The 49,261-nt window shown below is 66.5% G+C and carries 49 protein-coding genes, 2 tRNA genes and 1 pseudogene; 22 read left to right on the top strand and 30 right to left on the bottom strand.

The window, feature by feature from the left end:
- The 17 genes from rnc to G3N96_RS17975 form a co-directional block, all read right to left on the bottom strand.
- The coding region (gene rnc, locus G3N96_RS18055) for a ribonuclease III (RefSeq protein WP_206137997.1) at positions 1-929 on the bottom strand (929 nt) is incomplete at its 3' end.
- A gap of 153 nt (positions 930-1,082) precedes the next feature.
- Complete coding sequence (gene lepB, locus G3N96_RS18050) at positions 1,083-1,976, bottom strand: signal peptidase I (protein WP_206137996.1); 894 nt, start codon at positions 1,974-1,976, stop codon at positions 1,083-1,085.
- A 16-nt stretch (positions 1,977-1,992) separates the two neighbouring features.
- Positions 1,993-3,786 carry a translation elongation factor 4 gene (lepA, locus tag G3N96_RS18045; protein WP_124575961.1) on the bottom strand — a complete coding sequence of 598 codons (1,794 nt, stop codon included), beginning with the start codon at positions 3,784-3,786 and terminating at the stop codon, positions 1,993-1,995.
- Between the two features lie 160 nt (positions 3,787-3,946).
- A complete protein-coding gene (locus tag G3N96_RS18040) occupies positions 3,947-4,189 on the bottom strand; it encodes a glutaredoxin family protein (protein ID WP_206137995.1) in 243 nt (80 codons plus the stop codon).
- Positions 4,190-4,196: 7 nt separating this feature from the next.
- Positions 4,197-5,699 (bottom strand): DegQ family serine endoprotease, encoded by a 1,503-nt coding sequence (locus tag G3N96_RS18035; RefSeq protein ID WP_124575962.1) that lies wholly within the window; start codon positions 5,697-5,699, stop codon positions 4,197-4,199.
- A gap of 16 nt (positions 5,700-5,715) precedes the next feature.
- Positions 5,716-6,768, bottom strand: coding sequence for a MucB/RseB C-terminal domain-containing protein (locus G3N96_RS18030; RefSeq protein WP_039348382.1), 1,053 nt, complete (start codon positions 6,766-6,768; stop codon positions 5,716-5,718).
- 5 nt (positions 6,769-6,773) lie between these two features.
- Positions 6,774-7,391 (bottom strand): sigma-E factor negative regulatory protein, encoded by a 618-nt coding sequence (locus G3N96_RS18025; RefSeq protein ID WP_124575963.1) that lies wholly within the window; start codon positions 7,389-7,391, stop codon positions 6,774-6,776.
- A gap of 86 nt (positions 7,392-7,477) precedes the next feature.
- Positions 7,478-8,077: an RNA polymerase sigma factor RpoE gene (gene rpoE, locus G3N96_RS18020; protein ID WP_006490873.1), complete on the bottom strand. Its 600-nt coding sequence runs from the start codon at positions 8,075-8,077 to the stop codon at positions 7,478-7,480.
- Between the two features lie 91 nt (positions 8,078-8,168).
- The gene (locus tag G3N96_RS18015; protein WP_124575964.1) at positions 8,169-8,633 is read right to left on the bottom strand and encodes a hypothetical protein; all 465 of its coding nucleotides are present in this window, start codon (positions 8,631-8,633) and stop codon (positions 8,169-8,171) included.
- 12 nt (positions 8,634-8,645) lie between these two features.
- Entirely contained in the window at positions 8,646-9,878 is a 1,233-nt protein-coding gene (fabF, locus tag G3N96_RS18010; RefSeq protein WP_124575965.1) for a beta-ketoacyl-ACP synthase II, read from the bottom strand.
- Between the two features lie 164 nt (positions 9,879-10,042).
- Positions 10,043-10,282: an acyl carrier protein gene (acpP, locus tag G3N96_RS18005; protein ID WP_004197638.1), complete on the bottom strand. Its 240-nt coding sequence runs from the start codon at positions 10,280-10,282 to the stop codon at positions 10,043-10,045.
- Positions 10,283-10,426: 144 nt separating this feature from the next.
- A complete protein-coding gene (gene fabG, locus G3N96_RS18000; RefSeq protein ID WP_206137994.1) occupies positions 10,427-11,176 on the bottom strand; it encodes a 3-oxoacyl-ACP reductase FabG in 750 nt (249 codons plus the stop codon).
- Between the two features lie 36 nt (positions 11,177-11,212).
- Positions 11,213-12,145, bottom strand: a complete 933-nt coding sequence (gene fabD / locus G3N96_RS17995; protein WP_206137993.1) for an ACP S-malonyltransferase — start codon at positions 12,143-12,145, stop codon at positions 11,213-11,215.
- A gap of 81 nt (positions 12,146-12,226) precedes the next feature.
- Positions 12,227-13,216 carry a beta-ketoacyl-ACP synthase III gene (locus G3N96_RS17990; protein ID WP_027788011.1) on the bottom strand — a complete coding sequence of 330 codons (990 nt, stop codon included), beginning with the start codon at positions 13,214-13,216 and terminating at the stop codon, positions 12,227-12,229.
- On the bottom strand, positions 13,217-14,323 hold the full coding sequence (plsX, locus tag G3N96_RS17985) for a phosphate acyltransferase PlsX (RefSeq protein ID WP_089424847.1): 1,107 nt from the start codon (positions 14,321-14,323) through the stop codon (positions 13,217-13,219).
- A 129-nt stretch (positions 14,324-14,452) separates the two neighbouring features.
- Entirely contained in the window at positions 14,453-14,632 is a 180-nt protein-coding gene (gene rpmF / locus G3N96_RS17980; RefSeq protein WP_006051932.1) for a 50S ribosomal protein L32, read from the bottom strand.
- 98 nt (positions 14,633-14,730) lie between these two features.
- Positions 14,731-15,366 (bottom strand): DUF177 domain-containing protein, encoded by a 636-nt coding sequence (locus G3N96_RS17975; RefSeq protein ID WP_206137992.1) that lies wholly within the window; start codon positions 15,364-15,366, stop codon positions 14,731-14,733.
- 230 nt (positions 15,367-15,596) lie between these two features.
- On the opposite strand from G3N96_RS17975, the gene G3N96_RS17970 reads away from it, so the two are divergent.
- Positions 15,597-16,229: a Maf-like protein gene (locus tag G3N96_RS17970; RefSeq protein WP_206137991.1), complete on the top strand. Its 633-nt coding sequence runs from the start codon at positions 15,597-15,599 to the stop codon at positions 16,227-16,229.
- On the top strand, positions 16,226-16,948 hold the full coding sequence (locus G3N96_RS17965; RefSeq protein WP_206137990.1) for an SAM-dependent methyltransferase: 723 nt from the start codon (positions 16,226-16,228) through the stop codon (positions 16,946-16,948). Before G3N96_RS17970 ends, G3N96_RS17965 begins: the two co-directional genes overlap by 4 nt.
- A 57-nt stretch (positions 16,949-17,005) precedes the next feature.
- On the opposite strand, the gene G3N96_RS17960 is transcribed toward G3N96_RS17965, so the two are convergent.
- Genes G3N96_RS17960 through G3N96_RS17945 form a run of 4 tightly spaced genes read right to left on the bottom strand, consistent with a single transcriptional unit; the run spans position 17,006 to position 20,078 of the window.
- Entirely contained in the window at positions 17,006-17,998 is a 993-nt protein-coding gene (locus G3N96_RS17960; RefSeq protein ID WP_206137989.1) for a S49 family peptidase, read from the bottom strand.
- 12 nt (positions 17,999-18,010) lie between these two features.
- Positions 18,011-18,412: a Rieske 2Fe-2S domain-containing protein gene (locus tag G3N96_RS17955; protein WP_043181955.1), complete on the bottom strand. Its 402-nt coding sequence runs from the start codon at positions 18,410-18,412 to the stop codon at positions 18,011-18,013.
- Entirely contained in the window at positions 18,409-19,068 is a 660-nt protein-coding gene (locus G3N96_RS17950) for an HAD-IA family hydrolase (protein WP_206137988.1), read from the bottom strand. The genes G3N96_RS17955 and G3N96_RS17950 overlap by 4 nt, the downstream gene beginning before the upstream one ends.
- 5 nt (positions 19,069-19,073) lie before the next feature.
- Complete coding sequence (locus tag G3N96_RS17945; protein ID WP_039348433.1) at positions 19,074-20,078, bottom strand: RluA family pseudouridine synthase; 1,005 nt, start codon at positions 20,076-20,078, stop codon at positions 19,074-19,076.
- A 725-nt stretch (positions 20,079-20,803) separates the two neighbouring features.
- On the opposite strand from G3N96_RS17945, the gene G3N96_RS17940 reads away from it, so the two are divergent.
- The 6 genes from G3N96_RS17940 to G3N96_RS17915 all read left to right on the top strand — a co-directional run bounded on the left by G3N96_RS17940 (position 20,804) and on the right by G3N96_RS17915 (position 28,017).
- Entirely contained in the window at positions 20,804-23,938 is a 3,135-nt protein-coding gene (locus G3N96_RS17940; RefSeq protein ID WP_206137987.1) for an Rne/Rng family ribonuclease, read from the top strand.
- Positions 23,939-24,057: 119 nt separating this feature from the next.
- Positions 24,058-25,170 carry a GTP 3',8-cyclase MoaA gene (moaA, locus tag G3N96_RS17935; protein ID WP_206137986.1) on the top strand — a complete coding sequence of 371 codons (1,113 nt, stop codon included), beginning with the start codon at positions 24,058-24,060 and terminating at the stop codon, positions 25,168-25,170.
- A 28-nt stretch (positions 25,171-25,198) separates the two neighbouring features.
- The gene (gene mobA / locus G3N96_RS17930) at positions 25,199-25,816 is read left to right on the top strand and encodes a molybdenum cofactor guanylyltransferase MobA (protein WP_124575972.1); all 618 of its coding nucleotides are present in this window, start codon (positions 25,199-25,201) and stop codon (positions 25,814-25,816) included.
- A 105-nt stretch (positions 25,817-25,921) separates the two neighbouring features.
- Complete coding sequence (gene glp / locus G3N96_RS17925; RefSeq protein ID WP_206137985.1) at positions 25,922-27,220, top strand: gephyrin-like molybdotransferase Glp; 1,299 nt, start codon at positions 25,922-25,924, stop codon at positions 27,218-27,220.
- 39 nt (positions 27,221-27,259) lie between these two features.
- Complete coding sequence (locus G3N96_RS17920; RefSeq protein WP_006401288.1) at positions 27,260-27,535, top strand: hypothetical protein; 276 nt, start codon at positions 27,260-27,262, stop codon at positions 27,533-27,535.
- Positions 27,532-28,017, top strand: a complete 486-nt coding sequence (locus tag G3N96_RS17915; RefSeq protein WP_206137984.1) for a GNAT family N-acetyltransferase — start codon at positions 27,532-27,534, stop codon at positions 28,015-28,017. The genes G3N96_RS17920 and G3N96_RS17915 overlap by 4 nt, the downstream gene beginning before the upstream one ends.
- A gap of 90 nt (positions 28,018-28,107) precedes the next feature.
- On the opposite strand, the gene rmuC is transcribed toward G3N96_RS17915, so the two are convergent.
- The 5 genes from rmuC to pncB form a co-directional block, all read right to left on the bottom strand.
- A complete protein-coding gene (gene rmuC / locus G3N96_RS17910; RefSeq protein WP_206137983.1) occupies positions 28,108-29,586 on the bottom strand; it encodes a DNA recombination protein RmuC in 1,479 nt (492 codons plus the stop codon).
- Positions 29,583-30,572 (bottom strand): D-glycerate dehydrogenase, encoded by a 990-nt coding sequence (locus tag G3N96_RS17905; RefSeq protein WP_206137982.1) that lies wholly within the window; start codon positions 30,570-30,572, stop codon positions 29,583-29,585. Before G3N96_RS17905 ends, rmuC begins: the two co-directional genes overlap by 4 nt.
- A gap of 81 nt (positions 30,573-30,653) precedes the next feature.
- Complete coding sequence (locus tag G3N96_RS17900; RefSeq protein WP_124575976.1) at positions 30,654-32,084, bottom strand: sodium:proton antiporter; 1,431 nt, start codon at positions 32,082-32,084, stop codon at positions 30,654-30,656.
- Positions 32,085-32,127: 43 nt separating this feature from the next.
- Positions 32,128-32,790 (bottom strand): lactate utilization protein C, encoded by a 663-nt coding sequence (locus tag G3N96_RS17895; protein ID WP_089424833.1) that lies wholly within the window; start codon positions 32,788-32,790, stop codon positions 32,128-32,130.
- Positions 32,791-32,878: 88 nt separating this feature from the next.
- Positions 32,879-34,078, bottom strand: a complete 1,200-nt coding sequence (gene pncB / locus G3N96_RS17890; protein ID WP_089424832.1) for a nicotinate phosphoribosyltransferase — start codon at positions 34,076-34,078, stop codon at positions 32,879-32,881.
- Positions 34,079-34,400: 322 nt separating this feature from the next.
- Between pncB and fdxA the strand changes: the two genes are divergently transcribed.
- From fdxA to G3N96_RS17850, 8 genes are all read left to right on the top strand, one after another.
- On the top strand, positions 34,401-34,724 hold the full coding sequence (gene fdxA / locus G3N96_RS17885) for a ferredoxin FdxA (RefSeq protein ID WP_011351384.1): 324 nt from the start codon (positions 34,401-34,403) through the stop codon (positions 34,722-34,724).
- A gap of 103 nt (positions 34,725-34,827) precedes the next feature.
- Positions 34,828-34,903: transfer RNA gene (locus G3N96_RS17880), tRNA-Asn, on the top strand.
- A gap of 75 nt (positions 34,904-34,978) precedes the next feature.
- Positions 34,979-35,054: transfer RNA gene (locus G3N96_RS17875), tRNA-Asn, on the top strand.
- Positions 35,055-35,173: 119 nt separating this feature from the next.
- The gene (locus G3N96_RS17870; protein WP_089455827.1) at positions 35,174-35,659 is read left to right on the top strand and encodes a CreA family protein; all 486 of its coding nucleotides are present in this window, start codon (positions 35,174-35,176) and stop codon (positions 35,657-35,659) included.
- 62 nt (positions 35,660-35,721) lie between these two features.
- Positions 35,722-36,621, top strand: coding sequence for an AraC family transcriptional regulator (locus G3N96_RS17865; RefSeq protein ID WP_206137981.1), 900 nt, complete (start codon positions 35,722-35,724; stop codon positions 36,619-36,621).
- A gap of 93 nt (positions 36,622-36,714) precedes the next feature.
- A complete protein-coding gene (locus G3N96_RS17860; protein ID WP_206137980.1) occupies positions 36,715-37,482 on the top strand; it encodes an AzlC family ABC transporter permease in 768 nt (255 codons plus the stop codon).
- The gene (locus G3N96_RS17855; RefSeq protein WP_089424828.1) at positions 37,479-37,817 is read left to right on the top strand and encodes an AzlD domain-containing protein; all 339 of its coding nucleotides are present in this window, start codon (positions 37,479-37,481) and stop codon (positions 37,815-37,817) included. The genes G3N96_RS17860 and G3N96_RS17855 overlap by 4 nt, the downstream gene beginning before the upstream one ends.
- A gap of 161 nt (positions 37,818-37,978) precedes the next feature.
- The gene (locus G3N96_RS17850) at positions 37,979-38,764 is read left to right on the top strand and encodes a DUF4088 family protein (RefSeq protein WP_206137979.1); all 786 of its coding nucleotides are present in this window, start codon (positions 37,979-37,981) and stop codon (positions 38,762-38,764) included.
- Positions 38,765-38,840: 76 nt separating this feature from the next.
- Here G3N96_RS17850 and G3N96_RS17845 read toward each other — a convergent pair whose 3' ends face one another.
- Positions 38,841-39,236 (bottom strand): hypothetical protein, encoded by a 396-nt coding sequence (locus G3N96_RS17845; RefSeq protein WP_206137978.1) that lies wholly within the window; start codon positions 39,234-39,236, stop codon positions 38,841-38,843.
- A 270-nt stretch (positions 39,237-39,506) separates the two neighbouring features.
- On the opposite strand from G3N96_RS17845, the gene G3N96_RS17840 reads away from it, so the two are divergent.
- From G3N96_RS17840 to fumC, 3 genes are all read left to right on the top strand, one after another.
- On the top strand, positions 39,507-39,725 hold the full coding sequence (locus G3N96_RS17840; RefSeq protein WP_006486208.1) for an RNA-binding S4 domain-containing protein: 219 nt from the start codon (positions 39,507-39,509) through the stop codon (positions 39,723-39,725).
- A 135-nt stretch (positions 39,726-39,860) separates the two neighbouring features.
- Positions 39,861-41,249 carry a multidrug efflux MATE transporter NorM gene (gene norM / locus G3N96_RS17835; protein WP_206137977.1) on the top strand — a complete coding sequence of 463 codons (1,389 nt, stop codon included), beginning with the start codon at positions 39,861-39,863 and terminating at the stop codon, positions 41,247-41,249.
- A 155-nt stretch (positions 41,250-41,404) separates the two neighbouring features.
- Entirely contained in the window at positions 41,405-42,799 is a 1,395-nt protein-coding gene (gene fumC / locus G3N96_RS17830) for a class II fumarate hydratase (RefSeq protein ID WP_047850516.1), read from the top strand.
- A 54-nt stretch (positions 42,800-42,853) separates the two neighbouring features.
- Here the strand turns inward: fumC and G3N96_RS17825 are convergent, their stop codons facing one another.
- Together G3N96_RS17825 and G3N96_RS17820 are read right to left on the bottom strand one after the other, a co-directional pair.
- Positions 42,854-43,366: an acyl-CoA thioesterase gene (locus G3N96_RS17825; RefSeq protein ID WP_124575984.1), complete on the bottom strand. Its 513-nt coding sequence runs from the start codon at positions 43,364-43,366 to the stop codon at positions 42,854-42,856.
- A gap of 129 nt (positions 43,367-43,495) precedes the next feature.
- Positions 43,496-43,636: a hypothetical protein gene (locus tag G3N96_RS17820; RefSeq protein WP_164991999.1), complete on the bottom strand. Its 141-nt coding sequence runs from the start codon at positions 43,634-43,636 to the stop codon at positions 43,496-43,498.
- A 196-nt stretch (positions 43,637-43,832) separates the two neighbouring features.
- Between G3N96_RS17820 and G3N96_RS17815 the strand changes: the two genes are divergently transcribed.
- Entirely contained in the window at positions 43,833-44,540 is a 708-nt protein-coding gene (locus G3N96_RS17815; protein WP_206137976.1) for a helix-turn-helix transcriptional regulator, read from the top strand.
- A gap of 162 nt (positions 44,541-44,702) precedes the next feature.
- The gene (locus G3N96_RS17810; protein WP_206137998.1) at positions 44,703-47,258 is read left to right on the top strand and encodes a DUF6600 domain-containing protein; all 2,556 of its coding nucleotides are present in this window, start codon (positions 44,703-44,705) and stop codon (positions 47,256-47,258) included.
- Between the two features lie 101 nt (positions 47,259-47,359).
- Here G3N96_RS17810 and G3N96_RS17805 read toward each other — a convergent pair.
- Positions 47,360-47,569, bottom strand: a pseudogene (locus G3N96_RS17805) (thymidylate synthase); the annotation flags it as partial.
- Between the two features lie 832 nt (positions 47,570-48,401).
- Here G3N96_RS17805 and G3N96_RS17800 point away from each other — a divergent pair.
- A complete protein-coding gene (locus G3N96_RS17800) occupies positions 48,402-49,148 on the top strand; it encodes a hypothetical protein (RefSeq protein WP_206137975.1) in 747 nt (248 codons plus the stop codon).
- The last annotated feature ends 113 nt before the right edge of the window (positions 49,149-49,261 follow it).

Here is a 49,261-nt window from a genome sequence, read left to right as displayed (position 1 = left end):
GCATCGTCGTCCGCCGACAAGTCTTCCGCCGGTACCGACCCCGCTTCGCGTGCGGCTGCGCGCACACGCGACGCCGCGGCACCGGATTCCGAGACGCCGCCGGGCGGCGCGAGCCTCGCCGCCGCGCGTTCCTTCCGCTCCGGCGAGCGCAGGTCGAGCGCTTCCTGCACGCCCTTCACGCCCGGCACGATTTCGGGTTCGACGTGTTTCGACCCGCGCGCGTTTTTCGAGCGCTTCGGCTTCGCGGCCAGCATCGGCGCGGCCGCCATCACTTCATCGAGCGCCTTCTTCGCGGCAGCCTGCTCGGCCGCGCGCCGGCTCGCACCGGAGCCCGACACCTTCACGTCGAGCTTCGGCACCGTGCATTCGACTTCGAATTGCTGATTGTGCGCCGCACCATGCGTCGCGACCACCGTGTAGGTCGGCAGCGCGATCTTATGTCCCTGCAGGTATTCCTGCAGCAGCGTCTTCGCGTCCTTGCCGAGCGTGCGCGGATCGATGTGGTCGAGAATCGGGATATAGAGGCGCTTGATGACCCCTTGGGCGGCTTCGAAGCCGCCATCGAGGAACACGGCCCCGATGATGGCTTCGAACGCGTCCGCGAGGATCGACGGGCGGCGGAACCCGCCGCTGCGCAGCTCGCCCTCGCCGAGCCGCAGTCCGTCCGAGATATTCAGGGCCTGAGCAATTTCGTACAGTGACTGCTGTTTGACGAGGTTGGCGCGTACGCGCGACAGATCGCCTTCGTCCAGCTTGCCGAAACGCTGGAACAAAAGGGCGGCCACCGCGCAATTCAGAACGGAGTCGCCGAGAAACTCGAGCCGTTCGTTGTGCGTGGCACTGTGACTACGATGGGTCAAAGCCTGGCGCAACAATTCCGCATTGCGAAATTCGTAGCGCAGCCGGCTTTCCAACTGGGATGAGGGCATGTGCAGGAGTATAACGCGGGCGCCGGTCGGGCCGAAACGGCACGGCCGGACGCGAAAAGGCGTGACGAGGCGGTGTTACCGCCGGTTCTTAAAGTAGTTCGGCAATACGCGACGCGGCCCGTGCGTCGCGTAGTGCGAGTGAGTCGATTGCGATCAGTTGAAGGAACCGATGCGCTTGAGGTCGCTGAAGTTCATCCAGATGAAGAACGCGCGGCCGACGATGTTCTGGTCCGGCACGAAACCCCAGTAGCGGCTGTCCGCACTGTTGTCTCGGTTGTCGCCCATCATGAAGTAGTGACCCGGCGGCACCTTGCAGATCACACCGCGGCTGTTGTACGTGCAGTTGTCGCGAAACGGATAGTCGTATGCACCCATCACGAACGGCGGCACGGCCGGGTTGTTGAGGATCGCGTTCTTCTTGTTGCCGATCGTTTCCTCGAACTGCTTCGCGTAGTTCTGGCGCTCGTCGTCGAAGAAATCGGGCAGCGGCGTTTCGGGCACCTGCTGGCCGTTGATCGTGAGCTGCTTGTCCTGGTACGCGACGGTATCGCCCGGCAGGCCGATCACACGCTTGATGTAGTCGACCGACTCGTCCTTCGGATAACGGAACACGACGACGTCGCCGCGCGACAGCGGGCTGCCCTGCGTGATCTTCGTGTTCGTGACCGGCAGGCGCAGCCCGTATTCGAACTTGTTGACGAGGATGAAATCGCCGACGAGCAGCGTCGGCACCATCGAGCCCGACGGAATCTTGAACGGCTCGACGACGAACGAACGCACGACGAACACCGCCAGGATCACCGGGAAGAAGCTCGCCGTGTACTCGAGCCACCACGGCTGGCGCAGCTTCTCGTCACGCAGCTTCGAGCGCGTCTGCACCGCGTTTTCATCCGCGAAGCGCTTGTCGATGCGCGACTGCTGGCGATCGAACTCCTCGATCGCCGAGTCGGCCGCCTTGCGACGCTGCGGCAGGAACACCAGTTTGTCCAGCACCCACGCTACGCCCGTCAAGATGACGAGCACAAAAAGAATCAGCGCAAAATTCATAAAAGGATCAGTCCTGTTATTTGTCTTCGACGCGCAAGATCGCGAGGAACGCTTCCTGCGGGATCTCGACCGAACCCACCTGCTTCATGCGTTTCTTACCTTCTTTCTGCTTCTCGAGCAGCTTCTTCTTTCGCGAGATGTCGCCGCCGTAGCACTTCGCGAGCACGTTCTTGCGCAGCGCCTTGATGTTCTCGCGCGCGACGATGTGCGCGCCGATCGCGGCCTGGATCGCCACGTCGTACATCTGGCGCGGAATGATCTCGCGCATCTTCGCCGCCACTTCACGGCCGCGATATTGCGACTGCGAACGGTGCACGATGATCGACAGCGCATCGACCTTGTCGCCGTTGATCAGCATGTCGACCTTCACGACGTCCGACGAACGGTATTCCTTGAACTCGTAGTCCATCGACGCATAGCCGCGCGACACCGACTTCAGGCGATCGAAGAAGTCGAGCACGATCTCGGCCATCGGGATCTCGTACGTGAGCTGCACCTGGCGGCCGTGATACTGCATGTTGATCTGCGAGCCGCGCTTCTGCTCGCACAGCGTGATCACCGAGCCCACGTAGTCCTGCGGCATGTACAGGTTCACGGTGACGATCGGCTCGCGGACTTCGGCGATGCGGCCCGGATCCGGCATCTTCGCCGGGTTCTCGACCATGATCGTCGAGCCGTCGCTCTGCACGACCTCGTAGACGACCGTCGGTGCGGTCGTGATGAGGTCCATGTCGAACTCGCGCTCGAGCCGCTCCTGCACGATTTCCATGTGCAGCAACCCGAGGAAGCCGCAGCGGAAACCGAACCCGAGCGCCTGCGACACTTCCGGCTCGTACTGCAGCGAGGCGTCGTTCAGCTTCAGCTTCTCGAGCGATTCGCGCAGCGCGTCGTATTGGTTCGCCTCGACCGGATACAGCCCCGCGAACACCTGCGGCTTCACTTCCTTGAAGCCCGGCAGCGGCTCGGCGGCGGCCTTGGTTGCGTGCGTGACGGTGTCGCCCACCTTCGCGGCCGTCAGCTCCTTGATGCCGGCAATGATGAAGCCCACCTGCCCCGCCGACAGCGAGTCGAGATTGCGCGACTTCGGCGTGAACACGCCAACGTGCTCGACCGGATACTGCGCGCCGGTCGCCATCATCTTGATTTTGTCCTTCGGGCGCAGCGTGCCGTTGACGATGCGCACCAGCATCACGACGCCGACGTAGTTGTCGAACCACGAGTCGATGATGAGCGCCTGCAGCGGCGCGGCCGGGTCGCCCTTCGGCGGCGGCACCTTCGCGATCAGCGACTCGAGCACGTCCTCGACGCCGAGGCCCGTCTTCGCGCTGCAACGCGTCGCGTCGGTCGCGTCGATGCCGATCACGTCCTCGATCTCCTCGATCGCGTTCTCGGGGTTCGCGGCCGGCAGGTCGATCTTGTTGAGCACGGGAACGACCTCGACGCCGAGCTCGATCGCCGTATAGCAGTTCGCGACGGTTTGCGCCTCGACGCCCTGGCTCGCATCGACGACCAGCAGCGCGCCTTCGCACGCGGACAGCGAACGGCTGACTTCGTACGAGAAGTCGACGTGCCCCGGCGTGTCGATCAGGTTCAGGTTGTAGACCTTGCCGTCGCGCGCGCGATAGGACAGCGCGGCAGTCTGCGCCTTGATCGTGATGCCGCGCTCGCGCTCGATATCCATCGAGTCGAGCACCTGCGCTTCCATTTCACGGTCGGCGAGGCCGCCGCATACCTGGATGATGCGATCCGCGAGCGTCGACTTGCCATGGTCGATGTGCGCGATGATCGAGAAATTGCGAATATGATCCATTCAGTGCCGATCAAGCGAAAAAGGCGCGCTCGACGACTGCAGAGCACGCCTTGTGTAAGTCGGTGAAAAAACAGCTTATTTTAGCCGAAAAGGCCTTTGCCGGGCGGTATTTCCAACGCCGGGCCAAGCCCCGCGCGAAACGACACCCGCGAGCGGCAGGTCAGGCTCGGCGCCGGGCCGCCAGCGCGTCGCGCACCCGCTCGTCGTCGAACCGGTGGCGGCATACCTCCGCCCCATCCAGCAACAGTACGGGCACGTCCTCGTCGTAGCGGGCGACGAGTGTCGGATCGGTGTCGATGTCGACGTAATCGACCGCGACGCCGAATTCGGCCGCCACCGGCGCCAGTGCGTCGCGCAGGTCGTCGCACAGGTGGCACCAGCCGCGGCCGTAGAGCGTGAACATCGGCGCGTTACTTCTGGCGCGGCCGCACGGGCACGAACTGCGTGTTGTCGCCACGCCGCACCAGCACCGCGACCGCCTTCTGCGGATCGAGCTGCGCGGTCACGTCGGCGAACTGCTTCGCGTTCGTGATGTCGGTGTCGCCGACGCGCAGCACGATGTCACCGCGCTGCAGGCCCGCACGAGCGGCCGGGCCGTCGACACCGTCGATCTGCACGCCGTTCTTCAGCTTCAGCGTCTTCATCTGCTCCGCCGTCAGGTCGCTGACCGTCAGACCGAGCGAATTGGTCTGGCGCGGCTTCTGCGGCGCGTTCTTGCGCTGCTCGGCCTTTGCCGTCGTTTCGGCCGGCGTTTCCGCGATCGTGATCGGCAGATCGCGTGCCTGACCCTTGCGCCATACGCTGACCGTCGCCTTCGTGCCGGGCTTCGTGTCACCGACCATGCGCGGCAGATCCGACGCCGCCTCGACCGAACGACCATTGAACTTCAGGATGATGTCGCCCGGCTGGATACCCGCCTTGTCGGCCGGGCCACCCGGCTCGACGCTGCTGACGAGCGCGCCCTCGGCCTTCGGCAACCCGATCGAATCCGCCACGTCCTTCGTCACCTCGCCGATCGCCACCGCGATCCGGCCGCGCGTGACCTTGCCCGTCGCCTTCAGCTGGTCGGCCACGCGCATCGCCTCGTCGATCGGAATCGCGAACGAGATGCCCATGAAGCCGCCGGTACGGCTGTAGATCTGCGAGTTGATGCCGATCACCTCGCCCTGCATGTTGATCAGCGGGCCGCCCGAGTTGCCGGGGTTCACGGCGACGTCGGTCTGGATGAACGGCAGGTAGTCACCCGTATTGCGGCTCTTCGAGCTGACGATGCCGGCCGTGACCGTGTTGTCGAGGCCGAACGGCGACCCGATCGCGACGACCCACTCGCCGACGCGCACCTTGTTCGAATCGCCGATCGCGACGACCGGCAGGTTCGACGCCTGGATCTTGACGACCGCGACGTCCGTGCGATCGTCGACGCCGATCAGCTTCGCCTTGAATTCGCGCTTGTCGGTCAGCGTCACGTAGATGGTGTCCGCATCGTCGACGACGTGCGCATTGGTCATCACGTAGCCGTCGGCCGACACGATGAAGCCCGAGCCGACGCCGCGATTCTGTTCGGTGTCGGGCGGATTGTCCGGCGTCGGCGCGTTCTTCGGATTGCCGCCGCCATTGCCGCTACCGTTACCCGGCGCCTGCGGCAAAGGAATGCCGAAGAAGCGGCGGAAGAATTCCGACATGTCGCCGTTGTCGAAGCCCGGCGGAAGCATCCCGCGCGGGCCGCTGCTCGTCGGCACGTTGGCGGTGGTCCGGATGTTCACGACGGCCGGCCCGACCTTTTCGACCAGATCGGCGAAGTCGGGCAGACTGGCAGCGGGAGCCGTCACCGCAAACGCGGTATGCGGCACGAGCGGCAGGCAGGCAGACAGCGCCGCCGCCGCGAGCCATTTGCGCAGCGCGAGTTTCATCATGTCGGAAGCCGTAGCGTTACTTGGAAGCCTTGTATTCTATGGCAGACGCGAACTGCTGCAACGTAGCCGGCGGCACTTCTCCGAGTACGGTGATCCAGTAGTCGCCACGGCGCTTCACGAGCACGTTCGTTGCACCGGTGCTGCCCGCGCCTTCCTTGCGCGTATTCTTTTCGGCTGGCTCGATGAAAACCGAGATCGTCGCGAGACCGTCGGTGAAGACGGCCTGATCGACCGGGATCGGCGGCTCGCCCGCGTCGCGCGCGGCCATCGGCCGGCGCACTTCACGAATCTTCTGGAAACCGGCCACGCTCGGGGCGAGCTGCCAGCCCTGCGCTTCCATGTCGACCGTCGCGACCGGCGGCCGCACGACCGTCCAGCCGTTCAGGTTGCGCATGCCAGCCGCGATCGCGGCCTTGTCGCCGCTTGCCCCGCCCGTCTGCAGTTGCGAGAACGCAATCTGCTCGAGCACGTGATCGTTCGCATCGAGCGTCTGCGAGCGCAGCAGCAGCCCCGTGCGCGCGTCCGCCCACAGCTTGTACGTGAAACGGTACGCATCCTTCGGCACGAGTTCGACGACCTGCGCGTCGATCCCTGCCACGCGGTCCTTGCCGAGCGACTTCGCGTCGTAGACGGACATCACGTGCTCGCCGCTCGCGCCGAGCAGCGCGGGGAACGAGTCGCGCGTCTGACGGCGCTCGACCACGCACAGCTTGCGCTCGGGCACGAACGTGTACAGCTCGTCGTTATGTCGCAGCAGCTTGCGCGGCTTGCCGTCGAGCGTCTCGATGCGCTCGAACTCGCCGTCGCGGGACGCGACGTGCGCGATGCGCGACGACTGCACATACCCGCCGCGCTGGTAGACGAACGTGCCTTCGTAGCTCTGCTGCTGCGCCGCTTGCTGGACGCGGTCGAGCCAGTCGGCGGCACCCTTGCGGGTCGCGACGGGATCGTCCGGTTGCTGGGCGCTGGCAGGAAGGGATTGAACGGACAACAGGGCGGCTGCGCAAAGCAGGAGGGCCGGCAGCCGCTTCCATCCGGAGATGGCGTGATTCAACTGCAATGTCCGCATCGGGTTTATTGGCCTGGCGTGGTGGTCACGGCAGCGCGGATCAGCGGCATCGAACCCGTGACGACGGGCTGCTGCGCGAATTGCTGGTGCGCTTCAAGGTATTGGTCGAGGCTGGCGTCGCGGATGATGTTGACGTCCTGCAGGCCCGGCTGGGCAGATGCCTGCGCAACCGTCACGCGCTGCAGGTTGCCGCCTTGCGGCGCACCGGCCGACGCGACCTGGACGGCGCCCGGGGCACCGGCCGTCTGCATTTGCGGGACGACGATCCACGTCAGCGTGGCCGCCGCGGCAGCAACCGCGAACGCGGGCACGACGCGCCGGCGCAGCGACAGCAGCTTGCGCGCGACGGGTGCGGCCGCCGGCGCGAGCAGGTGCGGCTCGCCTTCGAGCGCAGCCGACATGCGCGCGGTGAACGCAACGCTCAGCGCGGGCGACAGCGCGAGCTCGTCCGAGCGCAGCGCATCGCCGATCAGGTGGTAATGGGCCCACGCAGCGCGATCCGCGCGGTTGAGCTCAGCCAGAAACTGCCCGTTGTCCGGGCCCTCGAACATTTCGCCGTCGACCAGCGCGGAAAGGCGCTCGCCGCGCGAGCACGCTTGCGACTGCGTATTGACCGACCCCATGATGCTCCCCATCTTGCACACCCCGTCGTGACTTCACGACTCTAACCGTAACTAGACCCCGACCCGCGTCGCTCCGCCTGTCGCGCTTACCAGCGCTTGCCTTCGGGCGTATCGAGCAGCGGACGCAATTTGGCAGCGATTGCCTCGCGTGCGCGGAAGATCCGCGACCGAACCGTCCCGATCGGACAGCCCATCATTTCCGCGATCTCTTCGTAGCTCAGGCCCTCGATCTCGCGCAGCGTAATTGCCTGGCGCAGTTCTTCGGGCAGCAGAGCCATGGCAGCGTTGACCGTCTCGGCAATCTGCTTGCTCATCAACATCGACTCAGGCGTGTTGATATCCCTTAGTTGGTCTGCGTCGGAGAAAGTTTCCGCTTCCTCCGCATCGGCCTCCGTCGAGGTCGGTGCCCGGCGGCCTTGCGTCGCAAGGTAGTTCTTCGCCGTGTTGACGGCAATTCGGTACAACCACGTATAGAACGCCGATTCGCCGCGGAATTGCGGCAGCGCACGATACGCCTTGATGAACGCGTCCTGGGCCACATCCTCGACCTCGGCGGGATCCCGCACGAGGCGCGAAATCAGCCGAATGATCTTGCGGTGGTATTTGGAGACCAGGAGTTCGAACGCTGCCTTGTCGCCCTTCTGTACGCGCTCGACCAGAGCCTGATCGATTTCTTTTTCACTCACCTGACAAATCCGTTAACTAGGGATGCAACGCGGAGCGCTATTGTAGCGTTCCCGCGCCGGCCGCTGGTTACGGTAGGTAACCGTGCCGCCGTCAAACCGGCCCCGCCGCGCCCGCCGTTCTCGCCAGCACGGACAGCGCGCTGAACGATGCGGCGTCGAGCGCATCGGCCGGAATCAGCAGCGGCCGGGGCCGCCGGGCGCCCTGCCCGACCGACAGCACCAGCAGCAGGCTGCTCCAGTGCGCATGCCCCGTCACGCGGCCACGTGCCAGCAGGCGCCCGGTGCGGCCAAACGCCGCGACCTCCCCGAATGCGTCGATCTGCAACTCGGCCGGCAGCCGGCGGGCACAGGCCCGCGCAGCGCACACGGCCAGCAGCGCGGCCGTCACGGCTGACACACCTGCGCCGGCGGCCGCGCCCGCGCGCGGCGCCCAGAACAGATAGGCCGACGCGGTAGCCGACGCGACGAACACGGCCAGCACGAAATACGACACGGCCGAGGCCCGCAACGCAAAGCGTTGCGGGCGCCCGGCCGGAGCATCGAATGGACTCGTCAAGCGATTGCGGCGTCAGACGCGCTTGAACACCAGCGTGCCGTTGGTACCGCCGAAGCCGAAGTTGTTCTTCACGGCAACGTCGATCTTCATGTCACGCGCGGTGTTCGCGCAGTAGTCGAGATCGCACTCCGGGTCCTGGTTGAAGATGTTGATGGTCGGCGGCGACACGTTGTTGTGCAGTGCCAGCACCGTGAACACCGATTCGAGGCCGCCCGCGCCGCCCAGCAGGTGGCCCGTCATCGACTTCGTCGAGTTCACGATGATCTTGTACGCATGCTCGCCGAAGGCCGCCTTCACCGCGTCGGACTCGTTCTTGTCGCCCAGCGGCGTCGACGTGCCGTGCGCGTTCAGGTACTGGACCTCGTCCGCGTTCACGCCGGCGTCGCGCAGTGCCGCGACCATGCAGCGGCGCGGGCCGTCCATGTTCGGCGCGGTCATGTGGTATGCGTCGCCCGTCATGCCGAAGCCCGAGACTTCCGCGTAGATTTTCGCGCCGCGCGCCTTCGCCGCTTCGTACTCCTCGAGCACCATCACGCCGGCACCCTCGCCCAGCACGAAGCCGTCGCGGTCCCTGTCCCACGGACGGGATGCGCTGGCCGGATCGTCGTTGCGGGTCGACAGCGCACGCGCTGCAGCGAAACCGCCGATGCCGAGCGGCGACACGGTCGATTCGGCGCCGCCCGCAACCATCACGTCGGCGTCGCCGGCCTGGATCAGGCGCGCTGCGAGGCCGATGCTGTGCAGGCCGGTCGTGCAGGCCGTCACGGCCGCGAGGTTGGGGCCCTTCAGGCCGAACATGATGCTCAGGTGACCCGAGATCATGTTGATGATCGAACCCGGCACGAAGAATGGCGAAATCCGGCGCGGGCCGCGATCGACGTAGGTCTGGTGCGTATCTTCGATCATCGGCAGGCCGCCGATGCCGGAACCGACCATCACGCCGATGCGTTCCGCATTGGCTTCGTTCACTTCCAGCCCGCTGTCCTTGATGGCCTGGACACCAGCGGCGATGCCGTAATGGATGAACGTATCCATGCTCCGGGCTTCCTTCGCCGGGATGTACTCCTCGGCGCTGAAACCCTTCACTTCGCCCGCGAAATGGCAGGCGAGGTTCGACGCATCGAACTTCGTGACGGTGGCGATACCGGACTTGCCGGCGACGAGATTGGCCCAGCCGTCGGCAACATTATTGCCAACAGGCGAAATCAGCCCCAGGCCTGTAACAACAACACGACGGCGGCTCACGGTAACCTCTTTTCCATTATTGGATGACAAAAACAAAAGCCACAGAGGCCACAGGAACCAGCCCTGCGAGCCCTGTGGCTGTTAGTCCGTCCGGCGCGAAGCCGGCAGGATGGCGCGTCAATCGCGAAGATCGCGGCGACGTGGCGGACAAGCGCGAAAGGCGCTTACGCCTTGACGTTTGCGCGAGCGTAGTCGATCGCTTGCTGAACGGTCGTGATCTTCTCTGCTTCTTCGTCCGGGATTTCCATGCCGAACTCGTCTTCCAGAGCCATCACCAGCTCGACCGTGTCGAGCGAGTCGGCGCCCAGGTCGTTCACGAACGAAGCTTCGTTCTTGATCTCGGCTTCCGCGACGCCCAGTTGTTCAGCGACGATCTTCTTGACACGTTGTTCGATGTTGTCCATTACCCCTCCGAGGGAAAGTTCAGATTTACAAGTGCGCGCATTTTATCAGGTTTGCTGACGCCAAAACGCGCGTTGGCTTGATGGTCGATCAAGCGCCGATCCGCCTGAAAAACGGGATACGGCGCGGATGGTAAACGAAAATCGTTACGACATGTACATGCCGCCGTTCACGTGCAGCGTCGTACCGGTGATGTAACCGGCTTGCGGCGATGCGAGGAACGCGACGGCATGGGCGATGTCTTCCGGGCTGCCGAGGCGGCCGAGCGGAATCTGGGTCTTGAGCGCGGCCTGCTGTTCTTCCGGCAGCGTCTTCGTCATGTCGGTGTCGATGAAGCCCGGCGCCACGCAGTTCACGGTGATGCCGCGGCTGCCGATTTCACGCGCAAGCGCACGCGTCATGCCCGCCACGCCGGCCTTCGCAGCCGCATAGTTGACCTGACCCGGGTTGCCGGCCGAGCCGACCACCGACGTGATGTTGATGATGCGGCCGCCACGCGCCTTCATCATCGGGCGCAGCACCGCGCGCGACAGGCGGAACACCGACTTCAGATTGGTGTCCATCACCGCGTCCCAGTCCTCGTCCTTCATCCGCATTGCGAGCTGGTCCTGCGTGATGCCCGCGTTGTTGACGAGCACGTTCAGCGCACCGAATTCCTTCACCGTCGCGTCGATCAGCGCCTCGGCGGCTGCCGCGTCGTTGACGTTCAGCACCGCGCCGCGGCCGGTGACGCCCGCTTCCGCGAACGCCGCGGTAATCGCAGCGGCGCCCGATTCGCTCGTCGCCGTGCCGATCACCGTCGCACCCAGGCGCGCGAGTTCGAGCGCGATCGAGCGGCCGATGCCGCGCGATGCGCCGGTGACGATCGCAACCTGTTTATCGAGAGTCTTGTCCATGAATCGAATTTCCGTCTCTTGAGAAAAGGCACCGCGTCAGGCGGTCACCAGCTTGAGTGCTTCGTCGAGCGAAGCCGGATCGAATACCGACGCGCCCGTCAGGGTGCCGTCGATGCGCTTCGTCAGGCCGGCGAGCACCTTGCCCGGACCGCATTCGATCACGTGCGTGACGCCCGTGCCGGCGATGTGCTGCACGCACTCGACCCAGCGCACCGGGCCCGCGGCCTGGCGCACCAGCGCATCCTTGATCGCAGCCGGATCGCTGACCACGGCGACGTCGATGTTGTTGACGACCGGAATCTGCGGCGCCTTGACGTCGACGTTCGCAAGGTAATCGCGCAGCTGGTCCGATGCCGGCTTGAGCAGCGACGAATGGAACGGCGCCGACACCGGCAGCGGCAGTGCGCGCTTCGCGCCCTTCGCCTTCGCGATCTCGCAGGCCTTTTCGACCGCGGCCTTGTTGCCTGCGATAACGACCTGCGCGGGTGCATTGAAGTTCACCGCTTCGACGACGCCCGCTTCCGCGGCTTCGGCGCAGACCGCGCGCACCGTATCGTCATCGAGGCCCAGGATCGCGGCCATGCCGCCCTGACCGACCGGCACGGCCGTCTGCATAGCCTGCGCACGGAAGCGCACGAGCGGCACCGCGTCCTTGAACGCGAGCGCGCCGGCAGCGACGAGCGCCGTGTATTCGCCGAGGCTGTGGCCGGCGACGATCGCCGGCGCCGGGCCGCCTGCCTGCTGCCACGCGCGATAGCACGCATAGGCTGCGGTCAGCATCACGGGCTGCGTGTTGGTGGTGAGGTTCAGCTCTTCGGCCGGGCCTTCGGCGATCAGCTTGCCGAGATCCTGATTGAGTGCATCGGACGCTTCCTGGAGCGTCTCGCGCACGACGGCCAGATCGGCGAATGCGTTGAGCATGCCGACCGCCTGCGAGCCCTGCCCCGGAAATACGAATGCAAATTTCATATCGTCCCCAATTGAATCGATTCGGACGGCGCACGAATGGCGCGCCGATGGGATCCGCGCGCAGCAGTCGCGCGCCGCGGATCAGTAGCGGAAGACCGACGCGCCCCAGGTGAAGCCGCCGCCGACGCCTTCAATCAGCACGTGCTGGCCGCGCTGGATGCGACCGTCGCGCACCGCGGTATCGAGCGCCAGCGGGATCGACGCGGCCGACGTGTTGCCGTGCTGGTCGACCGTCACGACCATGCGCTCCTGCGGCAGGCCGAGCTTGCGGCAGGTGCTGGTCATGATGCGGATGTTGGCCTGGTGCGGAATCAGCCAGTCGATCTGTTCGGGCGCGAGATTCGCCTTCGCGAGCGCCTCGATCGCGACCTTCTCGAGCACGTTGACCGCGAGCTTGAACACGGCCTGCCCGTCCATGTACAGGAACGCGCTGCCTTCGATCACGCCGCGATTGACGTTGCCCGGCGTGCAGAGGATGTGCGAATAGCTGCCGTCCGCGTGCAGCGCGCTGCCGAGCACGCCCGGCTCTTCCGATGCGGACAGGATCACCGCGCCCGCGCCGTCGCCGAACAGCACGCAGGTCGTGCGGTCCTTGAAGTCGAGAATGCGCGAGAACGTCTCCGCGCCGACGACGAGCGCCGTGCGGTGCTGGCCGCTGCGGATGAAGCTGTCGGCCGTCGCCATCGCGTACGCGAATCCCGAACACACGGCCTGCACGTCGAATGCCGCGCCGCCGTTCTTGATGCCGAGCTTGTTCTGCAGCAGGCACGCGGTGCTCGGGAACACGAAATCGGGGGTCGAAGTCGCGACGATGATCAGGTCGATCGACTGCGGATCGATGCCGGCGGCTTCGATTGCGCGACGCGACGCCTCGAGCGCGAGATCGCTGGTCGTGACGTCCGGTGCGGCGAAATGGCGCGCATGGATACCCGTGCGCGCAACGATCCATTCATCGCTCGTCTCGATGCCTTCCTTCGCAAGGCGATCGGTCAACTGCTGGTTCGTGACGCGGTCAGGCGGCAGGTAGCTGCCCGTGCCGAGCACGCGGGAATAGAGAGTCGATTGGGCCATTTATGCTTTAGAGGATTGCGCAGCGGAAGGGTCGGCGTGATGGCCTGCGGCCGGGCTTGCATGACCCGCACCGCCCGCGTCGTGTTCGCCTTCGCCGAGCGACACTGAATTATCCGCCATCGCGCGCGCGAGGCGCTCCAGCACGCCGTTTTTGACGGCATCATACCCGCGTTTGATCGCCCACTCAAACGCGTAGGCATCGGCCGAACCGTGGCTCTTGATCACGAGGCTTTTCAGCCCCAGCAGCGCCGCGCCGTTGTACTGGCGGTGGTCGACGCGCTTCTTGAAACGCATCAGGACAGGCAGCGCGAGCAGCGCCATCAGCTTCGACATCAGCGAACGGCCGAACTCCTCGCGGATGATGTCCGACAGCATCTGCGCGAGCCCCTCGGACGTCTTCAGCGCGACGTTGCCGACGAAGCCGTCGCACACGATCACGTCGACCGTGCCCTTGTAGATATCGTTGCCTTCGACGTTGCCGCGAAAATTGAGCGTGCTGGCACGCAGCAGTTCGCCTGCGCGCTTGATCGTCTCGTTGCCCTTGATCACCTCTTCGCCGATGTTCAGCAGGCCGATCGTCGGACGTTCCTTGCCCTCGAGCGCCGCCACGAGTGCGTGCCCCATTTCCGCGAACTGCAGCAGGTGCTGCGGCTCGCAGTCGACGTTCGCGCCGAGGTCCAGCATCATCGTGTAGCCGGTCGGGTTCGGCAGTGCGAACGCGATCGCGGGCCGCTCGATGCCGGGCAGCGTCTTGAGTACGTAACGGGAAACGGCCATCAGCGCGCCGGTATTGCCGGCGGAAATGCAGGCCTGCGCCGCGCCTTCCTTGACGTGGTTGAGTGCGACGCGCATCGAAGAATCCTTCTTCTTGCGCAGCGCCACTTCGACAGGGTCGTCCATCGCCACGACTTCGGTGGCGGGAACGATGGTCAGCGCGGGATCGTCGAGGGCTTTCAGCTTTTTCAACTGAGCGCGGATCGCGCTTTCGATGCCGACGAGCATCAGGTGCGCATCGGGATGCGCGCGGACGAACTTGACTGCCGCGGGAACGGTCACGGACGGGCCGTGGTCGCCTCCCATGCAATCGATTGTGAGCTTTACGGTCATGGAATGCGACGAATTTCAGGCACAAAAAAGCGGCAGTTGAATGCCGCCTTTTTGTTGAGCCAGGAAAGTGTCAAGCGAACCAGTTGTCACGCGAACGGCAAGCGTAGCGCGCAACGCGTGACTTGACGCTTAGTCGTTCTTCGTCTTGACGACTTTCTTGCCGCGGTAGTAGCCGTTCGGGCTGACGTGGTGACGCAGATGCACTTCACCCGTGCTCGGCTCGACTGCCAGCGGCGCTGCCGTCAGGAAATCGTGCGAACGATGCATGCCGCGCTTCGACGGCGACTTCTTGTTTTGCTGGACTGCCATGACTAACTCCTAAATAATTTTCCGGATTCTAACACAGCCCGATCCGGCGCTTAACTACCCTGGCCCAAAGCCTTTACGCCTTCCCGCGCCACAACTGCTTAGTGTTTCTTGGTGCCGTCACCGTCCTTCTTCAGCACTTCCAGCGCTGCGAACGGATTCGGCCGTTTGCCTTCGTCCCCGGCTTCGCCGGACTCTTCGTCCGTCTCTTCCGCGGGACCGCTCGCACCCGACACGAGGCTTTCGTGAACTGCCGGGCAAACCTCGTGCTTGGGCACGAGCGGCAACGAAAGCAGCAATTCCTCTTCGATCAAGTCGACGAGATCGAACTGGCGTGAACCCACGATCACATCGGCTTCATCGTCGTCGAGCGGAAATTCTTCAGCTTCTTCTTCGGTCGCGACGACCCGGTACGTCATGTCGACGTCGAACGTCTGGTCGTACGGGGTCATGCAGCGCTGGCACGTGAGCCACGCATCACCGTGCACCGCAAGGCGCAGATACGGCTGCTGCCCGTCGGCGCCGTCGTCCTGCAATTCCTTCTGGGTGAACCCTTCCGCCTGCCATGTGAAGACCGTGTCGCGATCTGGCGCGTCCGCAGGCACTTCGTTTAACATGCGCGGCAGTTGCGAGAGGCGCACCGCACCCGCTGCCTGCCGCCCGCTGCGGGCGAACTCGAACAGGTCGATTGCATGCGGATCAAGCGCCGCAGCCGGTTTGCCAGAAGAAGTGTTCATATGCGCTCCTGCCTACAGGCTGACTTGCGAATCCGGCTTGGTACCGCTCGCGTACGGCTCATCCGCGGATGACGTACTTTACTTCCGAAGACCCGGCAGGCGCCACCACAACGGAAGCCTGCCGACGAAAAGCGGGAAAGCATACCTGTTTTACCTTTTGCGGTCAATCACTTAAGCTTGCGTCCGCGCAACGCCGCACAACACCTGACGACTCACCGATCCAACCGACCATGCCGGATACCGTTTGCCGCCCGCCGCGGCTGATTCTTGCCTCCAGTTCACGCTACCGCCGCGCGCTCCTCGAGCGCCTCGGCCTCCCCTTCGACGTCGTGTCGCCCGAGCTCGACGAAACCCCGCACGACGGCGAAACGCCGGCCGCGACCGCCCTGCGGCTCGCCGGCGCGAAAGCGCGCGCCGTCGCGGCGACGATCGACGCGCCCGACGGCGTGCTCGTGATCGGGTCGGATCAGGTCGCGACCTTCGACGGGCTCCAGATCGGCAAGCCCGGCACCCATGAGCGCGCGCTCGCGCAACTCGTGTCGATGCAGGGCCGCGCAGTCGAATTCCACAGCGCGCTCTGCCTGTACGACAGCCGGACGGGCGAAGCGCAGGTCGAGGACATCGTCACGCACGTGCGCTTCCGCTCGCTGCCCGACGCCGAACTCGACGCGTACCTGCGCGCCGAAACGCCGTACGACGTCGCCGGCAGCGCGAAGTCCGAAGGGCTCGGCATCGCGCTGCTCGACGCGATCGACTCGAACGATCCGACCGCGCTCGTCGGCCTGCCGCTGATCGCGCTCACGCGGATGCTGCGCGCCGCCGACTATCCGTTGTTTGCAATCACCCGTGGAGACCGCGCATGACCGCCGGCACGCTTTACCTCGTCCCGAACACGCTCGGCGAAGGCGACGAATCGATGCTCGCGGCCGTCCTGCCCGCGGCCGTGCAGGCGCGCGCCGGCACGCTCGGCTATTACATCGGCGAGAACGCGAAGACGACGCGTGCATTTTTGAAGAAGATCGGCACGACGCGCCCGATCCAGGAAATCGAGATCAGCGAACTGAACGTCAACACGCCGGCCGGCGCCATCGACCGGCTGCTCGCGCCCGTGCTGGCCGGTGCGGACGCCGGCCTCGTGTCCGAAGCCGGCTGCCCGGCCGTCGCCGATCCCGGTGCGTTGCTGGTGCGCCGCGCGCACGAGCGCGGCGTGAAGGTGGTGCCGCTCGTCGGGCCGAGTTCGATCCTGCTTGCACTGATGGCATCGGGCCTGAACGGCCAGAGCTTCGCGTTCAACGGCTACCTGCCGGTCGACGCGGCCGCGCGCGCCAAACGCCTGCGGGAACTCGAGCAACTGTCACGCAAGGCGCGCCAGACGCAGATCTTCATCGAAACGCCGTACCGGAATCAGGCAATGCTCGACACGCTCGTCGCGACCTGCGCGCCGTCGACGCAGATCTGCGTCGCGGCCGACCTGACCCTCCCGACCGAGACGATCGCGAGCCGTACCGTCGCGGACTGGAAAAAGGCACCTGCGCCGAATCTGCACAAGCGCCCCGCGATCTTCCTGCTGCTGGCGAACTGAACGCGGCAGGCGATCCGCGCACTGAATGGCGGGCCATCGCGGCCCGCCCGCCTCCGGTCAGCGCAGGCTGACCGACGCGCCGCCGGCCGTCAGTGCCTTCATCGCGGCGCCGCCGACGGCCGCGCCGAACTTGCGCGCGACGCGGTTCGTCAGGCTTTCCTTCACCGTATAGTCGACGAGATCCGGCGCCTTCAGCACGTCGCGCGCGACCGTGTCGGTCGTGCCGTAACCGTCCGCCAGCCCGAGCTCGACGCTCTTCTCGCCGGTCCAGAACAGCCCCGAGAACATGTCGGGCGTCTCGTGCAGCCGCTTGCCGCGGCCATCCTTCACGGCCTTGATGAACTGCGCATGCACCTGGTCGAGCAATGCCTGCGCATGCGCGTCCATCTTCGGCGTTTCCGGCGAGAACGGGTCGTAGAAGCCCTTGTTTTCACCCGACGTGTGCAAGCGCCGCTCGACGCCGAGCTTGCCCATCAGACCGGTAAAGCCGAACCCGTCCATCAGCACGCCGATCGACCCGACGATGCTCGCCTTGTCGACGAAGATCTTGTCGGCCGCGGACGCGATGTAATAGCCGCCCGATGCGCACATGTCGGTCACGACGACATACAACGGCTTGTCCGGATGCTTCGCGCGCAGCCGGCGGATCTCGTCGTAGACCATCCCGGCCTGCACCGGGCTGCCGCCCGGGCTGTTGATCCGCAGCACGACCCCGGCCGTGCCGTCGTCGTCGAACGCGGCGTCGAGCGCTGTGTTGATGTCGTCGGCGTTTGCGTTGACGCCGGCCGCGATCTCGCCGTCGATCGTCACGAGCGCCGTATGCCGCCCGCTCGACGAGAACTTCGAGTCGCTCGAGAAATCGATCAGCGCGAACGCGAACAGCACGAATACGGCGAGGAACGCGAAGCGGAAGAAGATCTTCCAGCGCCGCGCCGCGCGCTGCTCCTTGACGGCCGCGAGCGCGATCCGCTCGAGCGCCGCACGCTCCCAGTTCGGTTCACGGCTATCGGAACGGGAGGAGGAATCGGGGGAATTCGGTTGGTCGGCCATGCAGGGTTGTCGTTAGTCGGTCGTGGCGGGAACGGCGGGACGCAGGTCGGCGTCGGGCACCCAGAATACCGCACGCCCGTCGGACGTGTCGCGCTCGTCGACCTCGACCGGCCGCAGGCGGCCACCGCGGCACGGGCCGCCGACGCACTTGCCGGTGTTCGGCTCGTAGATCGCGCCATGCGTCGCGCACATCAGGTAGAGGCCCGACGATTCGAAGAACTGCCCTTCGGCCCAGTCGAGCTCCATCGGCACATGCGCGCAGCGATTCAGGTAACCGTATGCCTGGCCCTCGTAGCGCACGAAGAACACGACGGCCTGCTCGCCGCGCAGCGTCGCGTCGACGCGCACGCCGGCGCCGCCGTCGGCCAGCGCATCCGATGCGCACACGCGCACGGCGTCCGGCGCCGCGCTCATGCGTACTCCCGCAGCCACGCGGCCAGCGCGCCGACGTCCGGCGCGACGAAGCGCGGCGCGAGCGCGGCCAGTGCGTCGGCCGTGTGTGCGCCGTACGCGACACCGACGCCAGCGGCCCCGGCACTCGCGGCCATCTGCAGGTCGTGGGTCGTGTCGCCGATCATCACCGTGCGCGACAGGTCCTGCCCCAATTCCCGCGACAGTTCGTGCAGCATCGCCGGATGCGGTTTCGAGAAGGTTTCGTCGGCGCAGCGCGTCGCATCGAACAGGCTCGTCAGCTTCGACTGGTCGAGCACGCGGTTCAACCCGACCCGACCCTTGCCGGTTGCAACGGCGAGCAGATAGCCCGTGTCGCGCAGCTCGGCGAGCAGTTCGCGCACGCCGGCGAACAACTCGATGCGCTGATCGTCGAGCAGATAGTGATAGCGGTAGCGCTCGGCGAGCCGCGAATAGTCGGACGGATTGAGGGTCGGAGCCGTAATCTGCAGCGCATCACGCAAGCCGAGGCCGATCACGTAGCGTGACGCCTCGTCGGACGGCGTGGGCAAGCCGAGATCGCGGCATGCGGCCTGGATGCTGTGCGCGATGTGCGCAGTCGAATCCATCAGCGTGCCGTCCCAGTCGAAGACGATCAGGTCAAATTGCTGTCGAGCCATGCGGTTCAGGCGGTATCGCGCAGTGCGCTGAGTTGATCGAGGAAGCGCCGGCATTCGTCCGGCAGCGGCGCATCGAACTGCAGTGCCTCGCCGGTCAGCGGGTGGGCGAGCCGCAGCCGGTACGCATGCAGGAACATCCGTTTCAACGACGGCTGCGCATTCGCGCGCGCCAGCGCCTTGTTCAGTGCGAAATCGCCATACTTGGCGTCGCCGGCGATCGGCAGGCCGAGATGCGCAAGGTGCACCCGGATCTGATGGGTCCGACCCGTTTTGAGTTCCGCTTCGAGAAGCGCGTACTCAGGCCACAGGTCGACGAGGTTGAACACCGTATGCGATGGCAGCCCGTCGTCCTGCACCCGCACGCGGCGCTCCCCTTCCGGGGTCGAATACTTGAACAGCGGCGCCTTCACCGCGCGGCGGCGGCCCCAGTCGGACTGCCATTCACCGTGGACGCACGCGAAGTAGCGCTTGTCCATCTTGTTCTCGCGAATCTGTTCGTGCAGGCCCACCAGTGCCGTGCGCTTCTTCGCGAGCATCAGGATCCCGGACGTCTCGCGGTCGAGCCGGTGCACGAGTTCGAGGAATTTCGCGCGCGGGCGCGCCTGGCGCATCTGCTCGATCACGCCGAACGCGACGCCGCTGCCGCCGTGGACCGCCACCCCGGCCGGCTTGTTGATGACGAGCATCGCGTCGTCCTCGAACAGCACGTCGAAGTGCGCGGGCGGCACGATGGTGGCTTCGGCACGCGCGAGGTCGGCGGCGGCCACGCGCACGGGCGGCACGCGGACGATGTCGCCGAACGCGAGCCGGTATTGCGCATCGACCCGGCCCTTGTTCACGCGCACTTCGCCGCTGCGTAGGATCCGGTAAATATGGCTTTTCGGCACGCCTTTACAGACGCGCAACAGGAAGTTGTCGATACGCTGACCGGCCGAGTTTTCGTCGATCTCGATCATCGATACCTGGCCGCTTGCGACCGAATTCTGGGATATTTTGCCTAACTCGTTCATACTGAATATAATTTTGCCCAGCCTGACGTTGCGGGCGGCCTCACCGGCCGGCCCGGACCAACCGGGCAAGGCGCAAGCGCAAACCGTTATTTTACTTGCGCCGGGGGTCTGCTGCTCGCCCCTAATCAAAGAGATGCAGCAAGTTGCACGCACGGCGCCGCCCGTCGGCAAGGATCGCGCCCACAGGCGGATTCGGTCGGCAAGGCGCCGCGGTAACGGAAAGTTGGTTGAAAAGAATTTGATCGGTAGCCCGACGGCGCGAAGTGCGTCCGCGCAGGCTGCCGGTTGCGAAAATTACGGCGTTGCGCCCGATTTGGCTCCGCGAAGCGTGCGGGGCCTGGCGACGTCAAACCAGGGAAGTACACCCCAGGCGGGAAAGTCGGGCTGGATTCGATACTCCCCGCTGCGGCCCGAGCCGCAGCATCTGCCGCCCGTTGGCACGCGCGTCGCATGGCGACGCGCCCCGCGGCAGTGCCCGGCCTCAGGCTTAGCGCGCTTTGACAGCGTGCGGTGTGTGGACGCCGTGCTTTGAAGCCGTGTTCGCAGGTGCCCTATGGCCGCCGGCCCCGTCTTTCGGGCCCAAGCGCCTCTTCAGGCAATTCTCCCCGCCATCGTTCCCGCTCCAGCGTGCTCGTGACAACACAACAAGGTGCGGCCTGCCGTCGTTCCCGCCCTCGCGACTGACAATCGCGAGGCGCCGCCAGCAGAGCCGCCTGGAGTCGTTCATGAAACGCATGCTGTTCAATGCGACGCAGCAGGAGGAGCTGCGCGTCGCCATCGTCGATGGGCAGAAGCTCATCGACATCGACATCGAGACAGCCGGGCGCGAACAGCGCAAAGGCAATATCTACAAAGGTGTCATCACCCGTATCGAGCCTTCGCTCGAAGCGTGCTTCGTCAACTACGGCGAAGACCGCCACGGCTTCCTGCCGTTCAAGGAAGTCGCCCGCCAGTACTTCAAGGAAGGCATCGACATGCGCTCCGCGCGCATCCAGGATGCCCTGCGCGAAGGCCAGGAACTGATCGTCCAGGTCGAGAAGGAAGAGCGCGGCAACAAGGGCGCTGCCCTCACCACGTTCATCTCGCTCGCCGGCCGCTACCTGGTGCTGATGCCGAACAATCCGCGCGGTGGTGGCGTGTCGCGCCGGATCGAAGGCGACGAGCGTCAGGAACTGCGTGAGACGATGGCGCAACTGCAGATCCCGGACGGCATGAGCATGATCGCCCGTACCGCGGGCATCGGCCGCAGCGCCGAGGAACTGCAGTGGGACCTGAACTACCTGCTGCAACTGTGGCGCGCGATCGAAGCGGCGTCGCAAAGCGGCAACCCCGGCCAGCCGATGCTGATCTATCTGGAATCGAGCCTCGTGATCCGCGCGATCCGGGACTATTTCCAGCCCGATATCGGCGAAATCCTGATCGACACGAACGAAATCCACGATCAGGCCCGCGCATTCATGGACATCGTGATGCCGGACAACGTCGCGAAGGTGAAGCGCTACCACGACGACGTGCCACTGTTCTCCCGCTTCCAGATCGAACACCAGATCGAAACCGCGTACTCGCGCACGGTGCCGCTGCCGTCGGGTGGCGCGATCGTGATCGACCACACCGAAGCGCTCGTCGCGATCGACGTAAACTCGGCGCGTGCGACCAAGGGCGCGGACATCGAGGAAACGGCGACCCGCACGAACCTCGAAGCGGCCGACGAAGTCGCCCGCCAGCTCCGCCTGCGCGACCTCGGCGGCCTGATCGTGATCGATTTCATCGACATGGAATCGGCGAAGAGTCAGCGCGAAGTCGAGCAGCGTCTGAAAGACGCGCTCAAGCATGACCGCGCGCGCGTCCAGATGGGCAAGATCTCCCGTTTCGGCCTGATGGAGCTGTCGCGCCAGCGCCTGCGTCCGGCCCTGTCGGAAGGCAGCCACGTGACCTGCCCGCGTTGTAACGGCACCGGTCACATCCGCGATACCGAATCGTCCGCGCTGCAGGTCCTGCGGATCATTCAGGAAGAAGCGATGAAGGAAAACACCGCGGCGATCCACTGCCAGGTGCCGGTCGAGGTGACCGCCTTCCTGCTCAACGAAAAGCGTCAGGAAATCAACAAGATCGAGTCGCGCTTCAAGGTCGGCATCGTGCTGATCCCGAACAAGCACCTCGATACGCCGCACTACAAGCTCGAGCGCCTGCGCCACGACGACGCACGTCTCGACGACCCGCGCGCGTCCTGGAAGATGGCCGAGGAAGCCGCCCGCGAACTCGAGTCGGAAACCGGCTACAGCAAGCGCGCGGCGGAAGTGAAGCCGAAGCAGGAAGCCGCGGTCAAGGGCATCACGCCCGAGCGTCCGGCCCCGAGCCCGGCACCGCAGCGCCCGGTCGAACCCGTTGCAGCGCCCGCGCCTGTCGCACCGGCAACCGGCGGCTTCATCGGCTGGCTGAAGGGCCTGTTCGGCGTATCGCCGGCGCCCGCACCCGCACCGGTTGCTCCGGCCCCGGCGAAGGAGCAGGCAGCCCGTCCGGCTCGCGGCGATCGCGCCGAGAAATCCGAGCAACGCGGCGAACGCGGCGGCGATCGCAACCGCAACCGTCGCGGCGGCGCCCAGCAGGCGCAAGGCGGCCGCGACCAGGTCGCGGCAGGCCGTGGCCAGCCGCAACGCCAGGAGCGCGAAGGCAAGGAAGTGCGCGAACCGCGTGAGGCTCGTGAGCCGCGTGAAGGCCGCGAACCGCGCGAGGGTCGTGAACCGCGTGAGGGTCGCGAGAACCGCGAAGGTCGCGAGGGCCGTAGCCCGCGCGAAGGCCGCGAGCCGCGTGAAAGCCGTGAGCCGCGCGAACCGCGCGAGAACCGCGAACCGCGTGAACCGCGCGAGCGTGTCGAGCAGCCGGAAGGCGTTGAAGCCGCGGGTCGTGGCGAGCGCCAGGAACGTCGCGAGCGCCGCAAGCCGACTCAGCATGCGGCCACGCTGGAAACCGTCACCCGCGGCGAAACCCATCCGGACTCGGAAGCCGACAAGGCCGTCGCAGAAGCCCTGCCCGGCGCCGAACTGGCAGCCGATGCGGAAGCCGGCGCGCGTGATGGCGAGGAACGTCGCCGTCGCCGTCGCGGCCGCCGCGGCGGTCGTCGCGAGCGCGAGGAAGACGGCGCAGTCGTCGACCACGCCGAGCAAGGCGCAGAAGGCGACGTGACGGTGCAAGCCGTGACGCCGGAAGCACCGGCTGCTGCCGAACCGGCCCACCCGGCCGCACCGGCAGTCGTCGTGGCAGCCGCCGCGGCAAGCGCCGTCGTCGCCGAAGCCGTGGTCGAGCACCATGCCGAACCGGCAGCACCGGCCGCTGTCGAGCCGCAACCGGCACCGGTACACGTCGAGGCAGCGCCGGTCGAAGCAGCAGTGGTCGCCCAGGCAGCGGAACCGGCACCGGTCGCACCGGCCGTCGATACGGAAGCCGGTCCGGCTCCGGTCGCGGTTTCGCCGACCGACGCGTTCGAAGTGCCGGCAGCACCTGTCGCCGTCGAGGCGCCGCAGCCGGCCCCCGTCGAGCAAGCCGCACCGGCCGTGACGACCGAAGCCGCTCCGGTGGCTGCGGAGCCGGCTCATGTCGAAGCCGCGCCGGTCGAGGCCGTCGCCGCACCGGCACCGACCCCGGCCCCCGCCCAACCGGCAGCCGCGCCCGCTTCGGCGAGCCTGGATACCGTGCTGGAGCAGGCTGGTCTCGTCTGGGTGAACACGGACGCCGGCAAGTTCGCCGCTGCGCAGGAAGCCGCGTCGCGCCTCCCGCGTCCGGCTCGCGTACCGCGCGAACGCAAGGCACTGCCGCCGGTCGATACGGCCCCGATGCAGCAGGTCGAAACGACGCATCACTGATCGACGCATCGTCCGACCAGGAAAAGCCCGCCTCCGGCGGGCTTTTTCATGTCCGCGCTGCGGGTGCCCCGTCCGCCGCTTACGGCTAAAATAGAGGTCTGGTTCGCACTTCTTTCAACATGTCCCGACGCATCATTCCTCTCGCCGACGTCAGCGGGATGCCGGACGTCTCCGGCGTCGCGCACGCCCCGGACGGCACGCTGGCCGACACGTTCGCCAGGCCGCTGCGCGACCTGCGCATTTCGGTGACGGATCGCTGCAACTTCCGCTGCGTGTACTGCATGCCGCGCGCCGTCTTCGACAAGGACTACCCGTTCCTGCCGCACAGCGCGCTGCTCACGCACGAGGAAATCGAACGCGTGGCGCGACTCTTTGTCGCACATGGCGTCGAGAAGATCCGTATCACGGGCGGCGAGCCGCTGCTGCGCAAGAATCTCGAATTCCTGATCGAGCGCCTCGCCCACCTGACCACGCACGACGGCCGCCCGCTCGACCTGACGCTCACGACCAACGGTTCGCTGCTCGCACGCAAGGCGCGCGCGCTGAAGGACGCCGGGCTCACCCGCGTGACGGTCAGCCTCGACGCGCTCGACGATACGTTGTTCAAGCGCATGAACGATGCCGAGTTCGCGAGCGCCGACGTGCTCGACGGCATCTTCGCGGCCCAGGCCGCGGGGCTCGCACCGGTCAAGGTCAACATGGTCGTGAAGCGCGGCACCAACGACAGCGAGATCCTGCCGATGGCCGAGCGTTTCCGCGGTACCGGCGTGATCCTGCGCTTCATCGAATACATGGACGTCGGCACGTCGAACGGCTGGAACATGACCGAGGTGCTGCCATCGGCCGACGTCATCGCACGGATCGCCGAACACTTCCCGCTCGTGCCGCTCGATCCGCACACGGCGGCAGAAACCGCACAGCGCTGGGGCTATGCGGACGGCGGCGGCGAGATCGGCGTGATTTCCAGCGTCACGCAGGCCTTCTGCGGCGACTGCACGCGCGCGCGGCTGTCGACCGAAGGCAAGCTGTACCTGTGCCTGTTCGCGTCGACCGGCCACGACCTGCGCGCCCTCGTGCGCGGCGGCGCGAGCGACGCCGAGATCGCGACCGCGATCGCCCGCATCTGGCAGGCCCGCACCGACCGTTATTCGCAGCTGCGCGGCAGCGCGTCGGCCGACGCCTTGCCCGACGGCGCCGGCAAGCGGGTCGAGATGTCGTATATCGGCGGCTGACGCACGCTGCCCATCCCGCCCGCTTACGATGCCCGCTTCCGCCGCTCCCACGATTGCCGGCCTGCTGCTCGCAGGCGGGCGTGCCACCCGCATGGACGGCGTCGACAAGGGCCTGCAGTTGCTCGACGGCACGCCGCTCGCGCTGCACGTGCTGCGCCGGCTCTCGCCGCAGGTCGACGAGACGCTGATCAGCGCGAATCGCCATGCCGATCGCTACGCCGAACTCGGTGCGCCATTCGACGCGCGCATCGTCGCGGACGGAACACCCGACTTCCCCGGCCCGCTCGCCGGCCTGCTCGCCGGCATGCGGGCGGCACGCGCGCCGCTCGTCGCGTGCTCGCCATGCGATACACCCTATCTGCCGGCCGACCTCGTCGCACGGCTGCAGGCGGCGCTCGACGCGCGGCAGGCCGACATCGCCATGGCGGTAACCGTCGACGCACAACAAGTGCGCTCGCCGCAGCCGACGTTCGCGCTGCTGCGCACGTCGCTGGCCGACGATCTCGCCACCCGGCTCGCCGCCGGCGACCGCAAGGTACGTGCGTGGTACGCACGCCACAAGACGGTCGAAGTCGAGTTTCACGACGAGCGTGCGTTTTACAATGCCAACTCCTGGCAGGAACTCGCCGCGCTGGCCCGCCGCTGACGGCACCCGTGCGGTTCCCGCCCGCCGCTCGCGCAACCCGCGCCCAGGCACCCTCCTCGCGCCACCGGCCACGAACCCGATACGCCTTGCGGCGCAGTCCGACTGATGATCACGCAATCCTCGCCCGCCCCCCGAAACGCACCCGATTCCGATGCCCCGCTGTCGCTCGCCGACGCGCAGGCGCTCGCGTGCCGCTTCGCGGCGCCGGTCGACGCGTGTGACACGGTGACGCTGCGCGAGGCACTCGACCGCGTGCTCGCGGCCGACGTGAACGCCCCGTTCGACATTCCCGCGTACGACAACTCGGCGATGGACGGCTATGCGTTCGACGGCAGGATGGGCACGCACGCATCGCCGCAAGCGGAGGTCACGCTGGCGGTCACCGGCACCGCGCTCGCCGGCCATCCGTTCGACGGCGCCGTGGCGGCCGGATCATGCGTGCGCATCATGACGGGCGCGCCGATGCCGGCCGGCTGCGACACGGTGATTCCGCAGGAACGCGTGCGCGTCGACGGCGACACGATCCACTTCGCCGCGCACGACATCGCACGCGGCGCGAACTGCCGCAAGGCCGGCGAGGATCTCGCGCGCGGCGCGTGCGCGCTTGCCGCAGGCCGCATCCTGCGGCCGTCCGATCTCGGCCTGCTCGCGTCGTTCGGCATCACCGAAGTTGCGGTGCGCCGGCGCGTGCGCGTCGCCGTGTTCTCCACCGGCGACGAACTGCGCGAGCCCGGCGAGCCGCTCGGCCCCGGCGCACTGTACGACAGCAACCGCGGGATGCTGATCGCGATGCTCGAAAGGCTGCATGTCGACGCGGTCGATCTCGGGCTCGTCCGTGACGACCCGGCCGCGCTCGAAGCCGCCTTGCGCAGCGCGGTCGCCGCACAGGCCGACGCGGTGATCACGTCGGGTGGCGTATCGGTCGGCGAGGCCGACTTCACGCGCGACGTCATGGCACGCCTCGGCGACGTGACGTTCGCCAGCCTCGCGCTGCGTCCCGGCCGGCCGCTCGCGTGCGGCACGCTCGCGAGCGCGGCCGAAGGCGCCGGATACGCACTGTTCTTCGGGCTGCCCGGCAACCCGGTCGCGTCTGCCGTGACGTTCTACGCGATCGTGCGCCCCGCGCTGCTGACGCTGGCCGGCGCGCAAGCGCAGCCGCCGGCGATGCATACCGCACTCAGCACGCAAGCGCTGAAGACGCGCCCGGGCCGCACCGACTACCTGCGCGGCATCGCGACGCGCGCCGCCGACGGCCGCTGGCACGTCGCACCGGCCGGCTCGCAGAGTTCCGCGTCGCTGAGCGGCCTCTCGGCCGCCAACTGTTTCATCGTCCTGGGCCACGATACCGCGGCAGTCGACGCGGGCACCCCGGTCGACATCCTGCCGCTCGACGGCCTGATCTGAATTCCACTATCGGTATATCTCTACGGGGGCAATCCGCACATGAAGAAACAAATTTCGTCGATCGCCGCGGGACAGACCGCAAAAGCGCTGATCCTCGTCTACCTGACGTTCAGCGTACCGATCGTGCTGCTCGGCATTCTCGTCGCGTACGTCCGCTACGGGATGGTCGAACTGAGCACGATCCTGAGCGCGCTGCTGCTGAACGCCATCCTCGGCTTCGTGCTGCTGTGGATCGCGTGCCACGCATACAACTGGGTCGCATCGCGCTTCGGCGGCATCGAGATCGTGCTGTCCGACCCGCCGGAAGAAGCGTGAGCGGCACACCGCTGATCCGCGCGGCCCACGCACGCGACGTCGGCGCGATCCTCGCGCTGATGCGCGAGCTGGCCGAATTCGAGAAGCTCGCACACCTGTTCGTCGCGACGGAGGCCGATCTCGCCGACGCGCTGTTCGGCGAGCAGCCTGCCGCCGAGGCACGGGTGGCCGAGCACGACGGCGCGATCGTCGCGTATGCGTTGTTCTTCCACAATTACTCGACGTTCCTCGGCCGTCGCGGCCTCTATCTCGAGGACCTCTACGTGCGGCCGTCGCAGCGCGGCACGGGCCTCGGCACCGCGATGCTGCGTCACCTCGCTGCGTTGGCCGTCGAGCGCCGTTGCGGACGCTTCGAATGGTCGGTCCTCGACTGGAACCAGCCGGCGATCGATTTCTACGAAAAGATGGGCGCAACCGTGCTGCCCGACTGGCGCATCGTTCGCGTCACGGGCGACGCACTGGATACGCTCGCCGGGCATTGACCGCGAGCCGGCCACGCCGGCCATCGCGTCAAAAGAAAACGGGCGCCGCGGCGCCCGTTTTTGCTTTCCAGCCGATGTCGGCCATGTGCGTCATGCGTCGTCCGCATCGGCACCGTCGGCCCCTTCCGCACCGAGCAGCCCTGCCGCCGTATCGCCCGGTAGCGCCTCGACCTGCTTCAGCTTGCGGTTCATCACGCGCGTGCGCTGCTCGGCGGCTTCGATCGAGCGCGTGACCGTTTCGAGCTGCGACTTCGTGCGCGCGAGCACGTCGCCGAACTTGCCGAACTCCGTCTTCACCGCCCCGAGCACCTGCCACACCTCGCTCGACCGCTGCTCGATCGCGAGCGTACGGAACCCCATCTGCAGGCTGTTCAACAGTGCGGTGAGCGTCGTCGGGCCGGCGACCGTCACGCGATAGTCGCGCTGCAACAGGTCGGTCAGCCCCGGGCGGCGCAGGATCTCCGCATAGAGCCCTTCGGTCGGCAGGAACAGCAGCGCGAAATCGGTCGTGTGCGGCGGCGCGACGTACTTCTCGGCGATCGTGCGCGCCTCCAGCCGCACGCGCGCCTCGAGCGCGCGGGCCGCTTCCTCGACCGCCACCGCATCGGCACGCTCCTGCGCGTCGATCAGCCGCTCGTAGTCCTCGCGCGGGAATTTCGCATCGATCGGCAACCATACGGGTGGCGCGTCGCGGGTGCCGGCCTCGCGCCCCGGTAGCCGGATCGCGAACTCGACGCGCTCGCTGCTCTTCGGCACCGTCGCGACGTTCTTCGCGTACTGCTCGGGCGTCAGCATCTGTTCGAGCAGCGCCTCGAGCTGCACTTCGCCCCAGGTGCCGCGCGTCTTCACGTTGGTCAGCACCTTCTTCAGGTCGCCAACGCCCGCCGCGAGCGTCTGCATCTCGCCGAGCCCGCGATGCACCTGCTCGAGCCGGTCCGACACGAGCTTGAACGATTCGCCGAGCCGCTGCTCGAGCGTCGCGTGCAGTTTCTCGTCGACGGTGCGGCGCATCTCCTCGAGCTTCGCCGCGTTGTTCGTCTCGATTTCCTTCAGCCGCTGTTCGAGCGTCGCGCGCACCTCGCCGATCCGGCGGTCGTTCGCTTCGGTCAGTTGCGTGAGCTGCCGGTGCAACGTGTCGCCGAACAGCCTGAGCGCGCCCGTCTGCTCCTCGCGCGCCTGCTGCGCCTGGCGCTGCATGCTTTCGCGCATCGCGTCGAACTGCTGCGCGTTGCCGGCGACGAGCTTGCCGAGCTGCTGTGCAAAACCCTCGATCTGGTTGTTCTGCACGGTCGCGACGCTCGTCAGTTGTGCGGCGAGCGTCTGCTGAAGCTGCGCGAAGCTGCCGGCCAGCTCGGTGCGCGAGCCGCGCGCGTTCTCGACGATCTCGCCGCGCAATTCGCGTTCGAGCCGCTCGACTGCGCGCGCCTGCGCATGCGCGGTGTCCTCGATCTGGTCGCCGAGTATCGCCGCATCGTCGTGGCGGCCGCCGCCACGCACGAGCGCGACGATCGCCACCGCAAGCGCGACGGCCAGCACGACGACCGCCGCAAGCAACAACGTCATCGTCATGCGCGCGGCTTCCCGATCACGTCAGGGTTGATCGGATTCGGCGGCTGCCCTGCGCGCGGCCCTTCGCCCAGCGCGGCGATCAGGTTGTCGGCGGCGAGGTTCGCCATCGCGCGGCGCGTCTTTTCGGTCGCGCTTGCGATATGCGGCGTCAGCACGACGTTCGGCACCTTGAGCAGTGCCGGATGGACCGTCGGCTCGCCTTCGTACACATCGAGGCCGGCCGCGGCGATCGTCCCGTCGAGCAGCGCGACGGCCAGCGCCGCGTCGTCGACGATCCCGCCGCGCGCGATGTTGGTCAGCGTCGCGGTGGGCTTCATCTTCGCGAGCTCGGCCGCGCCGATCGTGTGATGGTTCTCCTTCGTGTACGGCAGCACGAGCACGACGTGATCGGCGCGGGCAAGCAGCGCGTCCTTCGACACGTATTCGGCATTGAGTTCGGCCTCGATCTCGGGCGCGACCCGCGACCGGTTGTGATAGATCACCTGCATCCCGAAGCCGCGCGCGCGGCGCGCGAGCGCCTGGCCGATGCGCCCCATCCCGATGACGCCGAGCGTCGAGCCGTAGATGTCGCTGCCGAGGAAACCGTCGTACGCCCACTTCTGCCAGTGGCCGGCGCGCAGCCAGTGTTCGGATTCGGCGATCCGGCGGGCCGCGGCCATCATCAGCGCCCAGCCGAAATCGGCGGTCGACTCGTTCAGCACGTCGGGCGTGTTGGTGCCGAGCACGTTCGCCGCGTTGAACGCGGCCATGTCGAAATTGTTGTAGCCGACCGCCATGTTCGCCACGACGCGCAGGCGCGGCGCTGCCGCGAGTTCCGCCGCGCCGACCGGATCGCCGGCGGTCAGCGCACCGTCCTTGTCGGCCAGACGCGCGGCAAGCGCATCGGGAGCGAGTGCGTCGCCGTTGTTCCAGTCGACGTCGAAATACTGCTGGAGTCGCTCGATCACGTCCGGAAAGATCGGACGCGCGACCAGGATCTTCTGCATCGCCATCTCCGCATGCCGCGGGCGGATCGCGGCGCGCCATGCGCCACTGGAATCACCCGCTCCAGGTTGAAAATCGTCAGCTTACGCCGTGAAGAAGATCCACGACGTGAGCAGGAATACCGGTATCAGCACGACCAGCGCCCAGCCGAGATACGCGAAGAAGCTCGGCATCTTCACGCCGCGCGATTCGGCGATCGCCTTCACCATGAAGTTCGGCGCATTGCCGATATAGCTGTTCGCGCCCATGAACACCGCGCCCGCGGAAATCGCGGCGAGCGTCGACGCACCGGTCGTCATCAGCGACTGCGCATCGCCGCCCGCGAGGTTGAAGAACACGAGATAGGTCGGTGCGTTGTCGAGGAACGACGACAGGATGCCGGTCGCCCAGAAGTACATCGCGTCGATCGGCTTGCCGTCCGGCCCCGTGACGAGATGGACGATCTGCGCGAATGCGCCGTCGGCACCGGCGCGCAGGATCACGATCACCGGCGCGATCGTCACGAAGATTCCCGCGAACAGCTTCGCGACTTCCTCGATCGGCGCCCAGTTGAACGCGTTGCCCTCGCGCGCGGAACGCGGCGTCAGCGCGAGCGACGCGAGCGTCACGCCCACGAGCGCGACGTCGCGCACGAGGTTCTGCAACGCCACGTGCGTGCCCCACACGTCGAACGTGATGCCTGGCTTCCACACGCCGCTCATCAGCACCAGGCCGATCACGGCCGCGAGCAGCACGAAATTGATCTTGCCGTCGATCGACAGCCGGTCGCTGTCGGGCGTCGGGTCGAGCACGGCTGGCCGCTCCTCGCCGCCCTTCCGGTAGAAGTACGTATCGAGCGCGAAGAACAGCGTCAGCAGCACCGCGCAGATGAACAGCATCGGCAGTGCGAGGTGCGTGGTCGTCCAGAAGAAGCTCACGCCATTCAGGAAACCGAGGAACAGCGGCGGATCGCCGAGCGGCGACAGCGAGCCGCCCGCGTTCGCGACGAGGAAGATGAAGAAGATCACGACGTGCACGACATGCTTGCGGTTGTCGTTGGCGCGCAGCAGCGGCCGGATCAGCAGCATCGCCGCACCCGTCGTGCCCATCACGCTGGCGAGCAGCGTGCCGAGCGCGAGGATCGCGGTGTTCAGCTTCGGCGTGCCGTGCAGGTTGCCGTTCACGCAGATGCCGCCCGCGACCGTATAGAGCGCGGTGAGCAGCACGATGAAGGGGATATATTCCTCGAGCAGCGCATGCACGAGCGTGCCGAACGCGGTGCCCGCGCCGAACGCGAACGCGAACGGGACCAGGAACACGACCGCCCACCCGGCCGCGATCTTGCCGAAGTGGTGATGCCAGAACACGGGGGCGACGAGCGGGAACAGTGCGATGGACAGCAGGATCCCGGCGAACGGGATGCCCCAGAGAGCGGACAGCGTGGCACCGTCGAGCGTTGCGGCCGATGCAAGCGCGGGGATGGCGCCAAGCGCGATCGCCGACGCCATGCCCGCCCAGGCGGCATGTCGTTTCATGCAGAACTTCCTTGTTCGAGTGGTAGTGGATGCAGCGGGCGCGTCATGCGCCCCGTACGACGATCACGTGAACGCGGTACGGGCCGTGCGCGCCCAGTACGATGGTCTGCTCGATATCGCCCGTGCGCGACGGGCCCGACACAAAGTTGACCGCGCGCGGCAATTCGCCGCGCTCCGAGCGGATCAGCGCAAAGGCGTCTTCGTGACCGGCGACGATCCGCGACGCGGGAACGATCGCGATGTGCGTTTCCGGCAGCAGGCCGGCCGACGCATAGGTGTCCGGACCGGACAGCAGCACCAGCGAGCCCGTTTCGGCAGTCGCGCAAAAGCAGCCGGTGAGGCCGACCAGATCGCCGTCGCGCGGCTTGCGGCATTCGACCGACAGGCCTGCGCCCGCCCAGTCGAAATCGGCCAGCGTGCGCCACGCGACGGCCTGCGTCGGCAGGCCGTGAGCGCTAAGGTAGCGAGCCGCGGCGGCCGGTACGTCGGCAAGCGTCGCGACTTCGTCGACCGTCGTCGACAGGCGTACGGCTTCGTCGACGAATGCAGCGACCAGATCGGCCGGCGCCGGCGGGCGCGGGCCCTCCGGATGACGGGCGAGATAATCGGCAACGCCGTCGCGCTCGGCCGCATCGGGTTCGGCCGCACGCCCCTGCGCCGCGCGAATGCGCGCGAGGATCTGGCGACGGGCAGCGGAAGTGTCCATGAACGGTCCTCGTGACGTTGGCGGGCGATACCGTCGGATTATACCGGCCGCCCTCGCCGCCGCGCGGTTTTGGCCGTTCGGCCGACGCTTACTTCGACGCGTCTTCCTCGACCGGCTGCGCGATGCCGAACACCTGGCGCAGGTAGGCGAGATACGCCTTGTCGTCGCACATGCTCTTGCCCGGCGAATCCGACAGCTTCGCGACCGGCTGGCCGTTGCAGCGGACCATCTTGATCACGATCTGCAGCGGCACGTAGCCGAGATCGTTGGTGAGGTTCGTGCCGACGCCGAACGCGAGCTTGCAGCGGCCGCGGAAACGTTCGTACAACTGCATGACCTTCGGGATGTCGAGTGCGTCCGAGAACACGAGCACCTTGGTCCGCGGGTCGCAGCGGTTCATCTCGTAATGACGCAGCATCCGCTCGCCCCATTCGAACGGATCGCCCGAATCGTGGCGCGCGCCGTCGAACAGCTTGCAGAAGTACATGTCGAAGTCGTTCAGGAATGCATCCATCCCGTAGACGTCAGACAGCGCGATCCCGAGGTCGCCGCGGTATTCCTTCGCCCACATCTCGAAGCCGTAGATCTGCGAATCGCGCAGCCGCGGGCCGAGTGCCTGGCAGGCCTGCAGGTACTCGTGCGCCATCGTGCCGAGCGGCGTGATGCCGTGCTTCATCGCATACAGCACGTTGCTGGTGCCCGCGAACTGCGGGCCGAGGCCGTCGCGCAGCGTGAGCGCGACCTCCTCGTGCCAGACCTTCGAGAAGCGCCGGCGCGTGCCGTAGTCGGCGATCTTGCAGTCGGCGAATTCGGGCTTCGCACCGAGCAGCTTGATCTTCTCGCGCAGCCGCTCGCGGCCTTCGCGATAGTCGGGCTCGCGCTGGGTATTGCGGAAATACACCTCGTTGACGATCGCGAGCACCGGGATCTCGAACAGGATCGTGTGCAGCCACGGCCCCGTGATCTCGATGTCGATTTCACCGTTGCCCTTCGGCGACGGCGTGATCGAGATGTACTTCTCGTTGAGGTGGAACAGCGCGAGGAAGTCGACGAAATCGCTCTTGATGAAGCGCATCCGCCGCAGGTAGTCGAGTTCGACGTCGGAAAAACGCAGCGCGCACAGGCCGCGCACCTCGTCGCGGATCTCGTCGATGTACGGCACGAGATCGACGCCGGGCGTGCGGCACCGGAAACGGTATTCGACGCTTGCAGCGGGGAAGTGATGCAGGACGACCTGCATCATCGTGAACTTGTAGAGATCCGTGTCGAGCAGCGAAGTGATGATCATGATGACGGCAGCGCCAATATCGTGACCGGGCCCCGGCGCACCGCGCGCCGCCCGGTCTGTCGGCCATGTTACCCGAATGCGGGCCGGACCATCGTGAAACCGCCTGCCGCCCCCCGCTCCGGTCGCACTGCCCGTTCCGGCGTATCGGGCACGCACTGCCGCTGGGGTGTCCCTTCGGCGCCCCGTGGCGGGCCCCATAAACTAATCACGAAACGATATAAGCCGGATAGCCGACCACGCCATGCGGGTTTTGCGCTTCAGTTACAATGCCGGTTTTGGCGCAAACGCCACCCCATATATACCGCCAAGCAGGAGCGTTTTAATGACTCACGTTGTGACCGAAGGCTGCATCAAGTGCAAATACACGGACTGCGTGGATGTGTGCCCGGTGGATTGCTTCCGTGAAGGTCCCAACTTTCTCGCCATCGATCCGGACGAGTGCATCGACTGCGCCGTGTGCGTCGCCGAGTGCCCGACCAATGCGATCTATGCCGAAGAAGACGTTCCGGGCGACCAGCAGCAGTTCACCGCGCTGAACGCCGAGCTGGCGAAGGACTGGCCGTCGATCACGAAGACCAAGCCGGCACCCGCCGACGCGGACGAGTGGAAGGACGTGCAGGACAAGCTGCACCTGCTCGAGCGCTGATCGCGCAGCGGCCGCAGAAATTTTTTTGTGCGCCGCGGCTCAAAAGTATTGACGACCTGATCAACGCTCCATATAATCTCGTTTCTCTGCTGTTGTTGTTTGTTCCCCGATAGCTCAGTCGGTAGAGCGCCGGACTGTTAATCCGTAGGTCCCTGGTTCGAGCCCAGGTCGGGGAGCCAAAAACGCAAAGGCCCGTTGAAAGTGGACGGGCTTTTTGCTGGTAGACAAACACGCATGCAGATGTACCGATTTATTCCCCGATAGCTCAGTCGGTAGAGCGCCGGACTGTTAATCCGTAGGTCCCTGGTTCGAGCCCAGGTCGGGGAGCCAAATAGCGAAAGGCCCGTCATTCGACGGGCCTTTTGTTTTTCCGGCCTGCCATTCGGCTTTCATCGTCCGGTCGCGCGCATGCTAGAGTCACTGTCCCGCATTCGCATCCGGTTCCGTCGATGAAGCATCGCCTACTCCGCTCAGCCCCCTTCGCCCTCCTGCTTTCCGCGTTCGCCGCGGCGCCGCTCGCGCACGCGGAGGAAGTCGGCAGCGTCAACACCCATTTCCGCGTCACGGGCTCCGATCGCGTGGTCGTCGAGGCGTATGACGATCCGATCGTGAACGGCGTGACCTGCTACGTGTCGCGCGCCCGCACCGGCGGGATCAAGGGCACGCTCGGCGTCGCCGAGGATCCGAGCGAAGCGTCGATCGCATGCCGGCAGGTCGGCCCGATCAGCTTCAAGGAGCCGCTCAAGCAGCAGACCGACGTGTTCAGCGAGCGCATGTCGTTCATCTTCAAGACCCTGCACGTCGTGCGCGTGGTCGACACCAAGCGCAACACGATCGTCTACCTGACCTACAGCGACCGCATCGTGAGCGGCAGCCCGAAGAACGCCGTCACCGCGGTACCGATGCCGGCCGGCACGACGATTCCGGTCAAGTAAAGCCCGCGCCTGCCGGGCGCGCGAGCGATACACTGTCGATTCGACCGCTCCCGCGCCCGATCATGTCCGCCACCCGCCTTCCCGACTCCGCACGCTACTGGCGCACGCCGCTGCTGCCGGACGCGGACCTCCTCACGGCCACCTATCGCGATCATGCGTTCGCCCCCCACTGGCACGACGCGTACACGATCCCCGTGATTCTCGAAGGTGCGGAGCGCTTCACCTATCGCGGCAACGGCTATGTCGCCGAGACCGGCTCCGTGCCCGTCATCAATCCCGGCGAGGTGCATACGGGGTCGCGCGCGGCCGATGAAGGCTGGTGCTATCGCGTCAGCTACATTCCGGTCGACTTCATTCGCGAACTCACCTGTTCGATCGCCGGCCGCCCGCAGGACGCGCCGTGGTTTGCGCCCGACGTGATTCGCGACGCCGATCTTGCAGCCCGGCTCACGCTGGCGCACCGGATGATGGAGGCCGGCAGCGAACGCGCACTGACCTTGCAGACGCACGGGCAGCCGGCGCATGATCCGGCGAGCGGCGCACCGCGCGCCTACGATCCGCTCGCCGCCGAAACGGCGATGCTCGATGCGTTGTCGACGCTGATCGTGCGCCATGCCGACGCACAGCCGCGACCGGCGCCGCTCGCGGCGGACGAACCGCGCGTCGACGTCATGCGCGAGCGGCTTGCCGCCGACCTCGTGTGCACGGTGACGCTCGACGAAGTCGCGCAGGCGGCCGGCCTGTCGCCGTTCCATGCGGCGCGCTTGTTCACCCGCACGACCGGCATGCCGCCGCATGCGTGGCGCAACCAGTTACGCTTGCAGCGCGCGCTGGCGCCGCTGCGCGCGGGCGTGCCCGTCGCCGACGTCGCGGCGGCCAGCGGCTTCGTCGACCAAAGCCACTTCACCCGGCATTTCAAACGCATGTTCGGCGTGCCGCCCGGGCGCTGGCAGGCGAGTTGACGCGCAGCGTCCGCCCCGCCACCGCGATACCGCCCTCCCGCAAGCGCAAGAACATACAAGCCGGCACGCCCCCTGCTCGCTATCCTCCCGTTCATGGAGGAGCACCCTTTGAATCCGATACCCGCATCGCCTGCCCACCGCCCATTGAACGAATGGCTCGACGGTGCGCGCGACACGATCCCGATGATGATCGGCGCCGCCCCGTTCGGCGTGATTTTCGGCACGCTCGTGGGCGGCGGCCCGCTCGCCGCATGGCATGGCGCACTGATGTCGCTCGCCGTGTTCGCGGGCTCCGCGCAGTTCATCGCGCTCGGCCTGATCGCGGGCAGCGCGAGCTTCGTCGTCGTGCTCGCGACCACGCTGATCGTGAACCTGCGACACCTGTTGTACAGCGCGACGCTCGCGCCTTATGTCGCCCACCTGCCGCTGCGCTGGCGTGCGACGCTCGGCGCACTGATGACCGATGAGGTGTTCGCGGTCGCCTATGCGCACTACCGGCATTTCCCGCCGGGCGCGATCGGCCCCCACTACTTCTTCGGCTCGGGGCTCGCGATGTACCTGAACTGGCAGGTCTGGACGCTCGCGGGCATCGGCTTCGGCGCGGCATTCCCGGGCCTGCAGTCGCTCGGCCTCGACTTCGCGATGGCGGCGACCTTCATCGCGATCGTCGTCCCGCAACTCGGCACGCTGCGCTATTTCGCGGCGGCCGTGACGGCCGGCACGCTCGCCTACTTCTGGCAGGGCTGGCCGTACAAGCTGGGGCTGCTCGGCGCGGTCGCCGCCGGCGTCGCGGTCGGCGTCGCGCTCACGTTGCGGCACGAACGCACGCGCGCCGGCTCGCGCACGGAGGCTGCATCGTGAGCTACGCGCTGCTGATCCTCGGGATGGCCGTCATCACTTACGCGATCCGCTCGACGCTGTTCCTGTTCGGCGAGCGCCTGACCTTCCCGCCGCTCGTGCGAACCGCGCTCGGCTTCGTGCCCGTCACCGTGCTGACCGCGATCATCGTGCCGATGGTCGTCTCGCCGCACGGCGGCACCGCCGAGCTGACCTGGCGCAATCCACAGCTCGTCGGCGCGCTCGCCGCCGTGCTCGTGTCGGCCGCCACCCGCCGCCCGCTCGTGACGATCGCGGTGGGGCTCGCGGTATTCTTTTTCTGGCAAGGGGTCGTGCTGCCCCACTGGCTGCCCGCCTGAGCAAACGCTCGGTCGCGCGCGCTCAAGTTTCCGCCCGGCACGCCGATATAGGGAATGAATACCCGCCACCGGCCTCGGCGCGCACCGGTCAGTCGACGCTGCGCCCGTCCCGGTGCGCCGTGCCGGCCGCCGGCTTGCACGGGCCGCCATCGAGACGATTCATGGGCCAGATCACCCTTTCCCTCAAGGACGACACACTCGAGTCCCTACGCAAGGACTATGACGCGTTCGTCCGCGTGTCGCTGAAACTCGACCCGCAGTTCGCGACGCCGTCGTTCGAGGATTTCCTGCGCGCCAAGCTGCTCGACAACATGGTGCCGCTGACCGAACACGCAGTGCAGCGAATGCTGCAGGGCGGCCAGTACGCGTGGGCAAAACGCACGCTCGACAAGGAATTTCCGGACGTCGTCGCGATCCTGATGCGACAGGCCGGCGAATTCGGCTTCGGCTTCGCGTCGCGCTCCGAATGGACCCCCGACGAACTCGCGAAGGCTTGCCGCGACTGGGCGAAAGCGATCGTCGCCGAAGCGCAGGCCGACCCGTCGCTGATCGATCCGCTCGCCTCGCAGATCAAGGGGGCCGCGCAAGACATCCAGACGCTCGAGGAACTGATGCAGACGCCTGCCTGGCGGCTCGCGGAATCGCTGCGACAACGGGTCTACGAGGCCAAGCTCGCATGCGAGATGAGCGTCGGCAGCACCGCGCGCGACAAGCTCGGCGAACTGCGCGGGCTGCTGCGGCTCGGGCTCGCGCACGGCTCGTTCCAGAAGCAGGAAGCGCAGCAGATCATGGAGTACCTGCGGCTGCTGAAGCCGGAGATCTTCGTCGAGGAACCGTACGACGTCTTCGCCCGGCTCGCCGCGTGGCTGCGCAACGTATTCACCCCGACGGCGGCGCGTCCGGCGCAGGGTCAGCCGGGCCAAGGGCAAAGCCAACGGCGGCCGTAACGGCGCGCCGATCGTATCGACAAATGAAAGCAGCCCGGTTCGCGCCACGCGAACCGGGCCGTCGGATGGCCGCCCCTTACTGCGTGGCGCCCTGGGCCGATGCACCGCCCTCGGCGCCGACCGACGCACCGCCTTCGGTTGCTTCGCCGGCCTTCGCCTTGGCCGAGCCGGCATGGCTCTTGGCCGACTTCGCGGCATGCTTCGTATGCTTCTTGGCCGAATGGACGGCCGACGACGTCGAGTCCTTCGCGCCATCGGCTGCCGCGCCGACTGCATCGGTTGCACCGCCGGCCGCATTGCCCGACGCATTCGCGCCTGCACCGCCCTGCATGCCGGCACCGGCCGCCGGCGTCTGCGCCTGTACGCCGGCACCGGCTGCACCCTGCACCGCCGCACCCGTCTGGGCAAATGCGGCCGAAGTGGCGAACGCCGTCAACGCGGCACCGATCAGCATCGTACGAATCTTGGACATGGCAATTCTCCTCAGGAAGTTGTGCGCCCGAACCGCAGCGATGCGATCCGTTGCGTCCCCCGCCACAACACGCAGCAGGTACGACAGAAGACCCGCGGCCCGCGCGGCCGGTTCTCGAATCTCTCAGACTGTTACCCACCGTTTCATTTGCTGACGAATGGCTCACACTCCCTAACAACTGCGTGCCGCAGCCGGCCGCGCTCGCGCGCCGGCCCGCGGTGCCGTATGATGCGAGGCGATTCCTCCCGCGCTTTGCGCACCTTCTTCGTCATGCCCAATCTGGATTTCACGCTGACCGGCGAATACGTCGAGCTGCACAACCTCCTCAAGATCACCGGCCTCGCGGACAGCGGCGGCACCGCGAAGCTGATCGTCGCGTCCGGCGCGGTGAAAGTCGACGGCGCGGTCGAACTCCGCAAGACCTGCAAGATCCGCGCGGGCCAGGTCGTCCTGCTCGGCGACACGCGCATTGCCGTGCGCGAAGCCTAGGGCCGACGGTTCCCCCTGCCTGCGACATGGCCATCGGCGCGCGCGTTCGACACCGTTCGAATAAAGCCGTAAGCTAGCCGTCTCTCAAAATAAATACATATAGCGCGGGCCCGCACCCGCGCGAGCGCCCATTCCATGTCGCATTCCGGTCTCACACGGACGGCCGCCGCACCGCCGTCCCTGTCCAGTCATGCCGCCGATACCGCGCGCCTTGCCGCGCCGCTCGCGATCGCGCAGCTCTCGCAGATGGCGATGAGCGTCACCGACACGGTGCTGCTCGGCTCGCTCGGCCCCGATTCGCTCGCGGCGGGCGGGCTCGGCGCGAACTTCTTCTTCGTCATCGTGACCGTGCTGCAAGGCGTGCTGTCGTCGGTCAGCGTCAGCGTCGCGCATGCGCGCGGCGCCAAGGCCGACGAGCGCGTCCCGCACATCTACTGGACCGGCTTCGCGCTGTCCGTGCTGCTCGCGATTCCGGCCATCATCGCGCTGTCGCTGTCCGAACCGATCCTGCTGATGTTCCACGAGCCGCCGTTGCTCGCCCATCACGTCGGCGAATACACGGGCATCCTGCGCTTCGCCGCGCTCGGCAGCCTGATCGGCGTCGGGCTGATGCGCGCGTTCCTGCCGGCGATCGGCGCGGCGCGCCGGCTGCTGTGGGTGTCGATCGGCGGCGTCGGCGTGAACGGCGTGCTGAACTACGGGCTGATCCACGGCGCGTTCGGGCTGCCGCGCCTGGGTTTCCTCGGTTCAGCGGTCGCGACGACGATCACGATCTGGCTCACCGCATTCGCCCTGATCTGGCTGCTGCACGGCCGGCAGCGCTTCCGTCATTTCGTCACGGCCGCCCGCCCGAAGCTGCCGATGATGGGCGAGCTGATCGGCATCGGCTGGCCCGTCGCGATCACGTATGGGGTCGAGTCGACGCTGTTTCTCGCGACCGGCCTGACGATCGGCGTGCTCGGCGCGACGTCGCTGGCCGCACACCAGATCGCGCTGAACGTCGCGTCGGTGGCGTTCATGGTGCCGCTCGCGATCGGCCAGGCCGCCAACGTGCGGGTCGGTTACTGGGTCGGCGCAGGGGCGCCCGTCGCCGCGCGGCATGCCGGCTTCGTCGCGCTCGGCCTCGGTGTCGCGTTCATGACGCTGTCGGGCATCGTGCTGATCGTCGCGCCGCATGCGATCGTCGGCCTGTACCTGAACCTCGACGATCCGGCCAACGCGGCCACCGTGTCGCTCGCCGCGTCGCTGCTCGGCATCGCCGCGGTGTTCCAGATCGTCGACGGCGCGCAGACCGTCGCGTCGGGTGCGCTGCGCGGTCTGAAGGACACGCGCATCCCGATGCTCGCGGCCACCCTCGGCTACTGGGGCATCGGTTTTCCGACCGGCTACTGGTTCGCGTTCCATGTGGGCCTCGGCGCCCGCGGCCTCTGGTGGGGCCTCGCGGCCGGACTCGCCAGCGTGGCCGTGCTGATGGCGTGGCGCTTTCATCTGAAAAGCGCGTCGCTCGTGACGTCGCCGCGCTGAACGCGACAAGACGCGAAATCCGGGCCGGCGCTATGCTTGTCGGCTGAAGATCTCAAGACGCCGCGCAAGCGGCGCAACTGCCTCACGATACGTCTGATTACGTCTGATGCCGCGCGACCACGCGCGGCCTTTCCCCTTTTCTGGAGGAGTGGATCATGAACGAAGCAGTTCGGATGGAACGCGATACGTTCGGCGAGATCGCCGTGCCGGCCGACCGGCTCTGGGGCGCGCAGACCGAGCGCTCGCTGCAGAATTTCCGGATCTCGACCGAGAAGCAGTCGCCCGAGCTGATCCACGCGCTCGCGATCGTCAAGCGCGCCGCGGCGGCCGTGAACCAGTCGCTCGGCGTGCTGGCCGACGACAAGGCGCGCGCGATCATCGACGCTGCCGACGAGATCATCGCCGGCAAGCATCCGCGCGAATTCCCGCTCGCCGTGTGGCAGACGGGCTCCGGCACGCAGACCAACATGAACCTCAACGAGGTGATCGCGAATCGCGCGAGCGAACTGATGGGCGGCGAGCGCGGCGAAGCGCGCAAGGTTCATCCGAACGACGACGTGAACCGCGGCCAGTCGTCGAACGACGTCTTCCCGACCGCGATGCACGTCGCGGCCGCGTACGCGATCGTCAACCACCTGCTGCCCGCGCTGCGCACGCTGCGCACGACGCTCGATGCGAAGTCGAAGGCGTTCGCCGACATCGTGAAGATCGGCCGCACGCACCTGCAGGACGCGACGCCGCTCACGCTCGGCCAGGAGTTTTCCGGTTACGTCGCGCAGCTCGACCAGGGCATCCGTCACGTCGAATCGGCGTTGCCGCACCTGTACGAACTCGCGCTCGGCGGCACCGCGGTCGGTACGGGGCTGAACGCGCATCCGGAGTTCGCGGTGCGCGTCGCCGATGAAATCGGACGGCTCGCGAAGCTGCCGTTCGTGACGGCGCCGAGCAAGTTCGAGGTAATGGCAGCGGCCGACGCGCTGGTGTTCGCTCACGGCGCGCTGAAAACGGTCGCGGCCGGGCTGATGAAGATCGCGAACGATGTCCGCTGGCTCGCGAGCGGGCCGCGCTGCGGGCTCGGCGAACTGTCGATTCCTGAAAACGAGCCGGGCAGCTCGATCATGCCGGGCAAGGTGAACCCGACGCAGTCCGAAGCCGTGACGATGCTGTGCTGCCAGGTGTTCGGCAACGACGTCGCGGTCAACGTCGGTGGCGCGAGCGGCAATTTCGAGCTGAACGTGTTCCGGCCGATGATCGCGCACAACGTGCTGCAGTCGGTGCGGCTGCTCGCCGACGGCGCGCAGAGCTTCAACGACCACTGCGCGGTGGGCATCGAGCCGAACCGCTCGCGGATCGACCTGCTGCTGAACGAATCGCTGATGCTGGTGACGGCGCTCAATCCGCACATCGGCTACGACAAGTCGGCGCAGATCGCGAAGAAAGCGCACAAGGAAGGCACGACGCTGAAGGCGGCCGCGCTCGCGCTCGGCTACCTGACCGAGGCGGAATTCGATGCGTGGGTACGTCCCGAGCAGATGATCGGGTCGCAGTAACGGCAGGAAGAGGCAGGATGGCGGGCGCGGCGCGATGCGCGGCGCCCGCGGCGGTCAGACCGCGCCCTTCGCGACTTCTTCCGGTTTCATCTCGACGATCTTGTCGAGCGCGGCCCGCACGTCGGCCGCATATTTCGCGAGCACCTTCTGCTCGTCGGTCTCGGGCACGAACGGCGGCACCGGCACCGGGTTGCCGTTTTCGTCGACCGCGACGAACACGACGAGGCAATCGGTCGTCTGGCGCAGCATGCCGCCCTTCGGATCGCCGGCATGCACGGACACATGGATGTGCATGCTGGTGCGGCCCGTCGCGACGACGCGCGCCTTCAGCTCGACCAGATTGCCGACCATGATCGGACGCTGGAAACGGATGTTGCCGACGCTGACCGTCACGCAATAGCGGCTCGACCAGACGGCCGCGCATGCATACGCGACCTCGTCGATCCACTTCATCAGCGCGCCGCCGTGCACCTTGCCGCCGAAGTTCACGGACGACGGCTCGGCGAGGAAGCGGAATACGGTTTCGGTGCGGTCGAGGGCGGCCGGTACGGCGGACGGTTGGGACATCTTGTTGGCTCCAGGCGGCAGGGGCGCTGTAATCGGGCCATTATACGTTGCACTGCGGCAACGCGTCGCGGGGCGCCCCGTGTGGCGCGGCTTCCGGCGATGGGCCCAGCGCGCGCACGACCGCCTCGGTCAGCGGCGCACCGTGATGCCCTGATCGATCGTTCCGTACATCTCGATGCTGCCGCCGCGCTCGCCGGACGCGCCCGCACCACCCTGCGCACAGGCCGCGCAGACGAGCGCGGCCGCCAGCAAACAGAAAATCGTCTTCATCATTGCATCGTGTCACGTGCGGCCGCCCGCTGCGGCCGCTTTCGGCCATTCTACGCGCGCCCCGCAAGCGGCCGCGGCCCGGGTCCGCCGCATCGCCGACGCCCGAGCCAGTGCATCCGACATTTCAGCCAAAAGCGAAACATCGAATGCGCGCGCCCACTACACTGAAGGTCATCCCGCCTGACGAGACACGACGATGACTGACCCAGACGACCATCACTTTCCGGGCCTGAGCCGCATCGGCTCGCTGATCGCCGACCCGGGGCGCGCCGCGATGCTGTGGGTGCTGATGGACGGCAGCGCGCGACCGGCAGGCGAGCTGACGATGATCGCGGGGCTGTCGCCGTCCGCCGCAAGCGCCCATCTCGCGCGCTTGACCGAGGGCGGCCTGCTCGCGCTCGACGTGCGTGGCCGGCACCGCTACTACCGCATCGCATCGGCCGACATCGCCGCATCGCTCGAGGCGCTCGCGAACGTCGCCCGCGCAGCCGCGCCGCATCGCCCGGTACCGGCGCCGTCCCGCACGGTCCCGGCCGAGTTGCGCTATGCGCGCACCTGCTACGACCACATGGCCGGCGAACTCGCGGTGCGCATCTTCGACGGTCTCACCGCGCGCGGCTGGCTGCTTGCCGACGGCGATGCGATCGAAACCACCGAGCTCGGCACCCAGGCGCTCGCGCAATGGGGCATCGACGTCGCGCAGCAGCGCACGCGCCGGCGCCGCTTCGCATGCGGCTGCCTCGACTGGAGCGAACGGCGCTCGCATCTCGGCGGCGCACTCGGTGCGGCGCTGCTCGAGCGCTTCTGCGCGCACGGCTGGATCGAGCGCGCCGCACGGCCGCGCGTGCTGCGCGTCACAGTGCCCGGACAGCAGATTTTCGACGAGTGGCTTACGTCCGCTTGACGCCTGGATTGCGTCTGCACGACAACGGCGCGCGATCGACAGGTTTTGTTACATCGCGTGCCATTCGACTTACAAAACACCGAGCATTGAAACAGGCCGAGCGGATATTGTGAACTCAACGGCACGAATCGACGCGCCGCGACAATGACGAAGACGCTCACCATGGCCACCCTGTTCACGCTCAAGCGAACCGCCCGCTGCACGCTGGTCGCGTTCGTCGCGCTTGCGGCACTGCCCCCCGCATTCGCGCAATCGGCCGGCGCGCCGCCCTATGCGGCCGCCGCACGGCAACCGGGCGGCGATCCACCCAGCCGTGTCGCGCGGCTCAATTATCTGTCGGGCGCCGTGACGACCGAACCGGCCGGCACCGATACGTGGTCGTACGCCGCCGTGAACCGGCCGCTGACGACCGGCGACCAGCTCTGGAACGATGCCGGTGCGCGCTCGGAACTGCATATCGGCTCGACCGCGGTGCGGCTCGGTGAATCGACGAGTCTGTCGGTGCTGAACCTGGACGACACGACGACTCAGCTGAAAGTGGGGCTCGGCACCGTATCGACGCACGTGCGCGATCTGCCGGCCGGCGGATCGTACGAAATCGACACGCCTAATCTCGCGCTCGGCATCACGGGCCCCGGCGACTATCGCGTCGACGTCGCGCCGAACGGTGCGAGCACGACGGTCACGGTGCGCAGCGGCAGTGCGACTGTCTACGGCAGCAACGGCCAGTACCCGCTGTCGCCCGGGCAGCAGGTCGTGTTCACGGGCACCGACCTGCAGGTCGCGCAGCAATCCGCCGCCCCGGGCCCCGATCCGCTCGACCAGTGGGCCGCCAGCCGCGACGCGGCCGAGGAGCGCTCGGTATCGGCCCGCTATGTGTCCCGCGACATCCCCGGCTACCAGGATCTCGACGCGAACGGCACGTGGCGCGAAACCCCGAACTACGGCCAGGTCTGGGTGCCGAACGACACGCCGGCCGACTGGGCGCCGTATCACGACGGCCACTGGATCTGGCAGGCACCGTGGGGCTGGACGTGGGTCGACGACGCGCCGTGGGGTTTCGCACCGTATCACTACGGCCGCTGGGCATACGTGGACGATAGCTGGGCCTGGGTACCGGGCCCGCTGGTCGTCAGCCAGCCGCCGGCCTATGCGCCGGCACTCGTCGCGTTCGTCGGCGGTGGCGGCGGCCCCGACTGGAGTGTCGCGCTCACGGTGGGTGGCGTCGCCGCGGCCGGCTGCGCGTGGTTCGCGCTCGGCCCGGGCGAACCGTGGCATCCGGGCTGGGGCGGCTGGAGCCCGCACTACTACGACCGCGTGAACCGCAACGTCGTGGTGAACAACGTCAACGTGAACAAGACCGTGAACGTGACGAACATCACCAATGTCACCAACATCAACAAGACGTACGTGAACTTCCGCGCGCCGCACGCGATCACTGCCGTACCGGCCTCCGCGTTCGTGCACGGCCAGCCGGTCGCGCACTTCTCGCAGCACATCGATCCGCAACAATGGCGCAACGCGCACGTCACGCCGGGGACACCGGGCATTGCACCGGTGCGCCAGAGCTTCACGGGCGGGCTGCGCAACGCGAGCTACCGTCCGCCTGCCGCGATTGCCCAGCACCCGTACGTCGCGACGCGCAATCCCGCCGTGCCGGCCGCGTATCGCGATCAGGCGGCGGCCCACCTCGCGCAGCAAGGCGGGCGCGTACCGGGTGCCGGCGCACCTGTCGTGAAGACGAACGTGCCGGCCGACTATACGGCTCGCCCGGTCCGCATTCCGGGCAAGCCGGACGGCGGCGCATGGGCGATGCGCAACGTGCAGCTCGTGAATCCGCACGGCCCCGTCGTGCAACCGGCTCGCGCGCCTCGCGAAGGCCAGCCGGCCGCCGTGCAGGCCGGGCGGCCTGGCACACCGATGCCGGGCATGCCGATGCCGGGCATGCCGAATGTCGCGCGGCCGGCGAACGGCGAAACCCCCAACGCAGCGCATTTCGCCAACGGCGGCATGCCGCAGGCGCCCGGCAACCCGGTGCCGCATCAGGCATTCGGCCCCGGTAACGGCGTCCCGCATCCGCCGGTCGCGAACAACGGTCCGGCGGGCATCGGCAATGCACACGCGGCCGAAACGCCGTCACCCGCGTGGATGCAGCCGCACACGCCGATGGAGCGTCAACGCCCTGCGCCGCCGACCGCGCTTCACGCGGCGGGACAGAATGCGCTGCCGCCCGTGCGAAGCGCGGCGGTACCACATCCTGGAGGCGCGCCCACTCCGCAGGGCGCGCAGCCCGGCAGCCGGAACGAAGCGCCCCGCGCCCTGCCCCAACCGCGGCTCGACAACACCGCGCAGATTCCGCAGCCGCGTCCGCGCCCCGATTTCCAGTCGCCGGCCCAGCATGGGCAATCGCAACCGGAACGGGCGGCACCTGCGCCGCAACCGCACGCCGAATTCGCACAACCGGCGCCGCATCGCGAAGTCGCGCCGCCCCGTGTGAACGAGTACCGTCCGCCGGCCCCCGTCGTGCATGACATGCCGCGCCCGCAACCGCAGGCGCCGCGCATGGAGCCTCGGCCGCAGCCTGCGCCACGCATGGAACCGCGTCCGTCGATGCCCGCACCGCGCATGGAACCGCGGCCGCAACCGGCGCCGCACGTCGAGGCGCCTCATCCGAGCAACCCGCCGCCAGGCGGTCACGAAGAGCGGCATCGCCAGTAAGCGCCGCAAACGTGAAACAAAAAGGCCCGACCGGGATCAACCGGTCGGGCCATTTTCCACGGGACGCGGATCAATGCATCCGCGCGGCCCGGGCAGCTCGATCAGACCGCCATCGGTGCGGTCAGCGGCTCATGGTGGCGGTAGCCGACGAGCGAGAAATCGGACGGTTCGATCAGTTCCAGCCACTCGGGCGCGTAGACGCCCGTCTTCGCGTATTCCGGCACGCGCTCGGCAATCTCGAGCCGCGGGCTGTCGTAAGGCTCGCGCGTGAGCTGGCGCTGCAGCATGTCGAGCTGGTTCTCGTAGATGTGTTTACCGAACCAAAACATAAGTACCATCTTTGACCGTTTTCCTCGACTTCGCAGGTAGAAACACCGCACTAGCCAGCTTGTTTTTCGGAACCATTTTTTTTGGCCATTTCACCAGTCGCTATTCGCCGGAGGGCGACTCGAGCCGCCATCTCAGGGTAAGGTCGAACTTTAAAGAGCAGTTTACGCAGGCGGCAACCGCACTCGCTCCGAACCTTGCTCTAACAAAGCAGGGGGAGCTACATAACCGCGTTAAGGCCGGTGACTCTCCTTGCGGCTAAGAGTCAAGACTCTCAACCTCACTCCGCTCCCCTTCACCATCTCATCCGGCACAGGTGCCGTGGCCAGTAGGTCAACGTTGCCCGAACGTGTTTTCCACATCCCCCGAACTTCTCATTCCCTCACAAGCTTCGTACTGAATATAGAAACGCGTCGAACTTCACCGCTTTACACTTGCTAATCAAACCAACACTAATTGAAAAGCCCACCTCATTAAGTAAAAACAATTTGCACAACGAAATCAAAAACGCAATCCTAGCGAACACATTGGAATGATGAAAACTTTTTAGGATTAGCCCTCCAAACCCCTCAAAGTCGAAAATTGAATCATGCTTGGTGACCAAATTAACAGCGTTAACTTTTTGGCGGCGCCCGTACAGCCCCAAAGCTCCCCGAGCAACGTGATACTTTGTAGGCAAAATATTTGGTCGATGAATGGATAACAAACTGTCACACGAGCATCCGAACGCACAACAACAAGTGGTATGTCACGACGTTGGGGGACCCCGTTTCGGATGTCGATTCACCACATCGGAATTCAAAGAGTGACGCCGCAATGGAAGCACAGTTTGTGATAGTGGAGAACAGCGATTCGCCTGTTGTCGTGCTTTCAAGCGGTGACACGCTGGATTTGTCGCTTGCCAAAAGCACCTATCCGATTTACAGCGTCGTTGATTCGCATGGGGCAGTTATAGAAAGCATGCATCAATGGTTGCGGTCGTTGCGCGCTGAAGCCGGGTTGTCCATTGGCTGGGGAACCATTGTGCTATATGGCCGCATCCTTTCGTATCTTGCTCGCTGGATAGAAAGTGCCCAGTTATATCCGAGTCTCAGCATTGACGAACAGCTAGTGCTTCTCAATCGTCGAGACCTCGCCGCGTGGCTGGACTACATGAAAGAGCGCGGCGCGGGAAGCCACAGCACCCTGCACACACGGGAGGCCTGCGTAAAAGGCCTTCTCGAGTGGCTAACAACGAAAGAAGCGGGAAGATTGAGAGATTCTGATAATTCACCTTACGGACGTGACAACAGTCTTCGGTATATCGTCGCCCGCCCAAACGCACGCAGCCCCAAATTTGTGTCGGCTGAAATTGTTGTCGAATTATTGAATGGAATGCACAACGAATGTGAGCGGTGCATGTTCCATGCACAGTACGACATGGGATTGAGAATCATTGAGATGACAAAGCTCACCGCCGGCGATATCCCGGACGATACGATGTACAACCCTGCTTTTGAGTTCATCCCAGTCTGTGCGAAGCGCGTTAAGGGCCGGGGCGGCCAGAGCCGGACCTATCCGTGATTTCGTGGGCGAGGCATATCATGAGGTGTAAAGGCCATGGATATGCCGATGAAGAAAAAGAGACAAACTGTAGCGCGTCAGGCAGCGGCCCGAGGGCCGCTGCCTGAACTGCC

Source organism: Burkholderia sp. Se-20373, assembly GCF_017104705.1.
In the GTDB taxonomy this organism is placed as follows: Bacteria; Pseudomonadota; Gammaproteobacteria; order Burkholderiales; family Burkholderiaceae; genus Burkholderia.
Note: the sequence above shows the minus strand (reverse complement) of the source record. Positions and strands in the feature narration are given on the sequence as shown.

Bases quoted from the DNA above. Each gene is read 5' to 3' on its own strand.
- lepB (WP_206137996.1), bottom strand. From the start codon at position 1,976: ATGAATTTTGCGCTGATTCTTTTTGTGCTCGTCATCTTGACGGGCGTA.
- lepA (WP_124575961.1), bottom strand. From the start codon at position 3,786: ATGGATCATATTCGCAATTTCTCGATCATCGCGCACATCGACCATGGC.
- G3N96_RS18040 (WP_206137995.1), bottom strand. From the start codon at position 4,189: ATGTTCACGCTCTACGGCCGCGGCTGGTGCCACCTGTGCGACGACCTG.
- G3N96_RS18035 (WP_124575962.1), bottom strand. From the start codon at position 5,699: ATGATGAAACTCGCGCTGCGCAAATGGCTCGCGGCGGCGGCGCTGTCT.
- G3N96_RS18030 (WP_039348382.1), bottom strand. From the start codon at position 6,768: ATGCGGACATTGCAGTTGAATCACGCCATCTCCGGATGGAAGCGGCTG.
- G3N96_RS18025 (WP_124575963.1), bottom strand. From the start codon at position 7,391: ATGGGGTCGGTCAATACGCAGTCGCAAGCGTGCTCGCGCGGCGAGCGC.
- acpP (WP_004197638.1), bottom strand. From the start codon at position 10,282: ATGGACAACATCGAACAACGTGTCAAGAAGATCGTCGCTGAACAACTG.
- fabG (WP_206137994.1), bottom strand. From the start codon at position 11,176: ATGGACAAGACTCTCGATAAACAGGTTGCGATCGTCACCGGCGCATCG.
- fabD (WP_206137993.1), bottom strand. From the start codon at position 12,145: ATGAAATTTGCATTCGTATTTCCGGGGCAGGGCTCGCAGGCGGTCGGC.
- G3N96_RS17990 (WP_027788011.1), bottom strand. From the start codon at position 13,216: ATGGCCCAATCGACTCTCTATTCCCGCGTGCTCGGCACGGGCAGCTAC.
- plsX (WP_089424847.1), bottom strand. From the start codon at position 14,323: ATGACCGTAAAGCTCACAATCGATTGCATGGGAGGCGACCACGGCCCG.
- rpmF (WP_006051932.1), bottom strand. From the start codon at position 14,632: ATGGCAGTCCAGCAAAACAAGAAGTCGCCGTCGAAGCGCGGCATGCAT.
- G3N96_RS17975 (WP_206137992.1), bottom strand. From the start codon at position 15,366: ATGAACACTTCTTCTGGCAAACCGGCTGCGGCGCTTGATCCGCATGCA.
- G3N96_RS17970 (WP_206137991.1), top strand. From the start codon at position 15,597: ATGCCGGATACCGTTTGCCGCCCGCCGCGGCTGATTCTTGCCTCCAGT.
- G3N96_RS17965 (WP_206137990.1), top strand. From the start codon at position 16,226: ATGACCGCCGGCACGCTTTACCTCGTCCCGAACACGCTCGGCGAAGGC.
- G3N96_RS17960 (WP_206137989.1), bottom strand. From the start codon at position 17,998: ATGGCCGACCAACCGAATTCCCCCGATTCCTCCTCCCGTTCCGATAGC.
- G3N96_RS17955 (WP_043181955.1), bottom strand. From the start codon at position 18,412: ATGAGCGCGGCGCCGGACGCCGTGCGCGTGTGCGCATCGGATGCGCTG.
- G3N96_RS17950 (WP_206137988.1), bottom strand. From the start codon at position 19,068: ATGGCTCGACAGCAATTTGACCTGATCGTCTTCGACTGGGACGGCACG.
- G3N96_RS17945 (WP_039348433.1), bottom strand. From the start codon at position 20,078: ATGAACGAGTTAGGCAAAATATCCCAGAATTCGGTCGCAAGCGGCCAG.
- G3N96_RS17940 (WP_206137987.1), top strand. From the start codon at position 20,804: ATGAAACGCATGCTGTTCAATGCGACGCAGCAGGAGGAGCTGCGCGTC.
- moaA (WP_206137986.1), top strand. From the start codon at position 24,058: ATGTCCCGACGCATCATTCCTCTCGCCGACGTCAGCGGGATGCCGGAC.
- mobA (WP_124575972.1), top strand. From the start codon at position 25,199: ATGCCCGCTTCCGCCGCTCCCACGATTGCCGGCCTGCTGCTCGCAGGC.
- glp (WP_206137985.1), top strand. From the start codon at position 25,922: ATGATCACGCAATCCTCGCCCGCCCCCCGAAACGCACCCGATTCCGAT.
- G3N96_RS17920 (WP_006401288.1), top strand. From the start codon at position 27,260: ATGAAGAAACAAATTTCGTCGATCGCCGCGGGACAGACCGCAAAAGCG.
- rmuC (WP_206137983.1), bottom strand. From the start codon at position 29,586: ATGACGATGACGTTGTTGCTTGCGGCGGTCGTCGTGCTGGCCGTCGCG.
- G3N96_RS17905 (WP_206137982.1), bottom strand. From the start codon at position 30,572: ATGCAGAAGATCCTGGTCGCGCGTCCGATCTTTCCGGACGTGATCGAG.
- G3N96_RS17900 (WP_124575976.1), bottom strand. From the start codon at position 32,084: ATGAAACGACATGCCGCCTGGGCGGGCATGGCGTCGGCGATCGCGCTT.
- G3N96_RS17895 (WP_089424833.1), bottom strand. From the start codon at position 32,790: ATGGACACTTCCGCTGCCCGTCGCCAGATCCTCGCGCGCATTCGCGCG.
- pncB (WP_089424832.1), bottom strand. From the start codon at position 34,078: ATGATCATCACTTCGCTGCTCGACACGGATCTCTACAAGTTCACGATG.
- fdxA (WP_011351384.1), top strand. From the start codon at position 34,401: ATGACTCACGTTGTGACCGAAGGCTGCATCAAGTGCAAATACACGGAC.
- G3N96_RS17870 (WP_089455827.1), top strand. From the start codon at position 35,174: ATGAAGCATCGCCTACTCCGCTCAGCCCCCTTCGCCCTCCTGCTTTCC.
- G3N96_RS17865 (WP_206137981.1), top strand. From the start codon at position 35,722: ATGTCCGCCACCCGCCTTCCCGACTCCGCACGCTACTGGCGCACGCCG.
- G3N96_RS17860 (WP_206137980.1), top strand. From the start codon at position 36,715: ATGGAGGAGCACCCTTTGAATCCGATACCCGCATCGCCTGCCCACCGC.
- G3N96_RS17850 (WP_206137979.1), top strand. From the start codon at position 37,979: ATGGGCCAGATCACCCTTTCCCTCAAGGACGACACACTCGAGTCCCTA.
- G3N96_RS17845 (WP_206137978.1), bottom strand. From the start codon at position 39,236: ATGTCCAAGATTCGTACGATGCTGATCGGTGCCGCGTTGACGGCGTTC.
- G3N96_RS17840 (WP_006486208.1), top strand. From the start codon at position 39,507: ATGCCCAATCTGGATTTCACGCTGACCGGCGAATACGTCGAGCTGCAC.
- norM (WP_206137977.1), top strand. From the start codon at position 39,861: ATGTCGCATTCCGGTCTCACACGGACGGCCGCCGCACCGCCGTCCCTG.
- fumC (WP_047850516.1), top strand. From the start codon at position 41,405: ATGAACGAAGCAGTTCGGATGGAACGCGATACGTTCGGCGAGATCGCC.
- G3N96_RS17825 (WP_124575984.1), bottom strand. From the start codon at position 43,366: ATGTCCCAACCGTCCGCCGTACCGGCCGCCCTCGACCGCACCGAAACC.
- G3N96_RS17820 (WP_164991999.1), bottom strand. From the start codon at position 43,636: ATGAAGACGATTTTCTGTTTGCTGGCGGCCGCGCTCGTCTGCGCGGCC.
- G3N96_RS17815 (WP_206137976.1), top strand. From the start codon at position 43,833: ATGACTGACCCAGACGACCATCACTTTCCGGGCCTGAGCCGCATCGGC.
- G3N96_RS17810 (WP_206137998.1), top strand. From the start codon at position 44,703: ATGGCCACCCTGTTCACGCTCAAGCGAACCGCCCGCTGCACGCTGGTC.
- G3N96_RS17800 (WP_206137975.1), top strand. From the start codon at position 48,402: ATGGAAGCACAGTTTGTGATAGTGGAGAACAGCGATTCGCCTGTTGTC.